Here is a 54,690-nt window from a genome sequence, read left to right on the forward strand (position 1 = left end):
GGGGGCGGGGGTTCGGCCACGACCGGGTCCGGGCGGAACAATGCTTTGAGCAGACTCAACATGGGGTTAGGCCTTCAGGGGACGTTCGAGGGAAAGCGGCAGGAGCCCGTCGGGCCCCGGGCCGGCGGCCGGCGGCGTGGACGAGGTGCGCAACCAGCGCGCCGAAACCCGCGCGCCGTGCAGGCGCAGCGGCGCCTCCACCAGGCGGTAGTTGACCTCGGCCAGGCCCACCAGCAGCGCCAGGGCGCAGAAGCCGTGGAGCAGGGCCAGGCCGGGCCCCGGCACGGCGTCGGGCAGCAGCCGGAAGAACAGCTCGCGGGTGGCGAGGAACACCGGGATGTGGATCAGGTACAGCGCATAGGAACGCGAGCCGGTCCACAGCAGCGCGCGCCGCAGGCGACCGTCCGCCAGCAGCAGGTCGCGGTCGTAGGAGGCCAGCAGCACCAGGCCGGCGGACAGCAGGGCGATCAGGCTGACGGCGTAGCGGGTCAGCTCCAGCCGGCTGCACAGCAGGGCCATCGCCAGCAGCGCCAGCCCGGCCAGCGCCAGCCGCCCGGCACGCCCCAGGCCCAGCAGCGACCGCAGCCCGGCCCGCCAGGTGGGGTGGCCGCTCCACAGGGCGATCAGCACCCCCAGGACCAGGGCGTCGGTGCGGAACAGCATCAGCAGCGACTGCTGCCGCGGGATCGCCAGTTGCACCGCGGCGAAGGCCAGCAGGCACCACGCCAGCCGCCGCCGGCAGAGCAGGATCAGCAGGGGGAACAGCAGGTAGAACTGCTCCTCCAGGGACAGGCTCCAGTAGACGAAGCTGGCGCCGATCTCGTGGACCATGAAGTTCTGCGCGAAGCGCACGTTGGCGTACTGCAGGACCCCGGCGGCCGTGGCCTCCAGGTTGGCCTGCAGGCTGCCGAAGGCGCCGCTGCGGTTGAAGGCCACCACCGCGACGAGGATCAGCCCGAGCCACAGCCAGGCGGACGGCCACAAGCGCCAGATCCGCCGCACCCAGAAAGCCAGCACCACCCGACGCGTCTGGCCCGGCGCCACGGTCAGCAGGCGCGGCACCAGGTCCCGGGCGATGACGAAGCCGGACACCGCGAAGAACAGGTCCACGCCGAAGCTGCCGCCCAGGTAGCCGTAAAGCCGCTCCAGCCCGGCCGGGGCCCAGGGCAGCAGGTTGCCGACGTGCTGGAACAGCACCGCCAGCACGGCGACCGCGCGCAGGACCTCGATGTCGGCGATGCGTCCCTTCATCCGGGGGTTCCTCGGGTAGGCGGCTCAGCCCGCCGCCAGGGGTTTGCGCGCCACGATGACCTGGCTCTTCGGCAGGACCCGGTCGAGGGCGCGCTTCATCGGTTCCGCCTCGGGCATCTTGATCAGTTGGTGCCAGAGCTTCGCCCAGTCGTTGAGCAGCGGTGGGTACGGTGGCTGCACCACGTCGTGGGAAGCGCCGTCCAGGTCGGTGCCGGCCGCCTTGGCGCAGGTCCAGTAGATGCACATCCAGAGGGTCCAGAAGAAACCGTAGGTCTCCTGGCGGATGACCTCCAGGCCGGCGCCGCGCACCAGGGCGTCGAAGGCGTCGCGCTCGAAGATATGAATGTGGTTGGGGCGCTGGAAATAGTAGGCCGGGGCGAAGGCTTTCTGCACCTGCTCGCCCAGGGCGTCGGGCACCGCCAGCAGGTACAGGGCGCCGGGCTGGCCGACCCGCACCAGCTCCCGCAGCACGGCGGCCGGGTCTTCCACGTGCTCCAGCACTTCCAGGGCCACCACCCGGGTGGCGCGGGCGTCGGCCAGGGGCAGCGGCGCGCTGTCGGAGACCAGGCCCTCGGCCTGCCGCGCCGGGGTCTGGGCGACCCGCTGGCGCAGCGCCTCGACCTTGTCCGCGACCACGTCGCTGAAGATCACGTGGGCGCCGCGGTTGGCGCAGAACAGGGTGGCGCCACCGGCGCCGCAGCCCACGTCCAGCACCGTGTCGTCGGCGCTCACGGGGAAGTCCAGGAACAGCTCGTCGCGGTCGGTGCGGTACCAGCCGCTCTGCACCACGTCCACCAGCCCGCAGTCGCGGGAATCGACGAAGCCCTCGCCGTCGGTGATCGCCTTCCAGGCCGCCGCGGCCTCGTTTTCGTCGGTGAATTCGACGCCGAACCGGCGGAACCCGTCGAGCAAATCACTCATGCACACACACTCTCGTTGTCTTCGATGGTCAGGAACGCGCTCAGCCGCGCCGCCGCGGCCTCCCGCGAGCAATGGCCCTGCATCCGCGCCACCGCGTTGCGCGACAGCACGGCGTAGCGCGCCGGGTCCTCGCGGTAGGTGCGGTAGGCGTCGCGGTAGGCCTGCAGCAGCGACTGCCAGTCGATCTGGTGGCGCAGGGTGCGGTAGGCCAGCCGCGGGTCGTGGGGCCAGGCGGTGGCGTCGAGCCAGCTGTCCACGACGAAGGCCACCTCGCCGTCAATGTAGTCGGCCATGGCCGAATGCCGCGGCGCCAGGGCCGGCTTGCCGCAGGAGAGGAACTCCATCAGCGGCAGGCACTGGCCCTCGCCATGGGAGGCGTTGACCACGAATGCCGTGGCGTCGATCAGCGACTCGAAGCCGGCTTCGTCGACGAAGCCCTGGAGGATCACCACCCGGCAGCGGAACGCCGGCAGCCGCGCCATGCACATCAGCATGTCGTTGATGGCCGAGCGGTACTTGCTGTGGCCCAGCTTGAACAGCAGGGTCGCGTCCGGCACGTCGCGGAAGGCGGTGCAGAAAGCGGTGAGCATGTCGACCCAGTTCTTGCGGCCGTCGTAGGGGTTGAACATGGCGGTGAACACCACGCCGTCCAGGCTCAGCTGGCGCGGCGCCAGTTCCCACGGGCTGACCGGCTCCGGCGCGGGCGTCGCCGCGGGGGGCCGCAGGCGCCGGCGCAGGGCGTCGAGGGCGCGGTCGCAGGCCGGCGGCAGGCTGTCGCGCCAGACCAGCCGGTACCATTCCGCCAGGTAGCGCAGGGTGACCCGCAGCGGATCGGGTGCGGCCGGCATAGGTGCGGCCGACGGCGGCGCGGCCGGTGCCGGGGCGTCCGCGGCGGGCGCCGACTCGGCGGCCTGGGCCTCGGCGTGGAGGGCGTCCACCACCGCCTGGGCGGTGGTCTCGCCGCGGGCCTGGGCCACCGCCTGGGCCACGGCGTCGGGGCCGGGCATCCACGGTTCCAGGGACAGGTTGTGGGTGTCGAACACCACCCCGGCGGGCACGCCGATGTGCCACGGGCCCCGGCGCGGCTGGTCGCCGCGGGCGCGCAAGCGGGCGAACTTGTCCCACACCGGCGCCGGGATCGACACCACCGGGAAGTCCGCGCCCATGGCGTCGCGCACGGCCTCCACGGTGAGCCGCGAGTGGACGATGGCCCGGCCGCACAGGGCCAGGCCGTGGCGCCAGTCGTGCTCCGGCTGGTCGTACCAGCTCTGGGTCGGGATCGAGTCGAACTCCCAGGCGAACACCGGCACCGTCGGGCAGGCGAGGCCCAGGGTGGTGCGGTGCGGCGGCGAGAAACTGAGGAACACGCAGCGCTGGCCGGCCTCGCAGGCGGCGGCGTAGTGGGCGTCCACCTCCCGGGCCGGGTCGTCGACGGCAATCACCTCGCCCAGGCGTTCCAGCACCGGCCGGAACTCGCGCAGGACGAAGTAGTAGCTGTACTCGGGCATGCCCAGGCTGCGGGCGATGCTGGCGGCGGTGACTTCGGAATAGATCAGGATTTTCATGGCAGCGAAGGCTCCGCCGGGGTCTCGCGGCGATCCGCGGCGCGGGCCAGCACGTCGGCGAGGAAACCGCCCAGGCGCTCGGCCACGCCGTCCACGGCGCAGTAGTCGCGCATCCGCCGGAAGGCTTCGGCGGACATGGCGCGGTAGGCCTCGGGGTTGGCCCGGGCCTGCCGGTGGCTGGCGCGGTAGGCGAGCATCAGCGATTCCCAGTTCAGCCGGTGGCGGCGGGTGCGCAGCTTGCCGGTGGGGTCGTGGGACCAGCAGGAAGGCTCGGGCCGGGTGTCGACGACGAAGCCCAGGGCCGGGTCCAGGTAGTCCAGCATCGCCGTGTGGCGCGGCGCCAGCACCGGCTTGCCGGCGCTGAGGAACTCCATCAGCGGCAGGCACAGGCCCTCGCAGGCCGACGCGTTGACGTAGTAGTCGCTGGCCTCGATCAGCGCCCGGTACTGGGCGTCGTCGAGGAACCCGTGGAGCACCAGCACCCGGCAGCGGAACGGCGCCAGCCGCGACAGCAGGGTGAGCAGGACGATGCGGTAGTACTCCAGGTCGTGGTGGGTCATCTTCACCACCAGGGTGGCGTCCTCGGTGTCCTTGAACGCCCAGCAGAACGCGGTGATCAGGTCGATCCAGTTCTTGCGCCCGTCGCCCGGATTGAGCACGGTGGTGTAGACCACGCCATCCAGTTGCAGGCGATGGGCCTGGGAGATCATGTAGGGCGGCGGGGGCGGCGGGGGTTCCGCCGGCTCGGGTTCGGGCGCCGGCTCCAGGTCCACGACCGGCTCGGGCTCGGGTTCCGGCTGGGGAAGCGGCTCCGGGACAGGGGCCGGCGGCGGCTCGGGGCGAATCCCGCGCACTTCGTTCCACCAGTCCCGCAGCAGCACGCGGCTGACGTAGCGCTTCTCGGCGGCGTTCAGCGGCGCCGGCGGCGGGGTTTCCGGTTCCGGCTCGGGTTCCGGCAGCGGCTCCGGTTCGGGCTCGGGCGCCGGCTTGCGCACCAGGCCGTCGGCGGACAGGCCGAGGATCGGGCTGTCGATGGCGTAGCCGTCGAATACCAGGACCCGCGGGCCGGGGCACGGGGTCCAGTGCTCGGCCGGACAGACGTCGGCGAAGCGCGACCACACCGGGGCCGGCAGGGCCAGCACCGGGAAGTCGTCGCCCATGGCCCGGCGCACCGCGTCGGCGGTCTCCTGGCTGCAGGGCACGGCGGCGGCGATCCGCTGGAAGACATGGCGCCAGTCGTTGCGCGGGTCGTTCTCCCAGGGCTCGTCGGGCAGGTTGTCGAACTCCCAGGCGAACACGCAGACGGTCGGGCAGCGCAGGTCCACCGGGGTCTGCTGGGGCGGGCTGAAGCTGAGGAACACCACCGGCTGGCCTTCGTCGCGGTAGCGCGCGTACAGCCGGTCGATCTCTTCCGGGTTGCCGGCCTCCACCACCGTGCCCAGGCGTTGCAGCGCCGGCAGGAATTCACGCAACAGGAAGTAGTAGCTGTACTCGGGCTTGCCGAGGGAGGCCTGGATATCGGTCTGGCCGATCTTCGAGCCGATGAGAATGATCATGTCGTCTAACCGTGCGGGGCTTCATCGACGGCGGCGCGGCATGGGCGTCCGGCCGGTGTCCGACGAGCCCGCCTGCGTACCCGCGCCGGGGACCCGGCGCGAGAACCTTATTGTTCGAGGGTGCGTCTTGCCCTGTTCCGCGAACCAGCCCGTACGGAAGGGTGCTGCATAGCACCAGTTCTCGCCCGCGCTTGCAAGCCTCTTTTGGCCCGCCGCCCGCTGCCCGGCCATGACCGAAAGGTCAGGTCCGCCTGCTTGCGCTGGCTCCCCGCGGGCGCTTTCGACTAGGCTTGGCGGTGGTCGCTCGGCCTCGCGCCGGCGACCGTTTCGCCGCCATCGCCTCGCAAGGAGTGACCCCATGACCCCGTTCCGCCTTCTCGCCGCCGCTGTGCTGCTGGGCCTCGCCACCGGCGCTTCCGCCAGCAGCCTGGTGGGCACCACCGACACCCTGGTCAACGCCTTGCAGGCCAGCTCCGACGCCCTGTCCGACGTCACCTCCTCGCTGCGGGACGACAAGGTGATCCGCGCCGCCCGGGACGATGCCGCCAGCTTCGTCGCCAGCGATGGCGCCATCCGCGGTGCCCACCTGGAAGCGGCGCTGCGCCTGCTGCGGGACCGGGCCCCCGCCCTGGCCGCCAGCGACCTGCAACTGGCCGAGGCGCTGCTGGTGCGCTGAGCGCGTCGCGCGGCGTGAACCCGCCGCGCGCCAGCCCGTCCAATGGCGGTTCCTTTCGTTTCCACGGAGTCTTCCATGCGTAGCCCGCTTTTCGTCGCTGCCATCCTTTCGCTGATCTCCGCCACGAGCCAGGCCCAGACCCTGGTGGCCACCAGCAACATCATCGTCCGCGCCATCGACCGCTCGGTGGACTTCACCTCCGACACCACCACCTCTATCCGCGACGCCAAGCTCATCCGCGCCGCCCACAACGACGCCGCCAGCTTCGTCGCCAGCGACGGCGACATCCGCGGAGCGAACCTGGAAGCCGCCTTCGCCCGCCTGCGCGAGCACCTTCCCGAAGCCCGCGCCGCCAGCGACCAGGCCCTGGCCGAGGCGATCCTGGCCCGCTGACCCCCACCCCGTCACCGCCGCGACGCACCGGCGTCGCCCTGCCCTGCCGGCCAGCCCGCTGGCGTGGATCGACCGCTCCCATGCCCATTCCGTTACGCGCCCTGGTCTTCGTCCTGTCGTGGGCGCTCGGTGTCTCCGCCCAGGCTGCCCTGCGCCTGGAGTTGCAGGCCGAGGGCCTGACGGCGGCCCAGCGCCAGGCCAGCCAGGCCCTGCTGGACGAAGCCCTGGCTGCCCTGCCGCCCAGCCTGGTGACGCGCCTGGACCGGCGGGTGACGGTGAGCTGGCGCGACGACCTGCCGGCCAACGCCTTCGGCCGCACCCTGCGCCCCGGAGCGCTGGCACTGAACGCCGCGCAACTGCCGGCCCTGGCCGATGGCTCCGCCGCGCACCGCGCCACCGGCCGCCCCCACGGCACCCTGCGCCGGGAGCTGCTGGCGACGGTGCTGCACGAGCTGACCCACCTCTACGACCGCGCCCGCCTGTGGGACACCGACCAGCGCCGGCTGCTGGTCCGCTGCCACGACCGGGCCGCCAGCAGCGGTCTGGTGGGCCTGCCGGCCGCCTGTCGCGGGCAGACCGAGCGACGCTTCAGCCTGAGCGACGATCCGCGCCTGCTTGACCTCGCCGGCTGGCCCCAGGCCGTGGGCCGCCGCGGCGCCCGGGAGGCCGGCAACGGCCAGGTGGCACGCAGCCCGGACCCCTACGAGCTGAGCAGCCCGAAGGAATTCGTCGCGGTGAACATGGAGTATTTTCTCCTCGACCCCACCTACGCCTGCCGGCGCCCGGCCCTGCACCGCTATTTCCGCGAGCGGTTCGGCTGGGCGCCCCCGGCGGCCACCTGCAAGGGCGGGCTGGCCTACCTCAACGCCGGCCGCGATTTCGGCCGTACGCCCCTGGGCCGCCTCGACCCGGCGCGGGTCTACCAGGTGGACTACCTGTTCGCCGAAGCCAACGACAGCTGGGCCAGCCGCTGGGGCCACGCCATGCTGCGCCTGGTGGTGTGCGCGCCGGGACGGCCGCGGGGCCCCGACTGCCGCCTGGACCTGGACGAGCACCTGGTGCTGTCCTACCGCGCCTTCGTCGGTGACGTGCAGCTGTCCAGCTGGGATGGCCTGACCGGCGCTTACCCGTCGCGACTGTTCGTCCTGCCGCTGCACCAGGTGATCGACGAATATACCAAGGTGGAGCTGCGCAGCCTCGCCTCGGTGCCCCTGACCCTCGACCGGCCGGCCCTGGAGCGGCTGGTGGAGCGGGCCGCGGAAATGCACTGGAGCTACGACGGCAACTACTGGTTCCTCTCCAACAACTGCGCGGTGGAGACCCTCAAACTGCTGCGCAGCGGCACCACCGACCCGCGCCTGGACGACCTGGACAGCATCATGCCCAACGGCCTGCTGGAGGTCCTCGAGGCACGCGGCCTGGCCGACCCCGCGCCTCTGGCCGATCCCCAGGAAGCCCTGCGCCTGGGCTACCGCTTCGACTCCTTCCGCGACCGCTACCAGGCCATGTTCGCGGTGCTCCGCCAGCGCCTGGACGTACCCCAGACCCGGGTGGAGGACTGGCTGACGCTCCCGGCCCGGGAACGCCGCCCCTGGTTCGAGAACGCCGACCTGCGCGCCAGCGCCGCCCTGCTGCTGCTGGAACAGGCGGCCCAGCGCCAGCAGCTGCTGCTGGCCCAGGACGATCTGAAGCGCAACTACCTGAGCAGCCGCGAGCGGGCCGACGACACCCGCTTCGCCAAGGCCGGCGGCACCCTGGAACAGATCCTCGCCACCAGCGGCTTCCTGAGCCGCCCGGCGGAGCTGCTGGACGGGGGCTACGGCCTGCCCCAGGCCAGCGAATGGCAGCGCCTGGAAGCCGAGAGCCACCAGCGCCAGCAACGTCTGCAACTGCTCAGCGACGACCTGGACGGGGAACTGCGCCACCTGCTCGAACCCGCACGCCTGGCGGAACTGGACGCGGTAGAGGCCAACCTCAAGCAGATCGGCACCCGCCTGCGCACTCTGCACGACGCGGCCGGGGGATTGCGGTTGCCGTGAGGGGTACCGTTTTAGAGATGTGAATTTGGAGGAATGTCGTACGTGAAAACGCTGTATTGGCCATCTTCAGGTACCAAGGCCAATAGTCGATCCCGGGTGGGGAACGCTAGATCCGCGATATAGGGAAGGCGAACCCGACCCAGCACGCGAGCGGTCTCTGCGTCCCATACCTCTAGATTGCCCTGTTCGTCCGCAACAGCCACGCGACCTTCGTCCGCTAAAATCAACGCTGTTACCGCTGCAGGCATGACGAATTCGTTCAGCAGCATGAGAGGCTCCAGCGAATACACGCGTACTTGGTTATCCACCGATACGGCAAACTGTTCGGCATGGGGCGCTACGACAACATGACCTCGCTTATGGGCTGAAAGGGCTCCCCATCCGCAGCGACCCAGCGGCTCGACCTCAGGGATCCGCCACACCTTGCAGGAGCCGGTGTCATCAATGGCAATTACATGTTTTTCACTTCGAGTAATAGCTGCATCAAACGGTTTTATATCAGCGCTCCAATATATGCGTTGATCCGTTCGGGGATTGTGGAGCAACAGCGTTTTTTCCAGAAGATTACTAGTAAACACTCGGCCGCTATCGGTCAGCTTATAGATGCCCGAGTAACCTGGATGTGCGCTCCATACGTCTAAGGCTGAATTCTCTTTTCTCCAGTCAATCAAGCTTTTCCGATAAGCGATATAATCGACATTCGCATCAACCGGAACATCAGCACCGACATCGAAAACATGCTCATACAGCAATTTTTCGGGCTCGACCTGAAGAACCTTAACAAAAGTTCTAAGCGCCCCCTGCTTTCCATCAATATATCCGACAAAATAACTATTGGAGTCAATAAATCCACTCCCATTGATGGATGGAAAGTCGCCAACTGCACGAAATGTGGTTATCTCATTTAAATTTTCTACCTCATAGAGGTCGACACGGCCAGAAGAGCTCTCAACCAAAAAATATCGGCCATTCTCATCGACACGTAGCTTTTCCGCAGAAGCGTCTACAGCTATCGATCCCCGGGAAATCAAGCGAGGCGCAGCGAGCCTTTGATCCATCACTGCCAATTTATCGGTTTGGCATCCTGCCAAACCGACTATCGTAAAGAATAAAATTCCAATACGCATCGAATACCTCAGACAGCGCTAGCGCTGACGCAGCCATAAAAATAGGGAAGGAACCTTTCGACATTTAAATCATGTATACGCTCGTTGACAGTGGAGATTCCGCCCCAAGAATATACTTTGAAGCTAAGTTTCTTTTTCTTGAGCATATCTACTACATCGGGACGAGCGGAATTATAGCAACTGGGACCTAGCCCCATAGGTTCATGCATCACTATCCAGTGATCTGGGGTTCCAAGCAACGTTCTGGGCATACCGTTCAACTTCGGCATAGGAACTTCACCAGCTACTGCGCCCAGTACGGCGGCACGTACCAGCAGGCAAACGTATCGCCCCATATTGGCTTGCAAATCTGCAGCAAGAAGTCGCTCCAACGAGGCCGGGTGATACTGCGCCAAGTTATCCACCTGGGTAAACAAACCACTCTGCTCAAACCAGGCCGCCATAGTATTTGCTCCGGTTATGCCTGCGATGGAAGAGCCCGGTCCACTCATCGACAGGACACCGTTAGAGGCATCTCTTAAGCTAGCCAACGTCACCCAATCGGTGGCCTCGATGGCGGAACCAATATCAGCATGTCGACACTGAGCGCTCGGTTTTATATGCAGCTGGCCAATACGTGCCTCGCCATGGGTCATAAGATCAATGGCATACCGCGCGTAATGCCAAGGATGAGCACTGGCGAGGCAGTACATGAAAGCAGCGGGACCGCATAATGGTGCACTCTGTTGGTTGATCGTTTCTGGTGCCCTTATGCGTCTAGCAATGGACTCTCCAATTTTTGCCCGCGTCATTTTAGGAGAATTGAGAAACGAAAACGCCAGCGGCTCTTTACCGTTCTGGAAGGCCTGTATCAGGGCATATGGCATGGTAGGAAGCTCCTTTTCCGAAAGGGGCCACCATGATGGCCACCGGCGGAGGCGGGCTCCCGTGCACCCGTCACAGACGCGCCACCCGCCATGCCTAATTCGTTAACAGGATCGCAGAACGCCATCAGAGCTGTTCTTCCTGCTCGTCCGGCAGGTGGGGGTCCAGGTGCAGCCAGGGCAGGCGGGTGCCGACCCAGATGTGGCGGTCGGCGGGGGCCTGGTTGGCGTCGTCGAGGGTACCGATGGTGACGTCCAGGGTGTCCGGGGCCAGCGCCGTGTGCAGGGCCAGTTGCGCGCCGCAGTCGCGGCAGAAGTAGCGGGTGCAGGTAGGCGAGGATGCATAAGTGCCGGGCTCACCCGCGGTCCAGGCGAAGCGCGCGCCCGGCACGCTGATCCAGGTCACCAGCAGGCCGCCGCTGCTGCGCCGGCAGATGCTGCAATGGCAATGGGCGATGTCGCGCAGGGGTGCGTCGAAGCGGTAGCGCAGGCGGCCGCAGTGGCAGCCGCCGGTGTGCAGGTCGGTCATGGGCGAATCCTCCGGGCGGGACTTCATCATGCCGGATCGCCGCGGTCGGGTTGCATCGGCGCGGCGGTCGGCCGACGATAGCGGCTTTTCCGAGCCCTCGCCGTGACCGACCTGCTCCAGGCCCTCTGGCCCCTGTTCGCCCTGATCGTCGGGGGCTACGGCCTGCGCCGCTGGGAATTTCCCGGCGATGCGTTCTGGCCCGCCGCCGAGCGGCTGAACTACTTCCTGCTGTTCCCCGCCCTGCTGTTCCACAGCCTGGCCACCGCGCCCCTGGACAACCCGGCGCTGTCGCGGCTGGCCCTGGCGGTGCTGGTGGGCCTCGGCCTGGGCTGGGCCAGCCTGCTGGTGGGCCGCCGCCTGCGGGGCTGGCCCGCCGGCCGCTTCGGCGCCCTCGCCCAGGGGCTGCTGCGCTTCAATACCTACCTGGGCCTTGCCGCGGTGGGTAGCCTGTTCGGCCAGAAGGGGCTGGCGCTGGCCGCGCTGATGCTGGCGCTGATGGTGCCCACGGTGAACCTGATGTCGGTGTGGGCGCTGACCGCCGAGCGTGGGATGGGGCTCCGAGCCCTGCTGCTGCCGGTGGTGAAGAACCCACTGATCGTGGCCTGCCTGGCGGGCGCCCTGGTGAACCTCGCGGGCCTGCCGCTGCCGGGCGGCAGCGAGCGGCTGCTGTCGCTGCTGGCGGCCGCCAGCCTGCCCCTGGGCCTGCTCTGCGTCGGCGCGGCCTTGCGTCCGCGGGAGCTGGGCGGCGAATGGGCGGCGCTGGCCTGGAACTGTGGGCTGCGCCTGCTGGCGATGCCGGTGCTGGCCTGGGGCGTGGCCCTCGCCCTGGACCTGCCGGCGCTGGAGCGCACGGTGCTGGTGCTGTTCTTCGCCCTGCCCACCGCGCCCACCGCCTACGTGCTCACCCGGCAGTTGGGCGGCGACGGCTCGCTGATGGCCGGCCTCATCACCCTGCAGACCCTGCTGGGCGCCGTCAGCCTGCCCCTGGTGCTGATCCTGGCGGGCTGACGGCACCGGCGCTGCGCGCTTCGCCGGATGCGCGGGCTTCTCGTATCCGTCACTGGCGATTCCGGGGCTTCGTGCGGCGACCGCCCGGCGCACTGGCGCTCGGGCCGCCAGGCTGAGAAGCCCACCCAACCCTCCGGTTGGCCCGCCGCCGAGTACGCCCCTGGATCGCCAGGATGACCGGGCCGCCTGCAGAACATCAGCTCGGATCACCCGCCCCCTTCCTGGCGTCCGAATGGACGAAGCACCCCGTCCGCCCGGAGAAACACGCTGTCGCGAATTCCCGGCGCGACTTTTTCAGGGCAATCGCTAGAATCCGCCGGCAGCCGGTCAGATCTGGCGACCCCCACTTTCAGCAAGGACACGATATGGATTGGCTGTTGAACCCGGAAATCTGGGTCGCCTTCTTGACCCTGACGGCTCTGGAGATCGTCCTGGGCATCGACAACATCATCATGATCTCCATCCTGGTGGGGCGGATGCCCAAGGAGATGCAGCCCAGGACGCGCCTGTTCGGCCTGGCCCTGGCGATGATCACCCGGATCCTCCTGCTGCTGTCCATCGCCTGGGTGATGCGCCTCACCGCCGACCTGTTCCACGTGTTCGGCCAGGGCATCTCGGGGCGCGACCTGATCCTGTTCTTCGGCGGCCTGTTCCTGCTATGGAAGAGCAGCAGCGAGATCTACCACGGCCTGGAAGGCGAGGACGAGGCCGAGGGCGAGCCGAATAAGGGGCCGGGCGGGTTCATCGGCACCATCATCCAGATCGCCATCATCGATATCGTGTTTTCCCTGGACTCGGTGATCACTGCGGTGGGCATGGTCTCCCACGTACCGGTGATGATCGCCGCGATCATCGTCGCGGTGCTGGTGATGATGCTGGCCGCCGGCACCATCAGTTCTTTCATCGACAAGCACCCGAGCCTGAAGATGCTGGCGCTGTCGTTCCTCATCGTGGTGGGGACGGTGCTGATCGCCGAGAGCTTCGAAGTGCACGTGCCCAAGGGCTACGTCTACTTCGCCATGGCCTTCTCGCTGGCGGTGGAAGCGCTGAACATCCGTATGCGCACCGCCCGCAAGAAGCAGGACGTGGATCCGGTGAAACTGCGCAAGGACATCCCCGGCGAGTGAGGCCGGGGCAGCGGCCCGGCTCGTCTGACCGAGCCTGGCCGGGCTGGGCCTGGCCCACCGGGGTCGCCCGGGATCAGGCGATCTCGATCATCTCGAAGTCGGCCTTGCCGACGCCGCAATCGGGGCACAGCCAGTCGGCCGGCACGTCTTCCCAGCGGGTGCCCGCGACGATGCCGTCGTCCGGCCAGCCCTCGGCCTCGTCGTAGATCAGTCCACACACCACGCATTGCCACTTCTTCATCGCTGCACCTCGCTATCAGGCCGGGGCCGCGGGCGTCCTCTGGGGGAACGCTTTGGCGGCCGAGGCGGCTTTGTACTGTTCCACGCACACCCGTGCAAGGGCAACCGGCCCTCGTCGGCATGCTAAGCTCGCCGCTTTCCGCCACGCCCAGCCCCGCCGTGCCCCATTCCAGCCCCGTCTCGCCCCCGTCCTGGCAGACCGCCGACCACCTGTCTCCCGCCCCGCCACCGCCGGTATCCGCGTGGCTGTTCGACCAGGGCTCGCTGACCCAACGCCTCACCGCCCTGGCCGACGGCGCCTTCGCCGTGCAGCCATTGGCGGAAGGCTGGCAGGTGCTGCGCGAGGATGAATGCCGGGCCCTCGGCCTGGAAAGCGGAAGCGAGGGCTGGGTGCGCGAGGTCTACCTGCGCGGCGAGGGAGCGCCCTGGGTGTTCGCCCGCAGCGTCGCGCCCCGGGACGCCCTGCAGGCGTCCGGCCTGGGCCTGCGGGAGCTGGGCGAGCGCTCCCTGGGCGAGCTGTTGTTCAGTGACCGCGCCTTCGCCCGCGGCGCGCTGCACGCCTGCCGCTACCCAGCCGCCTGGCTGCCGGCGGCGGTGGCCGGCGAGGGCCTGTGGGCACGCCACTCGCGCTTCGACCGCGGGCCCCTGGCGGTGCTGGTGGCCGAAGTGTTCCTGCCCGCCCTCTGGCGCCGCGTCGGGCTAGCCTGACGCCCGCCACGGAAGGACGAATCGGTATACTCCGCCGGTTCGCCCTGGAGCCGTCACGATGTACACCACGCTGCTGCAAGCCTTGAACCGCGTCCACCCACGCGCCTGGGACTTCGTCCAGCTGATGCGCCTGGACAAGCCCATCGGCATCTACCTATTGCTCTGGCCGACCCTCTGGGCTCTGTGGATCGCCGCCCGGGGCGTGCCGTCGGCGGCCAACCTGGCGATCTTCGTCGCCGGCGTGTTCCTCATGCGCGCCGCCGGCTGCGTGATCAACGACTACGCCGACCGCGATTTCGACGGCCACGTCAGCCGCACCCGCGCCCGGCCCCTGGCCAGCGGGCGCATCGCCGGCCGCGAGGCGCTGGTGCTGTTCGCCCTGCTTTGCCTGGCCAGCTTCGGCCTGGTGCTGCTGACCAACGCCGCCACCCTCTGGCTGTCCATCGGCGGGCTGGTCCTGGCGGCCAGTTACCCGTTCATGAAGCGCTACACCTTCTACCCCCAGGTGGTGCTGGGGGCGGCGTTCTCCTGGGGCATGCCCATGGCCTTCACCGCCGAGACCGGCGAGCTGCCCGCCGCCGCCTGGCTGCTGTACATCGCCAACCTGCTGTGGACCGTGGCCTATGACACCTACTACGCCATGACCGATCGGGAGGACGACCTGAAGATCGGCGTGAAATCCACGGCGATCCTTTTCGGCGAGGCCGACCGGGCCATCATCCTCACCCTCCAGGGCCTGGCCCTGGGCTGCCTGCTGCTGGCCGGCGCGCGCTTCGAGCTGGGGCTGTACTTCCACCTGGGGCTGCTGGTAGCCGCCGGCTGCTTCGCCTGGGAATTCCACCTCACCCGCACCCGCGATCCCCAGGCCTGCTTCCGGGCGTTCCTGCACAACCACTGGGCCGGCCTGGCGATCTTCCTGGGCATCGTGCTGGACCATGCCCTGCGCTAGGCCCACCCCGGCGGCGCGCAGAACGCCGCGGCCAGCCCCATGGCGTCTCCCCGGGAATGGCGCTGCCCGGTTGCCGGACGGGCCCGGGGAGCCCGGGCCGACGCGCCAATGTCACATCGCTGCAATAATTCCGTTATCTAATGCGCCCACGACAGGACTCCCCGGAAGCAGCAACCCATGGCAGGCAAGACAATCCTCATCGTCGACGACGAAGCCCCGATCCGCGAGATGATCGCCGTCGCGCTGGAAATGGCCGGTTACGAATGTCTGGAGGCGGAGAACGCCCAGCAGGCCCATGGCGTGATCATCGACCGCAAGCCCGACCTGATCCTGCTGGACTGGATGCTGCCCGGGACCTCGGGCATCGAACTGGCGCGGCGCCTGAAGCGCGACGAGCTGACCGGGGATATCCCGATCATCATGCTCACCGCCAAGGGCGAGGAGGACAACAAGATCCAGGGCCTGGAAGTGGGCGCCGACGACTACATCACCAAGCCCTTCTCCCCCCGGGAACTGGTCGCCCGCCTCAAGGCCGTGCTGCGTCGCGCCGGCCCGGCGGACAGCGAGGCGCCCATCGAGGTGGGCGGCCTGCTGCTCGACCCCATCAGCCACCGGGTAACCATCGACGGCAAGCCCGCCGACATGGGCCCTACCGAGTACCGCCTGCTGCAATTCTTCATGACCCACCAGGAGCGCGCCTACACCCGCGGCCAGCTGCTGGACCAGGTCTGGGGTGGCAACGTCTACGTCGAGGAACGCACGGTGGACGTGCACATCCGCCGGCTGCGCAAGGCCCTCGGCGAGGTCTACGAGAACCTCGTGCAGACGGTGCGCGGCACCGGCTACCGTTTCTCCACCAAAGGCTGAACCCGGCCCTGCCGGCCGGGTGCGCAGTACGCAGGACGACCGTCTATGGATGAGTGGATGAACCGGGACTGGCGCGGCACCCTGCTGCGCCAGGCGGCGGCGCTGCTGGGCGCCTGCCTGCTGGTGGGCCTGGTGACCGGCGAGTACGGCTGGGCCCTGGCCCTCGGCCTGGGCCTGCAGGTGGCCTGGACCACCCGCCAGCTGCTGCGCTTGCGGACCTGGCTGCAGACCCAGCGCCTGGACGAGCCGCCGCCGGAGAGCCACGGCCTGTGGGGCGACGTGCTGGACAACCTCTACCACCTGCAACGCCGCCACCAGCGCGCCCGCGACCGCCTGCAGGCGGTGATCGACCGGGTGCAGGAATCCACCACGGCGCTGAAGGACGCCGTGGTGCTGCTGGACAGCGACGGCAACCTGGAGTGGTGGAACCCCGCGGCGGAGACCCTGCTGGGCCTGAAGACCTCCCACGACAGCGGCCAGCCGGTCGGCAACCTGATCCGCCACCCGCGCTTCAAGGAATACGTCGAGCAGGCCAACTACCGCGAGCCGCTGGACCTGCCCTCCCCCCTCAGCGACCGCCTGCGCCTGCAGTTCCACTTCACCCGCTACGGCAACGGCGAGCATCTGATGCTGGTGCGCGACGTCACCCGCCTCCATCAGCTGGAGCAGATGCGCAAGGACTTCGTCGCCAACGTCTCCCACGAACTGCGCACCCCGCTGACGGTGATCGCCGGCTACCTGGAGACCCTGATCGACAACGCCGAGGACGTGAACCCGCGCTGGCGTCGTCCGCTGCAGCAGATGCAGCAACAGGCCGGGCGCATGCAGAACCTGCTCAACGACCTGCTGCTGCTGGCCAAGCTGGAAGCCACCGACTACCCGTCGGACAACCAGCCGGTGCACATGGAACCGCTGCTGCGCTCCATCAAGGCCGACGCCCTGGCCTTGTCCGCCCAGCGCGCCCACCGTTTCACCCTGGACGTGGAGCCCGGCATCGACCTCAAGGGCAGCGAGGCGGAACTGCGCAGCGCCTTCTCCAACCTGGTGTTCAATGCCGTGAAATACACCCCGGACCAGGGCGAGATCCGCATCCGCTGGTGGGGCGACGAGCAGGGTGCGCACCTGGCCGTGCAGGACTCGGGAATCGGCATCGAGGCACGCCACCTGCCGCGCCTCACCGAGCGCTTCTACCGGGTCGACTCCAGCCGCGCCAGCGCCACCGGCGGCACCGGCCTGGGCCTGGCCATCGTCAAGCACGTCCTGCTGCGCCACCGCGGCCGCCTGGACATCAGCAGCGTGCCCAACCACGGCAGCACTTTCACCTGCCACTTCCCCCCGGCGCAGATCGCCCGCCAGGCGTCGTAGGGGGCGAGCGCCTTGCCACACTGAGGCCTCCCGCGCGTCCCCGAACAGGCCTGCTGGCCAATCGCTGCATTCCCGGACGCAGTGCACAGTCTGCCGTTCGACGGGCGTGTACCATGCGCGCCACCTTTTCCCGGCCCTTTTTCCCGCGCACATCAGGCGTCGCCCGGCCGGCTCCCTCACGGACAGGACACCTCTCATGGCAGAGTCGGCAGGTCTTCCCATCGCCCACGTCGGCAGCGAAGTGGCGGGCAAGAACGTGGTCACGGGATCGCCCACGGTATTCGTCGGCAGCACGGCCATCGGCCAGGCGGACCGTTGCCCCACCTGCTCGCCCGCGGTGGGCCAGCCGGTGAACCCGATCCTGGGCGCCAAGCTGCTGCCGGCGGAGACCGACTTCGCCCTGCCGGCGCCGTCGCCCTTCGCCTTCAGCCGCAGCTACCTGTCCCGGGACGCGCGCATCGGCAGTCTGGGCCAGGGCTGGTCCCTGCCCGGGGAAGGGCTGGGCCTGGAGCTTAAGCCCACCGCCACCACCCTGATCGACTTCCAGGGGCGGCGCATCGACTTTCCGGTGCTGGGGCCGGGGGCGGCGTTCTACTCGGGCAGCGAGTTGCTGTGGCTGTGCCGCGGAGGGGTGGCGGACGGGGTGACCTTCGTCCCCTGGACCGGCCGCTGGGCCGCGGTCGCCGAGGCCACCCAGCGCCACGAGGGGGCGGTGCTGAGCTAAGAATCCTCTTGGCTGGATACCCTCTCAGGCATACGAAGCCTGGAGCTCAAGACCCATATACTCCCGGACTTCCCATGATTCAGTTCAATGCCCATCAACTTCAACAACTCGCCCAGGCAGAACAGGACACGTTCGTCGATAAGGTGCAGGCGCATTTTCTGCAGACCTATATTCCCGATGCCAGGGAACCCTGGGGCGACTATACGCCATCCGACTTGCGGGCCCGTATTGAGCGAGGGATCGCGCGTGCGAAACAGTACGGTTTTAACAGCGAAGAGGAGTGGTTCGATTTCCTCGTATGCCAGATGGCACTGGGAGAGGGTTTCGAGGGTGATCCGCGTTATCCCTGGGCAGCAGCCATTCTGAACGACACGCAGGGATCGGAGTGCTCGCAGCGGCTATACAAGGCGATGATCATGCAGAGGCACATCGACATAAGGGAAGAGGTCCGCTGATACATGCACCCGATGGAGCGATACCCTGGCGAATTTGATGAATTTGCGCAGCTCGTCTATGAAGCCAAACTCGAGCGCGAGCGAAAATTGGAGCGGGCCAATGCGGTGTTTCGAGACACGCTGCGCAAGATGCGGGCCGATATTCCGGTCTATCAATGCAAGGATGGCAACTGCTGTGATGCGCGGTGGGCGGATGTGATGAAAGAAGTGAATTTCATCTCTGAACACCCTGACCCTATCGAGCGCAATCGCCAGATCAATGCTCTGTATGCCGACCTTTACCTCAAGAACCCCAACCAGAAATGGGCTGCAACTGCCGCCATCGTTTCAAAGCAAGTGGGATGCACAATGATGGGTAACCCATTTGTAGATAATGAAGTTCTAGGAAAAGGCAATGTTGCAATTTTTCAGAATATCTACCCCATCCTGAAGGTGTATCAAACGGCGCGGCCGCCTTTGACGGACGAGCAGCTTTTGAAGTGCATTAAACGTCATCTTGTAAACTTGAAAGAAGAGCATCGAAAAAATTTACTAGAAGCAATTCAATTAATGATGAAAAATTACCCACAGGCCGCAGCATTAGCCATTGCGGAGCACGAGCAAAGTGTAGTGGTGCAAAATGCTATGTGGGATGACAATCTGCTTGTCGCACAGGCATGGATTAATGCGCAAACAGGAGAGATCGCTGTAGACCAAAGCGTTTATTTCACTTCCGGGTGCGATAAATCCGATAGCACTCGACTGAGCTTCCCCGGGGATCTGAATGTTTCCAACGCCAAAGATCGCGTAAAGTTCTATAAAAATAATTTTTTATCTAAATTTGATGAAGTCAATACAAATCCCGATAAGATTAATGAAATTCTGGGTGGAATTCGGAATAAAGGGGAACGTTAATAATGCATAGAACGTTCCAGAGGCTTTCAAGTAAACTCACCTCAGGCTGGGGCATACTTTTTTCCTTAATCATCGCTATAGCAGGGGTAGGTCATATGGTTTATGAAAAGGTAAAAAATCCATGGGGCCCCTATATTAATAGGCCTTCTCGGGTCCTCAGAATAGAACTGGGTATGCCATATGATGCGTTCATTGAAAATAATCCAAAAAATATTTTTGCTGAAAGTAACCCCTATGAAGGAGTTGACGATTATATAGTTTTTTCCATGGACCCTATCGCTGAGCCCAATATGAGCACCGTTATTGTCGAGTATGGGTTCCCGAAAGTCGTTTTCACTTTACCGCGCTCCACATTCGTGTCACCGGTTTTTGTTGCTGGGCACCTTCGAAGCGTGTCGATCAAGCCGTTGCTGTATCCGGTCAAACGAGAAGAAGCCCTGAGCCTGGCATCCGACTTAATAAGAATGTTCAATAACAGCAATTTGAAAATCAGTAAAGATAAGTTTAAATTCACTCTGGAAGAAGTAAAGCTGCGCATGCAGCTTCCGAGACGGGATATGGATTACAAGTCATTTCCTGTAGGAAATTGGCAACGCAAAGAACCTTATGGTATTGGCGAATTTCAGCTACTTATCGAAGTACTAGATAGAAAGCTTCCGCCCGCAGAGCAACTTTATAGTGTCGATGTATCGATAACTGGGCTGGACCTCCATCAGCGACTGTCTAATCTGGTCAAAGATGCTCGTCGACGTATTCCTTTGGTAGGGACCAATGGCCCTTGTTCACCGGATGACTATAAGAGTTGTGAGTACGACGATATGCGCATCTATTTGAATGCCTTGCGAAAGGCAGGCTTAAGTCCGCTTAAGCCGCAATAGACCATCTGATTCCTGTGATTTTGGCTGGTACATCACTATCGAGGTGTTGCAGGTGATGAAATCAAGGCCGCCTACCGCTACGACGGCCTCTCCCGGCGCATCCTCAAGCAGGTGCTGCGCGGCGACACCCTCTCCACCACCCGCTTCGGCTGGGACGGCGACCGCCAGTGCGCCGAAGTCGGCGAGGACTGGCTGCGCACCACCGTGCACGAACCGGGCGGCTTCGTGCCGCTGCTGCGCCTGGAACAGGCCCGCGCCCCGGACCCGCTGGAACTGATCCAGGCCCGGCGCCTGCTGGCGAGCCAGGGCCAGGCCCTGCCCGAGGCCTACCGGCCGCCCGTGGACGCGCTGCGGCTGGCCTGCTTCCACACCGACCACCTGGGCACCCCGCTGCGCCTGACCGGCGAAGACGGCCAGCTGCGCTGGCAGGCCGAACCGGACGACTGGGCCGCGGTGCGCGCCGAACGCGGCGACACCAACCAGCCGATCCGCTTCCAGGGCCAGTACCATGACGAGGAAAGCGGGCTGTACTACAACCGCTACCGCTACTACGCCCCCGAGTTTGGACGCTACGTGAGCCAGGACCCGCTCGGGTTGTTGGGGGGGATGAATGGGTACATTTACTCTGAAATTAATCCTTCCCATTACAGCGATCCGCTGGGATTGAGTCCTTTTGCGGGGGCGGGAGGAATGAGTAATCAGCAATTAGGAAGTTATGCTCAAGCGCAGGCTGCCATAAATTCGGTTAGCGCTGAGCTGGAAAAAATCAAAGGAATGATTACATGGGACAATCCTTTTGCCCCAGATTATGTCTCTGCCGAAATTGATGTCTATTTTGCGTCGGGTAGTATTATTTATACTAGATATGGAGATTTATTTACTAGTGGCGGCATTGTTCGCGGATACCCGTCTAGTGCAGGAGGCGCAAATATCTCTGCTGGTTACCTGGTATGTCCTGCCGCACCTGACAGAAAGGAGTTGAACGATTTCCTTGGCGGGTGGGCTTCGGGTGCTGGTTATTATGATGGAGTTGGTGTTAGTGTTGTTGCTAATTCAGCCGGAACAGCGGTGAATGTTGGTGCCGGTCTAGGTAAGGCAGGCGCCAGTCTCGGTTCTAATTCCGGGAGGCAGTGGGGGATATCTGATGTCGTACCGAATTAAAAATATCATTTTAATAAAGGGATTTTTAGCGGTTACTGGATTGCTTTTTATATCCATAATTTATTTTTCTATCGCAAGAAGTATGGATAAAACCGATGGGGTAAGCTTTAGAGAGCTGAGTGATGAAATGAACAAGATACCTAGATTGAAAGATGCAGTATTCATCAAGAGGCATCAGTCTGATCGGTTTGGGTCAGCTCTAATTTCCGATAGATTTGCTATGCACTCTTCCATTGGTGTGGCTGAGAAATATAATGAGTGGCTAATTCGCGACGGATGGGTAGCTTTAAGTGCGGGTTCTATTCGAGAATATGAATATTGCAAAGGAAAAATGACGGCCGCCTTGGAGTTAAATGAAAATACTCGAAGTTTTTCATTTTCTCTGAGCTGGAGTCGCTATGCGCCGAGTCGCTGCTTAACTAAATTTAAATGATTATGCTGTAACAGCAGCGGCTTGTCATTGCTGGGTTGTTGGGAGGATTAATAGGTATGTGTAGGTAGTTTCAAGGGTTGGTGCTGGCCGGGGGTAGAGCTATCTAGGCTTTTCGGCATAAAGTACAGAAAGTGCAGAACGCCATGGTCACAAGGCAGACAGAGAAAGTCACAGATTTCCTAATCCCCAATGAGCACATTAGAAAATAACATGAAACCGGCTTGCTGTTTTTTTTAATGCTTTGGATTTTTAATCCTTCGGCAGAATCCTGTGAAGATTCTTTGCTGAAAGAGCGAGCCATCAGCTTCGCGAAAAAATATAGCTCTGGCTCCGATGTTGTTTTGAAAGAATGGTTTACCAAGAGCGCTTTAAACACCCAATTCATCAAAGAGAAACATCATCTGGATTTTTTCAATTACACCTATACTCAGGCCAAAGACAACAAAGGTATAAAAACCATCAAAGTGGCTCTTGATAGCGCCAAATCATGCGATCAATGCGCAGTATCAACCACAATAGAATTCAACTCTAAAAGCCAGCCTTTCGAAGGTACTGAATGTTGGTCATTAGAAGAAGGGCAGTGGAAGATAAGTGATAAGTGAGCCACTATATTATCAACTATGAAACATGAGAAATTCATAAAACGATTTTCTCTCTTCTACTCATGAGTGGAGTGTACGCAGCGCCAAACAGTCCAAACAGTCCAAACAGTCCAGACTGGCCCCGGGTTTCGCCACTGAACGCTCACTTTTCCCTACACGAAAACAATCAACACCAGTTTGACCCTTCCCTCTGACGAGAGTGAACCCCTCTATCGCCTCGATTGCCACAAGGGAGACTTGGACAAAATTTATGAAGGCATCGGGGACTTTTGCACGGTTCTTTCAGTGCAAGCTCCATTCTCTTCATGAAAACGGAACCGATCTTTTTATCCCGAGCGATGGCTGAAAACAGCAGGTTCAGTCGAGCAACGTTCAACACGGGCTGGGGCGACAGATGTGAAACCCACCCCTATTACGGCCTGGAACGTCACTTCGCTCTTCGCGGATTTACCGTGACGCTGACGATGTCGCCCATCACCTTCACGCCCTCCATTCGCGAGATGCGCGTCAGGAACCTGGATGGCCCGGAACACTTCACCTATGACGTCGAGGTTCAGGTGAATCCAGACAGCCAGGCCAGTCACGCGAGCGCGTTGGCGGTACCTGAAGTCTGCGAGGCTGGATTTTTCTTGGACAAAGATGGAGAGCTGGTCGAGCAGGTTCAGTACTACCCGGAAGGGGACTGAGCCCAAGGCGTCCGCGGCTCGCTGCCCATGGCAATGGGCTTCGCTGGTATTTCTGCTGGGCGCACATAGTCCTCCCATACAGACCACACATGCTTTGTAGCAAGGTCCCGCCCAACGCCGCCGGTGTGCGGCTTGCAAACCATGCGACCAGCCTGCACCCTTAGCCGGTCATCCACCACCCGAACCCCTCATGGACCCTTCCCCTAGTTCGACCCTGCTCAGTTATTTCGCCGATTTCGGCATGATTCTCTTCGCGCTGTTCCTAGTGTTGCTCAACGGCTTCTTCGTGGCCGCGGAGTTCGCCATGGTCAAGCTGCGCGCCACCCGGGTGGACGCCATCGCCGAGCAGAACGGCTGGAGCGGCCGCATCCTGCGTACCGTCCACGCGCAACTCGATGCCTACCTGTCCGCCTGCCAGTTGGGGATCACCCTGGCCTCCCTGGGCCTGGGCTGGGTCGGCGAGCCGGCCTTCGCGCACCTGCTGGAGCCGTTGCTGGCCAGCGCCGGCATCGATACCCCGGAGCTGGTGAAGGGCGTGTCGTTCTTCACCGCCTTCTTCATCATTTCCTACCTGCACATCGTGGTCGGCGAGCTGGCGCCGAAGTCCTGGGCGATCCGCCAGCCGGAGCGGCTGTCGCTGTGGACCGCAGTGCCGCTGTACCTCTTCTACTGGCTGATGTACCCGGCCATTTACCTGCTCAACGCCAGCGCCAACGCCATCCTGAGGGTGGCCGGCCAGGGCGAGCCAGGGCCGCATCACGAGCACCACTACAGCCGCGACGAGCTGAAGCTGATCCTCCATTCCAGCCGCGCCCGCGACCCCAGCGACCAGGACATGCGGGTGCTGGCCTCGGCGGTGGAGCTGGGTGAGCTGGAGGTGGCCGACTGGGCCAACTCCCGCGAGGACCTGATCTACCTGGACCACGCCGCGCCGCTGTCGGACATCCTGGCGGTGATCCGTCGCCACAAGTACAGCCGCTACCCGGTGTACGACGCGTCCCAGAACGACTTCATCGGCCTGTTGCACATCAAGGACCTGCTGCTGGCGCTCACCGCCCTGGAGAGCATGCCGGAGACCTTCGACCTGGACGAGCTGCTGCGGCCGCTGGAACGGGTCACCCGGCACACGCCGCTGACCCAGCTGCTGGAGCAGTTCCGCCTGGGCAGCGCCCACTTCGCCCTGGTGGAGGAAGCCGACGGCAAGGTCATCGGCTACCTGACCATGGAAGACGTGCTGGAGGTGTTGGTCGGCGACATCCAGGACGAGCACCGCAAGGCCGAGCGCGGCATCCTCGCCTACCAGCCGGGCAAGCTGCTGGTGCGGGGCGATACGCCGCTGTTCAAGATCGAGCGGCTGCTGGGGGTGGACCTCGACCACATCGAGGCGGATACCCTGGCCGGCCTGATCTACGAGAGCCTCAAGCGCATGCCGGAAGAGGAAGAGGTGCTGGACACCGACGGCCTGCGGATCATCGTGAAGAAGATGAAGGGCCCGAAGATCATCCTCGCCAAAGTCCTCAAGCAGGACTGACCCCCACGAAAAAGCCCGGCATCCGCCGGGCTTTTTTCATCTGCACCCTCAGCGGTTGCCGATGGCGAAGTTCGGCAGGCTGTCCACCGGCTGGGCGAACTGGAACGGGATTGACTCCAGGGCCAGCCCGACGTTGCGCTGGACCACGAAGTGCAGGTGCGGGCCGCTGCTGTTGCCGGTGTTGCCGGAGCGGCCAATGGCGGTGCCCACCTCGATCCGCTGCCCTTCGTTGACGCTCACCGAGCCGCGCATCAGGTGCAGGTACACGCCCATGGTGCCGTCGTCGTGGAGGAGGCGCACGAAGTTGCCCGATGGGTTGTTGCCGCGCCCGCTCTGCTGGTTCTCGATCTTCACCACGGTGCCCGCCCGGGCGGCGACGATGGGCGTGCCTTCGGGCATGGCGATGTCGATGGCGTAGCGCCCCTTGGGGGTGAAATGGCTGTACTGGCCGTTGGCGCCCTGGCTCTGGCGGAACGGGCCGCCGATCCACGGCAACGGGTAGCGATAGAGCTGCGGCTGCAGCCGCGGGTCGCCCAGGGCGTAGCGGAGCCGGGGCTTGTAGCGCATGGGCCGGGCGGCGTTCAGCGGCGCCAGGGTGGCCAGGCGGATGTGGCTGCGCGCCGGCAGCACCCAGTGGATCGGCCCGTCCGGGGCGCCGCTGAGGTTGTCCGCCTGCTCCAGGCTCAGCTCCACCTCCACCGGGGCGAACAGGTCATTGCGCACCACCAGGGTCTCGCCGGCGGCGTGCTTCTTGGTCTCCAGCTTCACCTGGTTGTCCAGGCGCTCCACCATGCGGTCGCGAAACACGAACACCTGGGCGCCGGGGGCGGCCTTGTCGGTATAGGTCACCACCCCGTTGGCGTCGGTGTATTTGTAGATGGTCAGCGCAGCGGACGGCAGGGCCGTCGCCAGCAGACCGCAGAAGAGCAAGCTGCGCCCAAGCATGGCCGGTACGTCGAGTGGGAACGGGGTCGGAGGCAAAGCCTAGCAGCGCATCCGGCGCCGGGCGAGACGCCGGCCGTCAGACGGTAGCCGCGGGCCGCGCGGATGAGGCGTGGATCACTGTTTGCCGAGGGCGAAGCTGGGCAGGACCCCGACCGGCTCGGCGAACTCGAAGGGAATCGACTCGACGCGGTTGCCCACGTTGCGCTGTACCACGAAGTGCAGGTGCGGGCCGGTGCTGTGGCCGGTGTTGCCGGAGCGGGCCAGGGGCGTGCCCACCTCCACCAGTTGACCTTCGTGGACCGCCACCGAGCCCGGCTGCAGGTGCAGGTAGACGCTCATGCTGCCGTCGCGGTGGAGGACCCGCACGTGGTTACCGGACGGGTCACCTTCGCGGCCGGCCTGGTCGTTGCGCACGGTGAGCACCCGGCCGGCGCGGGCGGCGACGATGGGCGTGCCCTCGGGCATGGCGATGTCCAGGGCATAGCGGCTCTTGACGGTGTGGTGGCTGAAGCCACCGTTGGCGCCCTGGCTGACCCGGAACGGACCGCCGACCCACGGCAGCGGGTACCGGTAGCTGCCCTCGGCGCCCGGTGGCGGCTCGGCGGGCGACGGCGCGCTTTCCCGCAGCAGCTGGTCCAGGTCGCGCTGCAGCAGCATCGCCAGGGTCACCCCGCCCGGCCCGGTGGGCTCCGGCTCCGCGTCCTGGGTCGGCAGCCCGGCATTCAGGCGCTTCTGCTCGGGGTCCACGTCCATGGCGCCGTAGAGGGCGTCGCGCTGCTCGGCGAAACGAGTCGGCGAGGCCCCGGCCGACGCGGGCGCCGCCGGTGCGCTGGCCGCGCCCTGGCGGTTGCCGTAGGTGACCACGCCGTTGGCATCCACGGACTTGTAGAACCCCGCCAGGGCGGGCGTCGCGAGGAAGGCGAGGCAGAGGAGGCTCAGGCGTCCGGGCATGGGTCGACTACACAGGGGAAAACCGGCGCAAAGCCTACCAGCCCCGGGTGCCGGGCGGGGCGCCGGTTGTCGAGGCGGTCTCAGGCGCCGGGGCTGAAGTGTTTCTGGGCGGTGCCCCGGGCGATCAAGCGGGACAGGTAGTCGAGCTTCTGCGGGTCGCGGTCGACGAAGCGGAAGGTCAGCTGCAGCCACTCACTGTCGGGCTTGGGCTCCAGCGCGGCGATGGCGTGCAGGTAGCCGTTGAGCCGTGCCACCTCGCCACCCTCGCCCTGCTCCAGGTCCAGCACGGCGCTTTCCAGCACCTGGGGCAGCGGCTCGCCGCGGCGCACCACCAGGTGCGCATCCTTGAGGCTGAGGGCCTTGATCATGCAACCGAGCACGCCGGACGGCAGGCGCAGCTGGGCCTGGCCGCGGCCGCCGCTGGCCTGCCCGGCGGGTGCGGCGGAAGGGCGTGGCGCCGCGGCGGCCGGGGGCTGGAAGGCGGCCGCCGGGGCCGGCGCGGCGCTCTTGATGACGTCCGCCTTGCCGCCGGTGAGGGCGGCGAGGGAATCGTTGGCGAAGGCGCCGGTGCTGAGCATCTTCGGCGCGGAGCTGGTCAGGGCGGCGAGCTTGCCGGCCCGGCTCAGGGCCTTCTTCACCTTGCTGGTGAGCTGGTCGTTGGAGAACGGCTTGCCGATGAAGTCGCTGACCCCCGCCTGGATCGCCTGCACCACGTTCTCCTTGTCGCCGCGGCTGGTGACCATGATGAACGGCACCTTCTTCAGCTCGTCCTGCTGGCGACACCAGGTGAGCAGTTCCAGGCCGGACATCTCGGGCATTTCCCAGTCGCAGAGGATCAGGTCGGCGGGCTGGCGGGCGAGCATCTGCTGGGCCTTGCGGCCGTTGGTGGCTTCTTCGATCTGGATGCCGGGAAAATGATCACGCAGGCCCTTCTTCACCAGATCCCGGATAAAGGACGCATCATCCACCACCAGCACATTGACTTTGCTCATCGACCGCTCCTACGGATAACGGGCTAAGCATAGTCCGGGCGGCCAGCGCTTTGCCAAGCCTGTTCGACCGGCGCGGCGATTCCCGCGCCGGATCACGGCCTCAGGGTTCGGGCGGACCCTGGACTTCCTGCTCCATGCGGGCCAGCCCCAGGTGGCGTACGTCGGTGCCGCGCACCAGGTAGATCACCAGTTCGGCGATGTTGCGCGCATGGTCGCCGATGCGCTCCAGGGAGCGCAGCGCCCAGATCACGCTGAGCACCCGGGAGATGGAGCGCGGGTCTTCCATCATGTAGGTGACCAGCTCGCGCAGGGCGGTCTTGTACTCGCGGTCGACGGTCTTGTCGTACTGGGCCACCGCCAGGGCCAGGTCGGCGTCGAAGCGGGCGAAGGCATCCAGGGCCTCCTGGACCATCTTGCGCACCTGGTCGCCGATGTGGCGCACCTCCACGTAGCCCCGGGGCGACTCGCCCTCCTCGCACAGCTGCAGGGCGCGGCGGGCGATCTTCGAGGCCTCGTCGCCGATCCGCTCCAGGTCGATCACCGACTTGGAGATGCTGATGATGAGGCGCAGGTCGGAGGCCGCCGGCTGCCGGCGGGCGAGGATGCGCAGGCACTCCTCGTCGATGTTGCGCTCCATCTGGTTGGTCTGGTCGTCGATCTCGCGGACCTGCTGGGCCAGGCCCGAGTCGGCCTCGATCAGCGCGGTGACGGCGTCGTTGACCTGTTTTTCCACCAGCCCGCCCATCGCCAGGAGATGACTGCGCACCTCTTCCAGCTCGGCGTTGAACTGCTGGGAGATGTGATGGGTGAGGCTGTCTGTGTTGATCATGGCGAGCTCCGGGGGCCGCGGGTCGAAAGCTGTAGGGGCGGACGGCGAGCGTCCCGAGGGATGAGGCTGAGATTAACCATAGCGCCCGGTGATGTAGTCCTCGGTGTGTTTCTTCGCCGGGTTGGTGAACAGGGTGTCGGTGTCGCCGTATTCGATCAGCTTGCCCATGTACATGAACGCGGTGTAGTCCGAGACGCGCGCGGCCTGCTGCATGTTGTGGGTGACGATGACGATGGTGTAGTTGGCCTTCAGCTCGTAGATCAGCTCTTCCACCTTGAGGGTGGAGATGGGGTCCAGGGCCGAGCAGGGTTCGTCCAGCAGCAGCACCTCCGGTTGCACCGCCACCGTGCGGGCGATCACCAAGCGCTGCTGCTGACCGCCGGAGAGGCCCAGGGCCGATTCGTGCAGGCGGTCCTTCACCTCGTCCCACAGGGCGGCGCTCTTCAGCGCCCACTCCACCGCCTCGTCCAGTACGCGCTTCTGGTTGATGCCCTGGATGCGCAGGCCGTAGACCACGTTCTCGTAGATGCTCTTGGGGAACGGGTTGGGTTTCTGGAACACCATGCCGACGCGCCGGCGCAGCTCGGCCACGTCCTCGCCCTTGCGGTAGATGTCGTGGCCGTCGAGGAGGATCTGGCCGTCCACGCGGCAGCCGTCCACCAGGTCGTTCATTCGGTTGAAGGTGCGCAGCAGGGTCGACTTGCCGCAGCCGGACGGGCCGATGAAGGCGGTCACCCGTTGCTTGGGGATGTTCAGGGCGACGTCGAACAGCGCCTGCTTCTCGCCGTAGAAGAGGTTCAGGCCCGGTACTTCCAGGGCCACCGCCTCGTCGGCCAGGCGCAGGTTCTGCTTGCCGCGGCCAAGGGCGGCCATGTCGAGGGGACGGGTGTGCAAGTCTGCCATGGGGGTCTCCGTGGAGACGCGGGGCCGGCGCCGCCGGCCCGCGGCTCGATCAATGGTCCAGCGCCTTGTATTTCTCGCGCAGGTGGTTGCGGATGAATACCGCACTGAGGTTGAGCAGGGCGATCACCAGCACCAGCAGCAGCGCGGTGGCGTACACCAGGGGCCGCGCGGCCTCGACGTTGGGGCTCTGGAAGCCCACGTCGTAGATGTGGAAGCCCAGGTGCATGATCTTCTGGTCCAGGTGCAGGTACGGGTAGTTGCCGTCCAGCGGCAGGCTCGGCGCCAGCTTGACCACCCCCACCAGCATCAGCGGCGCCACCTCGCCGGCGGCGCGGGCCACCGCCAGGATCAGGCCGGTCATCATCGCCGGGCTGGCCATGGGCAGCACCACCTTCCAAAGGGTTTCGGCCTTGGTCGCGCCCAGGGCCAGGGAGCCTTCCCGCAGGCTGCGGGGGATGCGCGCCAGGCCTTCCTCGGTGGCGACGATCACCACCGGCACGGCGAGGATCGCCAGGGTCAGGGAGGCCCAGAGCAGGCCCGGGGTGCCGAAGGTGGGCGCCGGCGCGGCCTCGGGGAAGAACAGCCGGTCCAGGGAGCCACCCAGCACGTAGACGAAGAAGCCCAGGCCGAACACCCCGTAGACGATGGCCGGGACCCCGGCCAGGTTGTTCACGGCGATGCGGATGATCCGCGTCAGCGGCCCCTGGCGGGCATATTCGCGCAGGTAGATGGCCGCCAGCACGCCGAACGGGGTGACGATGATGGCCATGATCAGGGTCATCATCACGGTGCCGAAGATCGCCGGGAACACCCCGCCCTCGGTGTTGGCTTCCCGCGGTTCGTCGCTGACGAATTCCCACAGCTTGGCGAAGTAGAAGGCGAACTTCTGCGGCAGCGACATGGCATTGGGCCGGTAGGCGCGGACGATCTTGCCCAGGCGGATCTCCTGCTCCTGGCCATCGGCGGTGCGCACGGTGAGGCTGTCCCGGTCGAATTCGCGGTTCAGCTCCGCCAGGCGATTCTCCAGGTCCTGGTACTGGGCGGTCCAGCCGTCCCGCTCGGCATCCAGCTCGGCCTGGGCGGCGTCGTCCAGCTTGCCCTGCAGCGCTAGGCGGCGGCTTTCCAGGCGCAGCCGCTCCAGGCCATGGTTGACTCGGCCGATGTCGGTCTTCTGCACCCGCTGCAGCTGGTCGTAGAGCGCGTCGACCCGGTGCAGGCGGCCTTGCAGCTCGCCCCAGGCGGCGTCGCCCTGGGCCACCGGCTGGCCGTTCTCGCGCACCTCCAGCAGGTAGCCGTAGAAATTGCCCCAGTCGCGGCGCTCCAGCACCATCAGCTCGGCCGGCCGGTGGGTGTCGCCCAGCCACTCGCCCACCACCCAGCTGAAGTCGGCGCCATACAGCTCACGGTTGCCCACCTTGAGCAGCTCGCGGGTCATGAACTCGCCGCCCTCGACGTTCACCGGCAGCCCGGCCGCGGCGAGCCGTGCCCGGGGCACCTGCTCGGCCTCCACCTGCTCGCCGGCGAGCACCTTGGCCGGCTGGCCCGGCACCGTGTAGCGCGCTTCCAGCACGTCGGCCGGCCAGAAGTGGCCGAAGCCGCGCACGGCGATCACCGCCAGCAGGCCGACGGTCATGATCACCGCGATGGACACCGCGCCGGCGTTCAGCCACACCCAGGGGGCGCCGCTCTTGAACCAGTTACTCAGGGAGTCTCGTTTCACTGCTCGCTCACCTTGCACCCGGCCGGACAACGGCCGGGTTTCACCGGAAAGGCCCACCGGGGGCCGGGGATCATAGCGACGCATATTTCTTGCGCAGCCGGGTGCGGATCAGCTCCGCCAGGGTGTTCATCACGAAGGTGAAGCTCAGCAGCACCAGCGCGGCGAGGAACAGCACGCGGTAGTGGCTGCTGCCCACTTCGGATTCGGGCATCTCCACCGCCACGTTGGCGGCCAGGGTGCGCAGGCCCTCGAAGATGTTGATGTCCATGATCGGCGTGTTGCCGGTGGCCATCAGCACGATCATGGTCTCGCCCACGGCGCGGCCCATGCCGATCATCAGCGCCGAGAAGATGCCCGGGCTGGCGGTCAGCAGCACCACCCGGGTCAGGGTCTGCCAGGGGGTGGCGCCCAGGGCCAGGGAGCCGAAGGTCAGGCTGCGGGGCACGCTGAACACCGCGTCCTCGGCGATGGAGAAGATGTTCGGGATCACCGCGAAGCCCATGGCCAGGCCCACCACCAGGGCGTTGCGCTGGTCGAAGGGGACGCCGTGGTCATGCAGCCAGATGCGCATGTCGCCGCCGAAGAAGGCGTTCTCCAGGTGGCCGCTCATGGACAGGGCGAAGGCCCCCACCAGCAGGATCGCCGGGATCAGCAGCGCCGCCTCCCAGCCGTCCGGCACCCGCAGGCGCACCGATTCCGGCAGCCGGCTCCAGAGGTAGGCCGCCAGCAGGATGCCCACCGGCATCAGCAGCAGCAGGCTGAAGATGCCCGGCAGGTGGCCTTCCACATAGGGCGCGAGGAACAGCCCGGCGAAGAAGCCGAGGATCACCGTCGGCAGCGCCTCCATCAGCTCGATCACCGGCTTCACCTTGCGGCGCATGCGCGGCGCCATGAAGTAGGCGGTGTAGATCGCCGCGGCAATGGCCAGGGGGGTGGCCATGAGCATGGCGTAGAAGGCCGCCTTGAGGGTGCCGAAGGTCAGCGGCGAGAGGCTCAGCTTGGGCTCGAAGTCGCCGTTGGCCGAGGTGGATTGCCAGATGTAGCGCGGCTCGTCGTAGCTCTCGTACCAGACCTTGCCCCACAGCGCGCTCCAGGAGATTTCCGGGTGCGGGTTGCGGATCACCAGGGGCAACAGTTGGCCGTCGCGCTCCAGCAGCAGGCGGTTGGCCCGCGGCGACAACGCGCCGATGCCGGCGCCGTCCAGCACCGGCTGGGTCAGCAGGGTGCGGTGGGCGGTGCTGTGGAAGATGCCCAGGGCGCCCTTCTCGTCCAGGGCGAGGAAGCCCTTGCGGCGCTCCTCCGGAAGGATCTGGGTGATGGGTGCATCGCCCAGACGGAAGTCGCGGATCGGCGTGAGCACCGACTTGCCGTGCTTGTCGCGGACCATGAACCATTGGCGGATGCCGCCAGTGGAGTCGCCGATCATCAGCGAGATGCCTCCCAGCAGCGGGCTCGCCGCGGTGACCCGGGCATCGCCGTCCAGCAGGCTGTAGCGGCCGTTGAGGCGCTTGCGGCGCAGGTCGAAGACATCGGCGGTGGCGCTGCCGTTGATCACGTAGAGCCACTGCTGGCGCGGGTCGACCAGCAGCGCGTGGATCGGCTCGGCGATCTGCGGCAGCTCCAGGCGGGTCTGCTCCAGGGTGCCCTCGCCGGTGAGCAGGTTGCTCTGCTTCTCCAGGCTCAGGGCGTGCAGTTCGCTGCCGGTGGCGCCGCCGACGAACAGCGAGCTGCCGTCCAGGCTCAGGGCCACGTGCTCCAGGGGCCGGCCGCGGGGGTCGAGCTGTACCGGCGTCTCGCCCAGCGGGTAGGCCAGCTCGGGGGTGATGGTCTTGTGGTTGTCCGGGTAGGTGACCTTGTAGCTCACCTGGAACGCCAGGGCGGTGCCGTCGGACAGGCCCACCAGGGCGCGGTGACTGCCCGGCTGGTCCTCGGCCACCGAGACGATACTGGCGCCTTCCGGGATCGGCAGCTGCAGGCGTTGCAGGGCGGTGCCGTCCTTGGTGGCGAAGAACTGCAGGTGGCCGAGGCGGTCCAGGCGCATCGCCACCTGGTTCTGTTCCTCGATGGCCAGCAGCAGGGGCTGCTCCTCGCTCGCCAGCCAGGCCGGCTGCATCGGCGCGCGCGCCTTCAGCTCGGCGCCCTGGAAGATCGGCAGCACCACGTGGGCGAGGTAGAAGAAGATCAGCGTGATGGTGCCCAGCACCGCCAGGCCGCCGATGGAGACATACCAGCGCGTCAGGCGGTCCTTGAAGGCACGGAGCCGGCGCTTGCGCTGCAGGGCCGGGGTATTGAAATCCAGCCGGTGCGAATTCTGGGAAGCGGTCATGATCTCGGAGCCCGGTCATTCATGTGCGCACACCCTAAAAGGGTTGTGTGACAGAAACATTACACGACGGTGACGCGACGACGCCCGCCACTGTCGGCAGTGGCGGGCGCGTCTCCGGGTCCGTCGGACGCGGCCCGGACGAGGCCGGCGCGTGCCGTACGGAGCCTGGGCTTCCCTGCCCGAGAGGCGCTTTCCTTACAGGCCCAGGTCCTTGCGGGCCTTCTCCACCACCTTGGACGGCAGCGGGATGTAACCGTCCTTGACCACCACTTCCTGGCCCTGCTTGGACAGCACCATCTTCAAGAACTGGGCTTCCAGGGGTTCCAGCGGCTTGTTCGGCGCCTTGTTCACGTAGACGTAGAAGAAGCGCGCCAGGGGGTACTTGCCGGACAGGGCGTTGGCCTCGTTGGCTTCTTCGATCTCGCCGCCCTTCTTCGACAGGGGCACGGCGCGCACGCTGGCGGTCTTGTAGCCGATGCCGGAGTAGCCGATGGCGTTGACGGTGCTGGAGATGGACTGCACCACCGAGGCCGAGCCGGGCTGCTCGTTGACGTTGGCCTTGAAGTCACCCTTGCAGAGGGCTTCTTCCTTGAAATAGCCGTAGGTGCCGGACACCGAGTTGCGGCCGAACAGCTGGATCGGCTTGTTGGCCCACTCGCCGGTCAGGCCCAGGTCGCCCCAGGTCTTGAGCTCCTTCTCGCCACCGCACAGGCGGTTGCTGGAGAAGATCGCGTCCACCTGGGCCAGGTCCAGGCTCTTGATGGGGTTGTCCTTGTGCACGAACACCGCCAGGGCGTCGATGGCCACCGGGACCGGGGTCGGCTTGTAGCCGTATTTTTCCTCGAAGGCCTGCAGCTCGTTGTCCTTCATGGTGCGGCTCATGGGGCCGAGGTTGGCGGTGCCCTCGGTTAGCGCCGGCGGCGCGGTGGAGGAACCGGCGGCCTGGATCTGGATGTTGACGTTCGGATAGAGCTTCTTGTATTCCTCGGCCCACAGGGTCATGAGGTTGGCCAGGGAATCGGACCCTACGCTGGACAGGTTGCCGGAAACCCCGGTGGTCTTTTCATAGGTCGGCAGAGCCGGATCGATGGCGGCAATCGCGTTAACAGCACTCACGCCGGCGGTGGCGAAGGTGAGTGCCGCCATCAAACGCTTCAGTTTCATGCCTTGCTCCTAGCAGGATGGGGTGGGGAGAACGGGGGCCAGTATCGGCAGGCCGCATGAACACTCTATGACCGCTTTGTGACGATTGGATGAAAGGCCAGCATGGGCGCGGCGCCGGGTTCGGCGCGGTGCCGCTGCCGGCGCCCGCCCACGAAAGGAGATCGCCATGCCCACCCCGCGTCCCCCGCTGCTGCCCGTCCTGTTCGTCTGCCTGCTGGGAGGCTGCGGCGAACGCGCCACCCTGTCGGTGGGCGACGGCACCGGCGCCGCGCCGAAGCTGCCGGCGCCTAACGCCACCCTGCTGCCCACGGTGAACATCGCGCCCGCCGTCGGCTGGCCGGCGGGCACCACCCCAACGGCGGCCGAGGGCCTGGCGGTGAATGCCTTCGCCAGTGGCCTGGACCACCCCCGCTGGCTCTACGTGCTGCCCAACGGCGACGTGCTGGTGGCGGAGAGCAACGCCCCGGCGCAGCACGACGGCGGCTTCAGCCTGAAGAAGTGGATTTCCGGGCTGGTGATGAAGCGCGCCGGCGCCGGCGTGCCCAGCCCGGAGCGCATCACCCTGCTGCGGGATGCCGACGGCGACGGCGTGGCGGAGACCCGCTCGGTGTTCCTCGAGGGGCTGCACTCGCCATTCGGCATGACCCTGGTGGACGACACCCTGTACGTGGCCGACACCGACGCCCTGCGGGCCTTCCCCTACCGCAGCGGCGAGACCCGCCTCGCGGCCGCCGGGCGCACCCTCACCGAGCTGCCCGCCGGCCCCATCAACCACCACTGGACCAAGAACGTCATCGCCAGCCGCGACGGCCGCCTGCTGTACGTCACCGTCGGCTCCAACAGCAACGTCGCCGAGAACGGCCTGGAGGCCGAGGAAGGCCGCGCGGCGATCTGGGAAGTGGACCGCGCCAGCGGCCATAAGCGGCTGTTCGCCAGCGGCCTGCGCAACCCCAACGGCATGGCCTGGGAACCCCGGGGCGGCGCCCTGTGGACGGTGGTCAACGAGCGTGACGAGATCGGCAGCGACCTGGTGCCGGATTACCTCACCGAGGTCAAGGACGGCGCCTTCTACGGCTGGCCCTTCAGCTACTACGGCCAGCACGTGGACGAACGGGTCGAGGCGCAGCGGCCCGACCTGGTGGCCACGGCGCGGGTGCCCGACTACGCCCTCGGCCCGCACACCGCCTCCCTGGGCCTGACCTTCGCCACTGGCAGCGCCCTGCCCGAGCGGTTCCGCGAAGGCGCGTTCGTCGGCCAGCACGGCTCGTGGAACCGCGAGCCCCACAGTGGCTACAAGGTGATCTTCGTGCCCTTCGCCGATGGCAAGCCGTCCGGCCCGCCGGTGGACGTGCTCACCGGCTTCCTCGACGCCGACGGCCAGGCCCGCGGCCGGCCGGTGGGGGTCATCCAGGATCGCCAGGAGGCGCTGCTGGTGAGCGACGACGTGGGCAACACGGTCTGGCGGGTGACCACGCGGCGCTGAGGGCGACGGCCCGCCCGGGGCGTACTCGACGCGCCGTGACGGGCCCCCTCGCGGCCGGCTGCCTCCGCACGGCGGCAATGGGTCGTGCCCGCCTGCAAACCCGGGCGATGGGAGGGCCGGGATGCCACCCGGGTGTCCTTGCACGAATCGAGGCCGAAGGGGGCCGGCCGGCTTTTCGGCGACGCCTCGCCAGGCACGAAACCTGGAGTCCTTCATCTGCTTGCAAGCAGTCCAGGTCGTCGATGCCTGTAATGGACAGCGCGCCCGGCGGCCACTGCGTCGGCACCCTCTTCAGGCAGGCCGGCCCAATCGAAGCCTCTCGGGACACGCCCTCGCCGGAACGGCCCGTGGCGCTGCTACCGGGGCGTGCCTGATCCCGCCGCGCCCTCGGCGCAGGCGGTCAGCAGGCACGGGTCGGCTCAGCGCTGGCGGCGCAGCAGGTACAGCCCCACCGCCAGGCCCAGGCCGCACAGGGCGATCACGTAATAGGCCGGCCCCAGGGGGCTGTACTTGAGCAGCAGGGCCACGGCCATGGGGGTCAGCCCGCCGAAGATGGCGTAGGCCAGGTTGTAGGAGAAGGACAGCCCGGAGAAGCGCACCACCGGCGGGAACGCGCGGACCATCACGTAGGGCACCGCGCCGATCACGCCGACGCACAGGCCGGTCAGGGCGTAGAGCGGGAACAGCCAGTCCGGATGGGCCTTGAGCTGGGTGTAGAAGGTCCAGGCGCTGGCCGCCAGCAGCAGGCTGCCCACCACGAAGGTGCGCCCGGCGCCGAAGCGGTCAGCCGAAGCGCCGGAGAGGATGCAGCCGCCGGTGAGGAAGAGGATCGCCAGGCTGTTGGCCTTCAGCGCGGTGGCGGCGTCGAAGCCGTAGCCACTCTGCAGCACGTTGGGGGTCATCAGGATCACCACCACGATGCCGGCGGACAGCACCCAGGTCAGCAGCATGGACAGCACCACCGCCTCGCGGTGATCGCGCACCACCGTCTTCAGCGGGATCTCCGCGGCCAGGGCCTTGCGCGCCTGCAGCTCGGCGAACACCGGGGTCTCGTGGAGCCAGCGGCGCAGGTAGACGGAGAACAGCCCGAACACGCCGCCGACGATGAACGGGATGCGCCAGGCGAAGGCCTGCACTTCAGCGGGGTCGTAGAGGCTGTTGATCAGGGTCGCCATCAGCGAGCCCAGCAGGATGCCGAAGGTCAGCCCGCTGGTGAGGGTGCCGCAGGCGTAGCCGACGTGGCGCGCCGGCACGTGCTCGGCGACGAACACCCAGGCGCCGGGCACCTCGCCGCCGATCGCCGCGCCCTGGATGATCCGCAGCAGCAGCAGCGCCAGGGGCGCGAGGATGCCGATCTGGGCATAGGTGGGCAGCAGGCCCATCAGCAGGGTCGGCACCGCCATCAGGAAGATGCTCAGGGTGAACATGCGCTTGCGCCCCAGCAGGTCGCCGAAGTGCGCCATGACGATGCCGCCCAGGGGCCGCGCCAGGTAGCCGGCGGCGAAGATGCCGAAGGTCTGGAACAGCCGCAGCCATTCCGGCATCTCGGTGGGGAAGAACAGCTTGCCCACCACCGTGGCGAAGAACACGAAGATGATGAAGTCGTAGAACTCGAGGGCGCCGCCCAGGGCGGACAGGGAAAGGGTCTTGTAGTCGTTGCGGGTCAGGGCGCGCGATGGCGGCGCGGCGGTGAGATCGGGCACGGATGACATGGCGGTGAGGCTTCTCATTGGAGTTATGGGCCGGACGGCGCCGGTCCCGCACGATAACAAATCGGCCGGGGCATACCCAGCCTGGACGCACGGCCCTGGCGAAGGCCTGGGCGGCGGTCGTCGGCGACCGTGGCTGCCGATATACTGCGGCGCGTAGCCGCTCTGCGACGGGGCGCTTCGCCACCACGCGGAAACCCGCGCCAGCGGGCGGATAACCTGCGATAGTGACCCGGCAGCGGCCGCCACCGTCCGCAAGGCGGACCGCAACGACGTCCGCCACCGACCCTCCGCGCCTGACCCGCCGGAAGCGCCACCAGAAGAATCGAGGGGTAGAGGCACCCCAGGCATGATCGAACTCGAACAAGAAGACCCCATCCCCCAGGGCGACCTGGCCTTGCAGATCACCGCGCTGCCGCGGGAAACCAACGGTTTCGGCGACATCTTCGGCGGCTGGCTGGTGGCCCAGATGGACCTGGCCGGCACCGCCATGGCCAGCAAGGTCGCCGGCGGCCGGGTGGCCACGGTGGCCATCGACCGCATGGCGTTCCTGGTCCCGGTGGCGGTGGGCGCGCAGCTGTCCTTCTATACCCAGGCCCTGGAGATCGGCCGCAGCTCGATCCGCATGCTGGTGGAGGTGTGGAGTGACGACCCCCTGTCCAGCGAATGGCGCAAGGTCACCGAAGCGGTGTTCGTCTTCGTCGCCATCGACGGCAGCGGCCGCACCCGCCCGGTCCCGCCGCGCCGCTAACCGCTGTACCCCGGCCGCCCCGGCGGCCGCGTGCCCTTCCTAACGCCGGCGACGGAACCTTCGCCGGCGAGCCTTGCCCCACGCTCATCCTCACGCCTCCAGGAGATTCCCCCATGCCCTTCGCCAACGCATCCGGCGCCCAGGTCGAGCGCCTGCAACGGGACGAGCTGACCTGCTGGCGCGTGCGCCAGGGCGGTGCGGAGCTGCTGGTGGCCCAGCAGGGCGCGCAGGTGCTGGCCTACGGTCGCGTGGACCAGCCGCCGCTGATCTGGCTCAGCGAAGACGCCGCGTTCCGCCGCGGCCAGTCGGTGCGCGGTGGCGTGCCGGTGTGCTGGCCTTGGTTCGGCGACTTGCGGCGAAACCCGGAGGCGGTGCAGGCCGCCTACGCCAGCGAGGACGCGGCGCCGGCCCATGGTCTGGTGCGCGGCCTGGACTGGCAGCTGGAGGACGTGGAGCAGCAGGACGGCGCAGTGACCCTGCACTTCACCCTCGACACCCGCGCCGAGCCGCTGCCCCACTGGCCCCAGGCGGTGCAGCCGAGCCTGCGCATCCGCCTCGACGAGCGCCTGCACCTCCACCTGGAGAACCACAACCTTGGCCCGCGGCCGGTGACCGTCAGCCAGGCCCTGCACACCTATTTCGCCGTCAGTGACATTCACCGGGTACGGGTCGAGGGCCTGGCGGGCGCCCGCTACCTGGACACCCTGCGGGACTGGCGCCCGGAGACCCAGGCCGGCGCCCTCGCCTTCGAGGGCGAGACCGACCGCCTCTACCTGGACGTGCCGCCGCGCCTGAGCCTGGTGGACGAGGGCTGGGGCCGGCGCGTCCAGGTGGAGAGCCTGGATTCCCGGTCGGCGATCCTCTGGAACCCGTGGATCGACAAGGGCGCGCGCCTCAGCCAGTTCGCCGACGACGCCTGGCAGCGCATGCTCTGCATCGAGACCGCGCGGGTGCTGGACGACGTGCTGGTGCTGGCTCCCGGCGAGCGCCACCGCATGGGCGTCAGCCTCTGGAGCGAGCCGCTCTAGCCGACGGCCCCGAAGCGGCGCGGCTCGCGGCCGCCCCGCTTCGCCGGTATCCTGCGGGACTCACCTGACCGGGCGCCGAGCCCACGGTGCCTCCGCAGCGCCCAACCCGACGAGGCCGAATGACCGAATCCCCCCTTCCGACCCGGTGGGACCGCCTGCTCAAGGGCGCCCTCTGCTACCTGGTGTGCCTGGTGATGCTGGTGGCCTCGGCGCTGATCGTCCGCGACCGCCAGCAGCTGCTGGCCACCGGCCTACGGGCCGAGGGCGTGGTGGTCGGCCACCCCCACGGTTGGGCTCACCCGGAGATCCGCTTCCAGCTGCCCGGTGGCGAGCCGGTGGTGTTCTCCCAGGGCGGCTTTCACACCGGCTACGCCCTGGGCGAGACAGTCTCCGTGCGCTACCTGGCCGAGCGCCCCCGGGCATCGGCCGTGGTGGAAGAGCCCATGCCCCTGTGGGGGGCGCTGGGCCTGCCCCTGGTGATGGCGGTGTTCTTCTTCTGCGCCGGACGCCGATTCTGGAGCGCCCCGCGCCCGGCGGTGCGCTGACGCACCGGCCGGTACACCTGTTTGACTCGCGATCGGGTGTGACCGGATCAGCCTGCCCGGGCGGGCGCAGGCCCTCTCCCGGCAGCCGGCCGCTTCACGGCATGTCGCTGTCTTCCACCAGGCGGACCTGCTGGGCGTCCAGGGCGTAGGCAGCATCGGCCAGGTCGTTGCTGACTTTTTCCACCTTCAGCGCGCCGCTGACCCACAGCGGGTTGTAGATATCGTCCAGGCGGATGCCCTTGGGGTAGCGCACCAGCACGATCTGGTTCGGCGGCGGCGGCGGAACGTGGATGCAGGCGCCGGGATAGGGCACCAGGAAGAACAGGGTGCTGCGGCCCTTGGCGTCGGTCTCCAGGGGCACCGGGTAGCCGCCCAGGCGCAGGCGCTTGCCGTTCAGGGCCGCCACGGTGTGGCTGGAGTACATCACCGGCGGCATGTCCTGGCCCTGCTTGAGGCCACCCTTGGCGGCGAAATTGCCGTCTGCCTCGGGGGTGTCGTGGCTGATCTCGGGCATGTCCTCCAGGGCCTGGCGGTCTTCCGGAGGCAGCAGGTCCAGCCAGTCGGTTTCCGGCAGTTCGGCGCGGGCCAGGGTAGCGACGAGGACCAGCAGGAGAAGGGGCAGGCGGCGCATCGGAAGGGCCTCGGCGGGGAAAGCGCGAAGGCTACCCCGCCGGACCGCGCCTGCCTAGCGCGCCCCGGCGGATGCCGGGACACGCAGGGCCGTCCGCGGAGGCGGACGGCGGGCGGGGATCATTTCTTGCTGATCAGGCCGTAGATCACCAGCAGGATGATGGCGCCGACCACCGCGCCGACGAAGCCGGCCGCCTCGCCCGCCTGGTAGATGCCCAGGGCTTGGCCGCCGTAGGTGGCGGCCAGGGAGCCGCCGATGCCGAGCAGGATGGTCATGATCCAGCCCATGCTGTCGTCGCCGGGCTTGAGGAAGCGGGCGACGAGCCCGACGATCAGGCCGATGAAAATGGTACCGATGATGCCCATGGTGACTCTCCTTATGGTCGCGACGGCGCGACTGCGCCACGTGATGTCCGACAGCGGGAGGCGGCGGACAGTTCGTCCGCCGTGGGCAGGCCCGTGGGGCGCGTCAGGCGTCGATCAGCGCCTGGACGTCGGCGATGCGCTGGTCGAGGGTGGCGCGGTCGGCGCATAGCAGGGTGGCGTGGCCCACCTTGCGGCCGTCCTTGAACGCCTTGCCGTAGTGATGCAGGTGGCAGTCGGCCAGGGCCACTACCTTTTCCACCGGCGGCACCGTGCCGATAAAGTTGAGCATGGCGGTCTCGCCGCGCCGCGTGGTGGCGCCCAGAGGCAGCCCCGCCACCGCCCGCAGGTGGTTCTCGAACTGGCTGCAGCGGGCGCCTTCGATGGTCCAGTGCCCGGAGTTGTGCACCCGCGGGGCGATCTCGTTGGCCTTCAGGCCGCCGTCCACCTCGAAGAATTCGAACGCCAGCACGCCGACGTACTGGAGCTGGTCCAGCACCCGGCCGGCGTAGTCCTCGGCCAGGGCCTGCAACGGGTGCGCATCGCTGGCCACCGACAGGCGCAGGATGCCGCTCTCATGGGTGTTATGCACCAGGGGGTAGAAGCGGGTCTCGCCATCCCGGGCGCGCACGGCGATCAGCGACACCTCGCCGGTGAAGGGCACGAAGCCCTCCAGCAGGCACGGCACGCTGCCCAGCTCGGCGAACGCATCGGCGGCGTCGGCGGCGCTGCGCAGGACCTTCTGGCCCTTGCCGTCGTAGCCCAGGGTGCGGGTCTTGAGCACCGCCGGCAGGCCGATGGCGGCCACCGCAGCGTCCAGGTCGGCCTGGGACTGGATGTCGGCGAAGGCCGGCGTGGGGATGCCCAGGTCCTTGAACATGGACTTCTCGAACCAGCGGTCGCGGGCGATGCGCAGGGCCTCGGCGCTGGGGTAGACCGGGACGAAGCGGGAGAGGAAGGCCACGGTCTCGGCGGGCACGCTCTCGAACTCGAAGGTCACCAGGTCCACCTCGTCGGCCAGTTGCCGCAGGTGGTCCTGGTCGCCGTAGTCGGCGCGGATGTGCTCGCCGAGGGCGGCGGCGCAGGCGTCGGGCGCCGGGTCGAGGAACGCGAAGTCCATGCCCAGCGGGGTTCCCGCCAGGGCCAGCATGCGGCCCAGCTGGCCGCCGCCGATTACGCCGATTTTCATGGGGTCACCCCTTTGTCGTTGGTCGTCGCCGACGCGGTTCAGGCGTCGCGCGGGTCGGGCTGGTCCAGCACGCTGCGGGTCTGCTCGTCGCGGAACGCCTTGAGGGCGGCGTGGAAGCGCGGCTCGCCGTGGCCGAGGATGCTCGCCGCCAGCAGAGCCGCGTTGACCGCGCCGGCCTTGCCGATAGCCAGGGTGGCGACCGGCACGCCGGCGGGCATCTGCACGATGGACAGCAGCGAGTCGACCCCGGACAGCATGGACGACTGCACCGGCACGCCCAGCACCGGCAGGTGGGTCTTGGCCGCGCACATGCCCGGCAGGTGAGCGGCGCCGCCGGCGCCGGCGATGATCACCTGCAGGCCGCGGGACTCGGCCTCTTCGGCGTACTGGAAGAGCAGGTCGGGGGTGCGATGGGCGGACACCACCTTCACCTCGTAGGGGATGCCCAGCCGGTCCAGCATCTCGGCGGTGTGGCTGAGGGTGCTCCAGTCGGACTTGGAGCCCATGATCACGCCTACCAGTGCGCTCATCGTCGTGCCTCTTTGTTGTGCGCCGATGGGCGCGACAAAAACCAACAAGCCACGCGGCAGGGCGTGGCTTGGCATGTTCGGGCAAACCGGCGGGGGCGCCGGTTTTCGAGGCGGCGCAGTATACCCCAAGGCCGGCGCGGGAAGCAGCCGCGGCGAGGCCGTTCCGTCGCCCGCCGGCTCAGCGCCCGACCCCGCCCTCCAGCTTGCGCCAGAGCAGGCGCACCGCCGCCTTGCGCATCAGCGCGCTGCGGTACAGGCGGATCTCCAGGGGCACCTGCCATTGCTCGCCGCCGCATACCGCCAGCTCGCCCCGGGCCAGTTCGGCGGTCACGCTCAGGCGCGGCACCCAGGCCACCCCGAGCCCCTGCAGCGCCATGCTCTTGAGGCTGTCGGCCATGGCCGTCTCGTAGACGGTGGTGGCGCGCAAGGCCCGCTGGCGCAGCAGCAGGTTGACCGAGCGGCCGAGGAAGGCACCGGCGCTGTAGGCCAGCAGCGGCACGCTCTGGCCGCTCTCCAGGTGGAACAGCGGCGCGCCCTCCCCGTCCACCGCGCACACCGGCAGCATCTCGGTGCCGCCCAGGTGCATCGAGGGGAACAGCTCCGGGTCCATCTGCAGCGCGGCGTCCGGGTCGTAGAAGGCCAGCATCAGGTCGCAGGCGCCCTCGCGCAGGGCGTGCACCGCGTCGCCGACGTTGGTGGCCACCAGGCGGCTGGCGAGGTTCAGGCCGTCGGCCCGCAGCCGGGCGATCCAGCGGGGGAAGAAGCCCAGGGCCAGGGAGTGGGCGGCGGCGAACTGCAACACCTCCCCCTGCTGGCCCTCCAGGTGGTGCAGGTGGCGCACCACCTCGCCCAGCTGCTCCACCAGGCTGCGGGCGGTGATGAGGAACAGCTGGCCTGACTCGGTCAGCTCGATGGGGGTGCGCGAGCGGTTCACCAGGGTCAGCCCGAGGGCAGCCTCCAGGCTGCGGATGCGCCGGCTGAATGCCGGCTGGGTAACGAAGCGGCGCTGCGCCGCCTGGGAAAAGCTGCGGGTCGAGGCGAGGGCGACGAAGTCGTCCAGCCACTTGGTTTCCAGATTCACGCGGGGCTCCGAGGGAAAGGCCAAGGAATACGTTGCGACGTGTCACGGCGTCACACTCGCATTATGCCGATTATGCATACCCCAGCGCGCAACAGCATTGGTGGGAAAAGCCCTGGCGCCCCTATGCTACGGCCTCATCGCGGCACTGCCGTATTTCCGTGAGTTCACCCCTGTCATGTCCTCCGCTGCATCCTTCCGCCTCGAAAAAGACCTGCTCGGCACCCTCGACGTCCCCGCCGACGCCTACTACGGCATCCAGACCCTGCGGGCGGTGAACAACTTCCGCCTGTCCGGCGTGCCGCTGTCCCACTACCCGAAACTGGTGGTGGCCCTGGCGATGGTCAAGCAGGCGGCGGCCGACGCCAACCGCCAGCTCGGCCACCTCAACGAGGCCAAGCACGCGGCCATCAGCGAAGCCTGCGCCCGGCTGATCCGCGGCGACTTCCACGAGCAGTTCGTGGTGGACATGATCCAGGGCGGTGCCGGCACCTCCACCAACATGAACGCCAACGAGGTGATCGCCAACATCGGCCTGGAGGCCATGGGCCGGCAGAAGGGCGAGTACCAGTACCTGCACCCGAACAACGACGTGAACATGGCGCAGTCCACCAACGACGCCTACCCCACGGCCATCCGCCTCGGCCTGCTGCTGGGCCACGACGCCCTGCTGGCCAGCCTCGACAGCCTGATCCAGGCCCTGGCGGCCAAGGGTGTGGAGTTCGCCCAGGTGCTGAAGATGGGCCGCACCCAGCTGCAGGACGCGGTGCCCATGACCCTCGGCCAGGAATTCCACGCCTTCGCCACCACCCTCGGCGAGGACCTGGACCGCCTGCGGCGCCTGGCGCCGGAGCTGCTGACCGAGGTTAACCTGGGCGGCACCGCCATCGGCACCGGGATCAACGCCGACCCCGGCTACCAGATCCTGGCGGTGCAACGCCTCGCGGCCATCAGCGGCCAGCCGCTGACCCCCGCCGCCGACCTGATCGAGGCCACCTCGGACATGGGCGCCTTCGTGCTGTTCTCCGGCATGCTCAAGCGCACCGCGGTGAAGCTGTCGAAGATCTGCAACGACCTGCGCCTGCTCTCCAGCGGCCCGCGCACCGGGATCAACGAGATCAACCTGCCGCCGCGCCAGCCGGGCAGCTCGATCATGCCCGGCAAGGTCAACCCGGTGATCCCCGAGGCGGTCAACCAGGTGGCCTTCGAAGTGATCGGCAACGACCTGGCGCTGACCCTGGCCGCCGAGGGCGGGCAGCTGCAGCTCAACGTCATGGAGCCGCTGATCGCCTACAAGATCTTCGATTCGATCCGCCTGCTGCAGCGGGCCATGGACATGCTGCGCGAGCACTGCATCGTCGGCATCACCGCCAACGAGACCCGCTGCCGCGAGCTGGTGGAGCACTCCATCGGCCTGGTCACCGCCCTCAACCCCTACATCGGCTACGAGAACAGCACGCGGATCGCCCGGGACGCCCTGATCAGCGGCCGCGGCGTGCTGGAGCTGGTCCGCGAGGAAGGCCTGCTGGACGAGGCGACCCTGGCTGACATCCTGCGCCCGGAGAACATGATCGCCCCGCGCCTGCTGCCCCACGGCGCCTGACACTCACCAGACGGCGCGCCCCGCGCGCCATCTTTCGGGGGAGCGCACGCTCCCCCTTTTTTTGCGTGCGCGTCAGGGGGTGGAGGCCGGGTCCTCGGGCGTGCCCTGATGAAACGTCATCTTCCAGCCGCCATCCGCCTGCACCCAGATCGAGCTGCGCCGGGAGCGCCGGCCGTCCCCCAGCCGCTCAGTGCGGTAGGTCGCCAACGCCACCCCCGGCGCGAGCGGCCTGACCTGGAAGTCCCGGACGACGTGGCGGATGCCCACGCCCTCGCCACTGCGGGCGAAGGCCAGCTGGTCCTGCCGGGTGTAGACGCCACCAGCGCTGCCGAACTCGACGAAATCGTCCGCCAGCAGGGCCCGCATGTCGTCCTCGGCATAGCCCATGACCCGTCGTTCCAGGTCCAGCAGGTGGGTGTGCAGCGTGTCCGTGTCCCATCTCCCGATCAGTCGATCTCGAACAGCCCGTGGCGGATCTGCGCGCCGGCCAGGCGCTGGCGGATGTCGTCGTCGATGCGCGGGTCGTCCGGGGCGTAGAGCATCACCTGGCGGTAGGCGTTGACCCGGTTGATCTCGCTGCCCAGGTAGTCCCACACCACCCGGGTGCAGGCCGGGGTACGCCGGTCGCCGCTGGAGACGCCGGTCTTCAGGCCGTTGAGGCGGGTGATGCGGCTCTTGAAGCTGGGGATGAGGATGGTCTGGCTGATCTCGTTCAGGGTGAGGGACTCGTAGTCCACCAGGAACAGCCGGTCCTGCAGGTTGAAGGCGGCCCCCAGGTAGCGGCAGCGCACCCAGTCCTCCGCCTGGCCGCTGGCGCCGCTGGAGCGCTCCTGGCGTTCCTGGCGCTCGAACAGGTAATGGCCGTTTTCTTCCCGCAGGTGCACCAGGGACAGCAGGATGCTGCCCGGCACCGACATGCAGTTGGCGTATTCGAAGTAGTAGCCGCAGTAGCGTGCCAGGCTGCCGCCGTGCTCGCTCAGGGGTTGCAGCAGGCTGCTCAGGGGGTCGCTGGCGGCCGGCGCCGAGGGTTCGCCGCCGCGCGCGCCCACCAGCTTGGCGAACTGCTCGTGGGGCAGCCCCAGCTCGTAGCTTTCCACGCCGAAGAAGTCGCCGATGCGCTTGAGGTTGTACACCGTCGGTCGGCTCTGGCCGCTGAGGTATTTGTTGAACTGGGCGCGGTTGATCGCCAGCTTGCGGCAGATCTCGGCGATGGAGCGGTAGTGGCTGCAGAGCAGCCGCAGGTTGTGGGCGAGGGGGCTGGGCATGGGGCGGTGCCGGTGGTGCGAGCGGCGCGACTATAGCATCGACTCGCATCACTTCGAAACGACGCGCGAAATTGCGTCGACGGATTGCTTGCCCAACCATGCGCGCTTTGCCACGAGGGCTGCCACCGGCGTGGCCCGACAACAAGAAATCGAGGTTCTCATGCTCGACGCGCTCAACGACTTTCTGTCTGGAAAACTGCTCATCGTTCTCATCGTAGGGCTGGGTACCTACTTCACGGTGCGCTCGCGCTTCGTGCAGTTCCGCTACTTCGGGCACATGTTCTCGGTGTTCAAGGATTCGCTGCGGGGCCAGGCCGGCCAGCTCAGCTCGTTCCAGGCCCTGATGCTGAGCCTCGCTGGCCGCGTCGGCGCCGGCAACATCGCCGGGGTGGGCATCGCCGTGACCCTGGGCGGCCCGGGCGCGGTGTTCTGGATGTGGGTCACCGCGCTGGTGGGCATGTCCAGCAGCTTCTTCGAATGCACCCTGGCCCAGCTGTACAAGCGCGCCGACGGTGACGGCCTGTACCGCGGCGGCCCCGCCTACTACATCCAGCACGGCCTGAAACTGAAGACCATGGCCATCGTCTTCTCCGTGCTGCTGCTGGTCACCTACGGCTTCGCCTTCAACGGCCTGCAGTCGTTCACCGTGACCCATTCCCTGCAGAACGCCTTCGGCTTCGATCCGCAGCAGACCGGCATCGTCCTGGCCGTGCTGCTGGCCATCGTGTTCTTCGGCGGCATCAAGCGCATCGCCTCGGTCTCCGACCTGCTGGTACCGGTGAAGACCCTGGCCTACATCGGCGTGACCCTGTACGTGATCTTCAACCAGATCGAGCACGTCCCGGCCATGCTGGAGACCATCATCAAGAGCGCCTTCGGCCTCGATCCGGCGTTCGGCGGTCTGCTGGGCAGCGCCATCGTCATGGGCGTGAAGCGCGGCGTGTTCGCCAACGAAGCCGGCCTGGGCAGCGCGCCCAACGTGGCCGCCGTGGCCGCCGTGCGCCACCCGGCCTCCCAGGGCGTGGTGCAGGCCTTCAGTGTGTTCCTCGACACCTTCGTGATCTGCACCTGCACCGCACTGCTGATCCTGCTCTCGGGCTTCTACACCCCGGGCTTCGAAGGCGACGGCATCGTCCTGACCCAGAACTCCCTGGCGGCGGTGGTGGGCGACTGGGGCCGCATCTTCGTCAGCGTCGCGCTGTCCCTCTTCGTCTTCACCTGCATCCTCTACAACTACTACCTGGGCGAGAACAGCCTGCAGTTCCTGACCCGCAACCGCACCGTGCTGATGGTCTACCGCGGCCTGGTGCTGGCGCTGATCGTCTGGGGCTCGGTGCAGAACCTGTCCACCGTGTTCGCCTTCGCCGACATCACCATGACCTGCCTGGCCTTCGTCAACCTGATCGCCCTGGCCCTGCTGGTGAAGGCCGGCATGCGCGTCCTGCGCGACTACGACGAGCAGCGCCGCGCCGGCATCGCCACGCCGGTGTTCGACGCCTCCAAGTTCGCCGACCTCGACCTGGACCCGGTCGCCTGGCCGGTCCCGCAGGCGGCAGGCACCGTCGACGCGAACGCCCCGGCCAGCCCGCTGCCGGCGTCCCACTGAGCCCTCCCCTGGCGGCGCCCGGTGCGCCGCCTCCTGGCGCCGCTCCACGGGCGCCCGCGCCGACCGCCCCGTGACGGTCGGCTCCCCCTCTCTACAAGAAGGAGCTCGGCATGACTGCCGTTCGTAAGCTTCTCGTGCTCTACACCGGCGGGACCATCGGCATGCAGGCCAGCACCGACGGCCTGGCCCCCGCCTCCGGCTTCGAGGCGCGCCTGCGCGCCGAGCAGGCCGCCCACCCCGAGCGCCCCGCGCCCACCTGGATCTTCCGCGAACTGCTGCCGCCCCTGGACAGCGCCGACATGGGCCAGGCCAACTGGCTGGCCATGCGCGACGCCATCCTCGCCGGGGTGGACGAGGGCTGCGACGGCGTGCTGCTGCTGCATGGCACCGACACCCTGGCCTACAGCGCCGCGGCCCTCAGCTTCCTGCTGCTGGGCCTGCCGCTGCCGGTGCTGCTGACCGGTTCGATGCTGCCGGCCGGCGCGCCGGGCAGCGACGCCTGGGACAACCTGTTCGGCGCCCTGGCCGAGCTGGCCCGCGGCGTGGCGCCGGGGACCTACCTGTACTTCGCCGGGCGCCTGCTCCACGGCACCCGCGCCAGCAAGCTGAGCAGCGAGGCCTTCGCCGCTTTCGACGAGTGGCCGCGCAAACGCGAAGGCCAGCGCGCCGACGGCGTGCCGGCCGCCCTGGACTACCGCCACCCGCGCGCGCCGGTGAACCTGGCGGTGCTGCCATTCTTCCCCGGCATCCGCGCCGCCCACATCGATGCCCTGGTGGACAGCGGTGTGCAGGCGCTGCTGCTGGAATGCTACGGCAGCGGTACCGGTCCTTCCGGGGATGCCGCGCTGCTGGACGCCCTGCAGCGGGCCCACGCCCGCGGCGTGCTGCTGGCCGCGGTCAGCCAGTGCGCCCACGGCCACGTGGAGTTCGGCGTGTACGCCGCCGGCAGCCGCCTGCGGGATGCCGGCCTGGTGTCCGCCGGCGGCATGACCCGCGAGGCGGCCCTGGGCAAGCTGTTCGCCCTGCTGGGGGCGGGCCTCGACCAGGCCGAAGCGGAACGCTGGTTCGCCCTCGATTTGTGCGGCGAACGCGCCGACTGACCCAACCGGCGCGACCATCGCTCCCAATCGCCCGACGGATAGGCTCGGCCGGACAGGCTCGGGCGGATAGCCCCAGGGGGATAAGCCCGGGCGACTGGGCACCGACGTCCTGGCGCGGTGCCGTCCTCGCCTGGCCCGCACCGGATGGCCGTCCCCCACGGCGCAGCCGCCACGCCAGTGGTGCGGGCAACCAGACCCATGCGCCTGTTTCTTTGCCCCCCTGCTGGGCCGCTTCCCTCAGCGCCAGGCCCGGCGCAGCGCTGCCAGCGCCTCGGCGATCCCCGCCTCCGGCACCGCAGCGAACCCCAGCACCAGGCCGGCCCGGCCTGGCGTGGCTCGGCCTGGCGTGGCTCGGCATGACGTGGCCCGGCCTGGTTCGGCCCGGCTAGCGGTGGGTCCACCCGATTCAGCTTGACCAGACTCGACTTCGTCAGAGAACGCGCGGCCTGGCGCGGTGCAGCCTGACGCGGCCTGATCTGACGTGGTCCGGCCTGACGCGGCCCGACCTGACGAGGCCCGGTTCATTGGGGCGTCGCCCGGTGCGCCGTGTCCTGGATCGGCTCGATCAGGGATAGCTCCGTCCGGCATAGCGAAGACCGGTTCGTCGGGCAGCCAGTAGTCGCTCAAAGCGTTGATCTCCACCCCGACCCCGGCGGCCGCTTCCACCAGTTGCCGCTCCCGCGCCGGCGAGTCCACCCCGACGCACAGGTGCAGGCCGGCGGCCACGGGCGGCAACGGCTCGCAGCCGTCCGGCGCCGGCCAGCCCCGTAGCAGGGCGTCGCGCCGGGCGCGGGCGGCGCGGCGCATGCGGCGCACGTGGCGCTGGAAGTGGCCGCCGTCGATGAACGCCGCCATCACCGCCTGGGTGCCGATCTCCGAATGGCGCATGTCCGCCGCCCGGCGCCGGGCGAAGGCGTCCACCAGGTGCGGCGGCAGCACCAGGTAGCCCAGGCGCAGCGCGGGGAAGGCCACCTTGCAGAACGTGCCGACGTAGAGCACCCGGCCCTGGCGGTCGAGGGCGGCCAGGGGCGCCAGGGGCGTTCCGTCGTAGCGGTACTCGCCATCGTAGTCGTCCTCGATGATCCAGCCGTCGTGCCGCTCGGCCCACTCCAGCAGCGCCAGCCGGCGCGCCAGGGACAGGGTCACGCCGGTGGGGTACTGGTGCGACGGCGTCACGTAGACCAGCCGGCAGTCCGCCAGGCGCGCCAGTTCGGCGCAATCCAGGCCGTCGCGGTCCACGGCGATCCCGCACAGCCGGGCGCCAGCGGCGGAGAAGGCCTGGGCGGCGGCGCGGTAGCCGGGGTTCTCCACCGCCACCCGGTCGCCCGGGTCCAGCAGCAGCTGGGCGCAGAGGGTGATGGCCTGCTGGGCGCCACAGGTGACCACCACCTGGGACGGCTCGCAGTGCAGGCCGCGGGCACTGCGCAGGTAGGCGGCGATGCAGGCCCGCAGGTGCGGGTCGCCGGCGGGGTCGCCATAGCCCAGGGCCGCCGGGGGCGGACGGCGCCAGAAGCGCGCCTGCAGGCGTGCCCAGGTCTCGAAGGGGAACAGGTCGAAGGCCGGCACGCCGACCCGGAACGCCCGCGGCGCGCCGGCCGGTGGCAGCGGCATGGGCCGCGCCAGCACCCGCTGCAAGGCGCGGGACGGCGGCCAGTGGGTCTCTGCCGCAAGCGGCTGGCGGGCGCTGGCATCGAAGGCGGCGACGTAGGTGCCGTCGCCGGTGCGGGCGTCCACGTAGCCTTCCGCCTGCAATTGCTCGAAGGCACGGGTCACGGTGTTTCGCGACACCCCCAGGCGCCCAGCCAGCTCGCGGCTCGCCGGCAGGCGCGTCCCGGCTGCCAGCCGGCCGTCGAGAATGCGCGCGCGCAGCGCCTGGAACAGCTGCAGGCCCAGATTGCCGGCCGGGTCGAGGGTCAGCCCGGCGGCGTCGAACGGCAGGCCGGGTGGAACGGAGGGCGTCGGCATGTCGATTGGCTCCTTCGAATTGACAGGAAATGGATCTTACACCGGTCCATTGTCCCGCCTAGCATGGCCACAGCGTTCGAGGAGATTCCGCCATGCACCGAGCCACCGCATTCCGCCAGGACGACCCGCAGGCCCTTCACCGTCTGATCCGCGAGGCCCCGCTGGCCACCCTGGTCAGCCACGGCGACGCGGGCCTGCAGGCCACCCACATGCCCCTGCTGCTGGCGCCCGACGAGGGCCCTCACGGCACCCTGTACGGCCACTTCGCCCGGGCCAATCCCCACTGGCGCACGCTCGCTGACGGCGCCGCGCTGCTGGCGATCTTCCAGGGTCCCCATGCCTACGTCAGCCCCGCCTGGTACCCGAGCAAGGCCGAACACGGCAAGGCGGTACCCACCTGGGACTACCTGGCGGTGCACGCCCGGGGCGAGGCGGAGCTGTTCGACGATGCCGAGCGCCTGCGCACCCTGCTGGGCGCCCTCAGCGCCACCCACGAGCAGGGCCGGCCGAAGCCGTGGTCGATGGAAGAGGCGCCCCGCGACTACCTGGACACCCAGCTGCGGGCCATCGTCGGCCTGCGCCTGCCGATCCGCCAGCTGGACGGCGCCTGGAAACTCAGCCAGAACCGCAGCGAGGCCGACGTCGCCGGGGTGGTCGCCGGCCTGCGCGCGGAAGACGACCCCGTGGCCCGCCAGCTCGCCGAACGCGTCGCCGCCCCCCGAATCTGACCGGAGACCGCCATGACCCTCGCCATCCGCCCCGTGCGCCCCGACGACCACGCCGCCTGGCAGCCCCTCTGGGCGGGCTACCAGCGCTTCTACGCCACCGCCATCCCGGATGCGACCAGCGCCCTCACCTGGCAACGCTTCCTCGATCCGGCGGAGCCGATGCACGCCGCCCTCGCCTGGCGGGGGGATCGCGCAGTGGGCCTGGTGCACCACATCTTCCACCGCTCCTGCTGGACTCGCGGCGACTACTGCTACCTGCAGGACCTGTTCGTCGCCGAGGACGCCCGGGGCGAAGGGGCCGGCGCGGCGCTGATCCAGCACGTCTACGCAGCTGCCGAGGCGGCCGGCGCCTCCCGTGTCCACTGGCTCACCCACGAGACCAACGACAGCGCCATGCAGCTCTACGACCGGCTCGCCGAGCGCTCCGGTTTTCTCCAGTACCGTCACCTGCTCTGAGGCCCCACGATGACCCTGCTCGACTGGCAACCGCCCGCCGCCCCCGCGCCCGAACCCCTCGCCGGCCGCTACGTGCGCCTGGAGCCCCTCGACCCGGCCCGCCACGGCGATGACCTCTGGCAGGCGCTGCAGGGGCCGGACGCCGACCCGCTGCTGTGGGATTACCTGCCCTACGGGCCCTTCCCCGAGCGGGCGGACTTCGACGCCTGGCTCGCCACCCAGGCGGCCCAGCGCGACCCGCTGTTCTTCAGCGTGACGGACCCGGCCAGCGGACGCGCCCGGGGCTTTCTGGCCTACCTGAGCATCGAGCCCGCCCACGGCAGCATCGAGATCGGCCACATTGCCTTCGGCCACGGCATGCAGCGCAGCCCGGCTTCCACCGAAGCGGTCTACCTGATGGCAGCCCGCGCGTTCGAACGCGGTTACCGGCGCCTGGAATGGAAGTGCAACAGCCTCAACCAGCGCTCCTGGCGCGCGGCCGAGCGCCTGGGGTTCGTCCAGGAAGGGCTGTTCCGCCAGCACCGGGTGGTCAAGGGCCGGAACCGCGATACCGCCTGGTTCGCCGTGATGGACCATGAATGGCCCGGCCGCCGCGCCGCCTTCGAGCGCTGGCTGGACCCGGCCAACTTCGACGCCGACGGCCAGCAACGGCAGCGGCTGGAAGCGCTGCGCGAAGCCTGAAGCGCAAGGACGTTCCCGGTCGCCGGCATAGGCTGTGCGAGGGTGACCGGGAGAGAGGGCGCCACGGCAACGGTCGCAGGCGGCGGCTCCCTCCGGCCCCCTTGACCTGACGGGCGATCGAGTCCAAGGGCAACAACGGCTTCGTCAGAGGGAAAAACGTGTCGTCCATCACAGTTACGTGCTCTTCGCGCCCGGCGGTCACGGCCTTTGCCGCTTCCTCGCTGGGCGTCCCGCGCCATCTCATGTAAAAAAATCCCCGGCCCTCGTGCCGGCCCTCCTAGGACCGCGCGGTGGCAGGCCGGCGCGGAGGCGCCGCCCGGCTCTCATGGAACACCGCAACGACAAGGACAGGTCATGGCAGGCTACCGAATCCCCGGCGTACTGGGGCTGCAACCCCTCGCATCCTCTACCCGCGACAACGAACACCCCTACATGTGCCAGGCGTTCCCACCAGGCCCGCTGCGCGGCCTGCTGGACACCCGCCCGGTGCACGCCGCCGCCACGGCCGGCAAGCGCCCCTGCCCGCACAGCGACGACGTGATCAAGGAGATCGCCGCCTACATGGCCGGCGAAATGAACCGCAACGCCCTCAGCCCCACCACCCGCAAGATCGCCGACGCCAACCGCTACGACCCGGCGGAGGAGATGCGCCGCTGGCAGGCCCTGCCCTGGTACGCCAAGGCCGGCGGTATGCCGGACTTCTATGCCGCCGCCGCAGGCGCCAAGACCACCGCCTACGGCCTCTGGGCCGAACGGGTGGGTCCGAACAGGCCGTGGGATCACAAGCCTATTCTTCGGGCAAAAATGAGTGCTGCAGGAACATTCAATCGTGGCTGGCATAAATACGGTGCTTTCAACTACTACTATGACATCTGGTCGAATATTCACTATGGCTACGTCGGCCGAGCGGCGGGATTCAGTACAGCCGAGCTCATCAATGGCGCCGGGGTGGCGCAAATGGCGAGCGATATATTTGCAAAGGTGATCAGAGGAAAATTACCGGACGTCCAAAAGCACTCCGAAAATGGGAACTGGCCTGCAAGTGCGGACGATATTCCCGATCACATCTCGATAAAATTAGGCTGTGTTATTTATGATAAGTACAAATCAGGCGGCATAACAATGGATAACTTGTTGCTGGAAATAAGCGCTATTCCCGCGCCTTGGGGCAAGGGTAGAAATTTCGCCAAGGAAGTCCATCAATGCAGCTAAGCCTTAAAACCGCCGTAAAAAAGTTCAGAAAATATTCTTTCCGAATTTTAATACTTTGGATTTTATTTTGGTATTTTTGCCGCCCTGTTCTGGTGATCCATTACGCCCCTGATGCTATTGAGGAAGTTGGCTATTTTCTATTAGTAAATAACAACACAGACAAAGATGCGTTGAGCCCCGGCGAAAAATCGCGTTATTACATGGATATGTTTCCCGAACCGAACAGTCTTATCATCTTTAGCTTACCCGCTACCAGTCGAGACGGCGTTGAACTCACGCCTCCATTTAGCCGGGTCGACATTTACGTCGATGCTGGCCACACCATTACGCGCACTCGAATTTCCCATGGATTTTTCGAGCGCTTCTATGAGCCTGATGACTGATCCTTTC

Annotated in this window: 54 protein-coding genes and 1 pseudogene; 30 read left to right on the forward strand and 25 right to left on the reverse strand. The window is 67.2% G+C overall.

Going from position 1 to position 54,690, the window contains the following annotated elements; translation table 11 throughout:
* Positions 1-66: 66 nt before the first annotated feature.
* The 4 genes from FM069_RS17470 to FM069_RS21660 are packed head-to-tail and all read right to left on the reverse strand — an operon-like array spanning position 67 to position 5,293.
* Positions 67-1,251, reverse strand: coding sequence for an acyltransferase family protein (locus FM069_RS17470; protein ID WP_143489662.1), 1,185 nt, complete (start codon positions 1,249-1,251; stop codon positions 67-69).
* A gap of 24 nt (positions 1,252-1,275) precedes the next feature.
* A complete protein-coding gene (locus FM069_RS17475) occupies positions 1,276-2,172 on the reverse strand; it encodes a class I SAM-dependent methyltransferase (protein WP_178106806.1) in 897 nt (298 codons plus the stop codon).
* Complete coding sequence (locus tag FM069_RS17480) at positions 2,169-3,737, reverse strand: glycosyltransferase (protein WP_143489663.1); 1,569 nt, start codon at positions 3,735-3,737, stop codon at positions 2,169-2,171. Before FM069_RS17480 ends, FM069_RS17475 begins: the two co-directional genes overlap by 4 nt.
* Positions 3,734-5,293, reverse strand: a complete 1,560-nt coding sequence (locus tag FM069_RS21660; protein ID WP_178106808.1) for a glycosyltransferase — start codon at positions 5,291-5,293, stop codon at positions 3,734-3,736. The genes FM069_RS17480 and FM069_RS21660 overlap by 4 nt, the downstream gene beginning before the upstream one ends.
* Before the next feature lie 358 nt (positions 5,294-5,651).
* Between FM069_RS21660 and FM069_RS17495 the strand changes: the two genes are divergently transcribed.
* The 3 genes from FM069_RS17495 (at position 5,652) to FM069_RS17505 (ending at position 8,401) form a co-directional block, all read left to right on the forward strand.
* Complete coding sequence (locus FM069_RS17495; protein ID WP_143489665.1) at positions 5,652-5,969, forward strand: DUF2388 domain-containing protein; 318 nt, start codon at positions 5,652-5,654, stop codon at positions 5,967-5,969.
* A 75-nt stretch (positions 5,970-6,044) separates the two neighbouring features.
* Positions 6,045-6,362 carry a DUF2388 domain-containing protein gene (locus FM069_RS17500; RefSeq protein WP_143489666.1) on the forward strand — a complete coding sequence of 106 codons (318 nt, stop codon included), beginning with the start codon at positions 6,045-6,047 and terminating at the stop codon, positions 6,360-6,362.
* Positions 6,363-6,442: 80 nt separating this feature from the next.
* Complete coding sequence (locus FM069_RS17505) at positions 6,443-8,401, forward strand: DUF7844 domain-containing protein (protein ID WP_143489668.1); 1,959 nt, start codon at positions 6,443-6,445, stop codon at positions 8,399-8,401.
* Positions 8,402-8,412: 11 nt separating this feature from the next.
* Here the strand turns inward: FM069_RS17505 and FM069_RS17510 are convergent, their stop codons facing one another.
* The 3 genes from FM069_RS17510 to FM069_RS17520 all read right to left on the reverse strand — a co-directional run bounded on the left by FM069_RS17510 (position 8,413) and on the right by FM069_RS17520 (position 10,920).
* Entirely contained in the window at positions 8,413-9,528 is a 1,116-nt protein-coding gene (locus FM069_RS17510) for a WD40 repeat domain-containing protein (RefSeq protein ID WP_143489669.1), read from the reverse strand.
* Between the two features lie 8 nt (positions 9,529-9,536).
* Positions 9,537-10,394 (reverse strand): hypothetical protein, encoded by an 858-nt coding sequence (locus FM069_RS17515; RefSeq protein ID WP_143489671.1) that lies wholly within the window; start codon positions 10,392-10,394, stop codon positions 9,537-9,539.
* 124 nt (positions 10,395-10,518) lie between these two features.
* Complete coding sequence (locus FM069_RS17520) at positions 10,519-10,920, reverse strand: GFA family protein (RefSeq protein WP_143489673.1); 402 nt, start codon at positions 10,918-10,920, stop codon at positions 10,519-10,521.
* Positions 10,921-11,022: 102 nt separating this feature from the next.
* Here FM069_RS17520 and FM069_RS17525 point away from each other — a divergent pair, with 102 nt between their 5' ends.
* Together FM069_RS17525 and FM069_RS17530 are read left to right on the forward strand one after the other, a co-directional pair.
* The gene (locus FM069_RS17525) at positions 11,023-11,928 is read left to right on the forward strand and encodes an AEC family transporter (protein ID WP_143489675.1); all 906 of its coding nucleotides are present in this window, start codon (positions 11,023-11,025) and stop codon (positions 11,926-11,928) included.
* A gap of 365 nt (positions 11,929-12,293) precedes the next feature.
* Positions 12,294-13,055, forward strand: a complete 762-nt coding sequence (locus FM069_RS17530; protein ID WP_143489676.1) for a TerC family protein — start codon at positions 12,294-12,296, stop codon at positions 13,053-13,055.
* Positions 13,056-13,128: 73 nt separating this feature from the next.
* Here FM069_RS17530 and FM069_RS17535 read toward each other — a convergent pair whose 3' ends face one another.
* Entirely contained in the window at positions 13,129-13,296 is a 168-nt protein-coding gene (locus tag FM069_RS17535) for a rubredoxin (RefSeq protein WP_143489677.1), read from the reverse strand.
* 158 nt (positions 13,297-13,454) lie between these two features.
* Here FM069_RS17535 and FM069_RS17540 point away from each other — a divergent pair, with 158 nt between their 5' ends.
* The 13 genes and pseudogenes from FM069_RS17540 to FM069_RS17600 all read left to right on the forward strand — a co-directional run bounded on the left by FM069_RS17540 (position 13,455) and on the right by FM069_RS17600 (position 24,548).
* The gene (locus FM069_RS17540) at positions 13,455-14,003 is read left to right on the forward strand and encodes a chorismate--pyruvate lyase family protein (RefSeq protein WP_178106810.1); all 549 of its coding nucleotides are present in this window, start codon (positions 13,455-13,457) and stop codon (positions 14,001-14,003) included.
* Positions 14,004-14,061: 58 nt separating this feature from the next.
* Positions 14,062-14,952 (forward strand): 4-hydroxybenzoate octaprenyltransferase, encoded by an 891-nt coding sequence (gene ubiA / locus FM069_RS17545; protein WP_143489679.1) that lies wholly within the window; start codon positions 14,062-14,064, stop codon positions 14,950-14,952.
* 177 nt (positions 14,953-15,129) lie between these two features.
* On the forward strand, positions 15,130-15,819 hold the full coding sequence (phoB, locus tag FM069_RS17550) for a phosphate regulon transcriptional regulator PhoB (protein ID WP_143489680.1): 690 nt from the start codon (positions 15,130-15,132) through the stop codon (positions 15,817-15,819).
* 45 nt (positions 15,820-15,864) lie between these two features.
* On the forward strand, positions 15,865-17,184 hold the full coding sequence (gene phoR, locus FM069_RS17555) for a phosphate regulon sensor histidine kinase PhoR (RefSeq protein WP_143489681.1): 1,320 nt from the start codon (positions 15,865-15,867) through the stop codon (positions 17,182-17,184).
* Positions 17,185-17,380: 196 nt separating this feature from the next.
* Complete coding sequence (locus FM069_RS17560; RefSeq protein WP_143489682.1) at positions 17,381-17,908, forward strand: DUF6531 domain-containing protein; 528 nt, start codon at positions 17,381-17,383, stop codon at positions 17,906-17,908.
* Between the two features lie 74 nt (positions 17,909-17,982).
* Complete coding sequence (locus FM069_RS17565) at positions 17,983-18,363, forward strand: hypothetical protein (RefSeq protein ID WP_143489683.1); 381 nt, start codon at positions 17,983-17,985, stop codon at positions 18,361-18,363.
* A gap of 3 nt (positions 18,364-18,366) precedes the next feature.
* Positions 18,367-19,257 carry a DUF2515 family protein gene (locus tag FM069_RS17570; RefSeq protein ID WP_143489684.1) on the forward strand — a complete coding sequence of 297 codons (891 nt, stop codon included), beginning with the start codon at positions 18,367-18,369 and terminating at the stop codon, positions 19,255-19,257.
* A gap of 2 nt (positions 19,258-19,259) precedes the next feature.
* Positions 19,260-20,135 carry a hypothetical protein gene (locus FM069_RS17575; protein ID WP_143489685.1) on the forward strand — a complete coding sequence of 292 codons (876 nt, stop codon included), beginning with the start codon at positions 19,260-19,262 and terminating at the stop codon, positions 20,133-20,135.
* Positions 20,136-20,159: 24 nt separating this feature from the next.
* Positions 20,160-20,801 (forward strand): annotated as a pseudogene (locus tag FM069_RS21920) (RHS repeat-associated core domain-containing protein); the annotation flags it as partial.
* A 478-nt stretch (positions 20,802-21,279) separates the two neighbouring features.
* Positions 21,280-21,729: a hypothetical protein gene (locus FM069_RS17585; protein ID WP_143489687.1), complete on the forward strand. Its 450-nt coding sequence runs from the start codon at positions 21,280-21,282 to the stop codon at positions 21,727-21,729.
* 221 nt (positions 21,730-21,950) lie between these two features.
* Positions 21,951-22,331, forward strand: a complete 381-nt coding sequence (locus tag FM069_RS17590; RefSeq protein WP_143489688.1) for a hypothetical protein — start codon at positions 21,951-21,953, stop codon at positions 22,329-22,331.
* A gap of 305 nt (positions 22,332-22,636) precedes the next feature.
* On the forward strand, positions 22,637-23,017 hold the full coding sequence (locus FM069_RS17595; protein ID WP_143489689.1) for a hypothetical protein: 381 nt from the start codon (positions 22,637-22,639) through the stop codon (positions 23,015-23,017).
* A gap of 190 nt (positions 23,018-23,207) precedes the next feature.
* Complete coding sequence (locus tag FM069_RS17600) at positions 23,208-24,548, forward strand: hemolysin family protein (RefSeq protein ID WP_143489690.1); 1,341 nt, start codon at positions 23,208-23,210, stop codon at positions 24,546-24,548.
* A 48-nt stretch (positions 24,549-24,596) separates the two neighbouring features.
* Here FM069_RS17600 and FM069_RS17605 read toward each other — a convergent pair whose 3' ends face one another.
* From FM069_RS17605 to FM069_RS17640, 8 genes are all read right to left on the reverse strand, one after another.
* The gene (locus FM069_RS17605; protein ID WP_143489691.1) at positions 24,597-25,493 is read right to left on the reverse strand and encodes a peptidoglycan DD-metalloendopeptidase family protein; all 897 of its coding nucleotides are present in this window, start codon (positions 25,491-25,493) and stop codon (positions 24,597-24,599) included.
* 114 nt (positions 25,494-25,607) lie between these two features.
* Positions 25,608-26,444: a peptidoglycan DD-metalloendopeptidase family protein gene (locus FM069_RS17610; RefSeq protein ID WP_143489692.1), complete on the reverse strand. Its 837-nt coding sequence runs from the start codon at positions 26,442-26,444 to the stop codon at positions 25,608-25,610.
* 80 nt (positions 26,445-26,524) lie between these two features.
* A complete protein-coding gene (locus tag FM069_RS17615) occupies positions 26,525-27,436 on the reverse strand; it encodes a response regulator (RefSeq protein ID WP_143489693.1) in 912 nt (303 codons plus the stop codon).
* Between the two features lie 100 nt (positions 27,437-27,536).
* Positions 27,537-28,265: a phosphate signaling complex protein PhoU gene (gene phoU / locus FM069_RS17620; protein ID WP_143489694.1), complete on the reverse strand. Its 729-nt coding sequence runs from the start codon at positions 28,263-28,265 to the stop codon at positions 27,537-27,539.
* Between the two features lie 72 nt (positions 28,266-28,337).
* Positions 28,338-29,168, reverse strand: a complete 831-nt coding sequence (gene pstB, locus FM069_RS17625; protein WP_143489695.1) for a phosphate ABC transporter ATP-binding protein PstB — start codon at positions 29,166-29,168, stop codon at positions 28,338-28,340.
* 49 nt (positions 29,169-29,217) lie between these two features.
* Positions 29,218-30,888, reverse strand: a complete 1,671-nt coding sequence (pstA, locus tag FM069_RS17630) for a phosphate ABC transporter permease PstA (RefSeq protein ID WP_143489696.1) — start codon at positions 30,886-30,888, stop codon at positions 29,218-29,220.
* 70 nt (positions 30,889-30,958) lie between these two features.
* Positions 30,959-33,214, reverse strand: a complete 2,256-nt coding sequence (locus tag FM069_RS17635) for an ABC transporter permease subunit (RefSeq protein ID WP_143489697.1) — start codon at positions 33,212-33,214, stop codon at positions 30,959-30,961.
* A 195-nt stretch (positions 33,215-33,409) separates the two neighbouring features.
* Positions 33,410-34,378, reverse strand: a complete 969-nt coding sequence (locus FM069_RS17640) for a phosphate ABC transporter substrate-binding protein PstS family protein (RefSeq protein WP_143489698.1) — start codon at positions 34,376-34,378, stop codon at positions 33,410-33,412.
* Positions 34,379-34,544: 166 nt separating this feature from the next.
* On the opposite strand from FM069_RS17640, the gene FM069_RS17645 reads away from it, so the two are divergent.
* A complete protein-coding gene (locus FM069_RS17645; RefSeq protein WP_143489699.1) occupies positions 34,545-35,861 on the forward strand; it encodes a PQQ-dependent sugar dehydrogenase in 1,317 nt (438 codons plus the stop codon).
* A gap of 419 nt (positions 35,862-36,280) precedes the next feature.
* Here FM069_RS17645 and FM069_RS17650 read toward each other — a convergent pair whose 3' ends face one another.
* Entirely contained in the window at positions 36,281-37,573 is a 1,293-nt protein-coding gene (locus FM069_RS17650; RefSeq protein WP_143489700.1) for an MFS transporter, read from the reverse strand.
* A gap of 346 nt (positions 37,574-37,919) precedes the next feature.
* On the opposite strand from FM069_RS17650, the gene FM069_RS17655 reads away from it, so the two are divergent.
* The 3 genes from FM069_RS17655 to FM069_RS17665 all read left to right on the forward strand — a co-directional run bounded on the left by FM069_RS17655 (position 37,920) and on the right by FM069_RS17665 (position 39,894).
* Positions 37,920-38,321, forward strand: coding sequence for an acyl-CoA thioesterase (locus tag FM069_RS17655; RefSeq protein WP_143489701.1), 402 nt, complete (start codon positions 37,920-37,922; stop codon positions 38,319-38,321).
* Between the two features lie 113 nt (positions 38,322-38,434).
* A complete protein-coding gene (locus FM069_RS17660; RefSeq protein ID WP_143489702.1) occupies positions 38,435-39,349 on the forward strand; it encodes a D-hexose-6-phosphate mutarotase in 915 nt (304 codons plus the stop codon).
* Between the two features lie 119 nt (positions 39,350-39,468).
* A complete protein-coding gene (locus FM069_RS17665) occupies positions 39,469-39,894 on the forward strand; it encodes a DUF3592 domain-containing protein (RefSeq protein ID WP_143489703.1) in 426 nt (141 codons plus the stop codon).
* 94 nt (positions 39,895-39,988) lie between these two features.
* Here the strand turns inward: FM069_RS17665 and FM069_RS17670 are convergent, their stop codons facing one another.
* From FM069_RS17670 to FM069_RS17690, 5 genes are all read right to left on the reverse strand, one after another.
* Complete coding sequence (locus FM069_RS17670; protein WP_143489704.1) at positions 39,989-40,525, reverse strand: DUF3299 domain-containing protein; 537 nt, start codon at positions 40,523-40,525, stop codon at positions 39,989-39,991.
* Positions 40,526-40,644: 119 nt separating this feature from the next.
* A complete protein-coding gene (locus FM069_RS17675; protein WP_143489705.1) occupies positions 40,645-40,890 on the reverse strand; it encodes a GlsB/YeaQ/YmgE family stress response membrane protein in 246 nt (81 codons plus the stop codon).
* A 103-nt stretch (positions 40,891-40,993) separates the two neighbouring features.
* Positions 40,994-42,076 carry a 5-(carboxyamino)imidazole ribonucleotide synthase gene (locus FM069_RS17680; RefSeq protein ID WP_143489706.1) on the reverse strand — a complete coding sequence of 361 codons (1,083 nt, stop codon included), beginning with the start codon at positions 42,074-42,076 and terminating at the stop codon, positions 40,994-40,996.
* 38 nt (positions 42,077-42,114) lie between these two features.
* A complete protein-coding gene (purE, locus tag FM069_RS17685) occupies positions 42,115-42,606 on the reverse strand; it encodes a 5-(carboxyamino)imidazole ribonucleotide mutase (protein ID WP_143489707.1) in 492 nt (163 codons plus the stop codon).
* A gap of 178 nt (positions 42,607-42,784) precedes the next feature.
* Complete coding sequence (locus FM069_RS17690) at positions 42,785-43,687, reverse strand: LysR substrate-binding domain-containing protein (RefSeq protein ID WP_143489708.1); 903 nt, start codon at positions 43,685-43,687, stop codon at positions 42,785-42,787.
* Between the two features lie 175 nt (positions 43,688-43,862).
* On the opposite strand from FM069_RS17690, the gene FM069_RS17695 reads away from it, so the two are divergent.
* Positions 43,863-45,287: an aspartate ammonia-lyase gene (locus FM069_RS17695; protein WP_143489709.1), complete on the forward strand. Its 1,425-nt coding sequence runs from the start codon at positions 43,863-43,865 to the stop codon at positions 45,285-45,287.
* Positions 45,288-45,359: 72 nt separating this feature from the next.
* On the opposite strand, the gene FM069_RS17700 is transcribed toward FM069_RS17695, so the two are convergent.
* Both FM069_RS17700 and FM069_RS17705 read right to left on the reverse strand, forming a co-directional pair.
* Complete coding sequence (locus FM069_RS17700) at positions 45,360-45,674, reverse strand: nuclear transport factor 2 family protein (RefSeq protein ID WP_143489710.1); 315 nt, start codon at positions 45,672-45,674, stop codon at positions 45,360-45,362.
* A gap of 59 nt (positions 45,675-45,733) precedes the next feature.
* Positions 45,734-46,552, reverse strand: coding sequence for a helix-turn-helix domain-containing protein (locus FM069_RS17705; RefSeq protein ID WP_143489711.1), 819 nt, complete (start codon positions 46,550-46,552; stop codon positions 45,734-45,736).
* Positions 46,553-46,712: 160 nt separating this feature from the next.
* On the opposite strand from FM069_RS17705, the gene FM069_RS17710 reads away from it, so the two are divergent.
* Both FM069_RS17710 and FM069_RS17715 read left to right on the forward strand, forming a co-directional pair.
* Complete coding sequence (locus tag FM069_RS17710) at positions 46,713-48,158, forward strand: alanine/glycine:cation symporter family protein (RefSeq protein WP_143489712.1); 1,446 nt, start codon at positions 46,713-46,715, stop codon at positions 48,156-48,158.
* Positions 48,159-48,268: 110 nt separating this feature from the next.
* Positions 48,269-49,258, forward strand: coding sequence for an asparaginase (locus tag FM069_RS17715; protein ID WP_143489713.1), 990 nt, complete (start codon positions 48,269-48,271; stop codon positions 49,256-49,258).
* Between the two features lie 237 nt (positions 49,259-49,495).
* Here FM069_RS17715 and pdxR read toward each other — a convergent pair whose 3' ends face one another.
* Positions 49,496-51,223, reverse strand: a complete 1,728-nt coding sequence (gene pdxR / locus FM069_RS17720; RefSeq protein ID WP_143489714.1) for a MocR-like pyridoxine biosynthesis transcription factor PdxR — start codon at positions 51,221-51,223, stop codon at positions 49,496-49,498.
* Positions 51,224-51,315: 92 nt separating this feature from the next.
* On the opposite strand from pdxR, the gene FM069_RS17725 reads away from it, so the two are divergent.
* The 5 genes from FM069_RS17725 to FM069_RS17745 all read left to right on the forward strand — a co-directional run bounded on the left by FM069_RS17725 (position 51,316) and on the right by FM069_RS17745 (position 54,683).
* Positions 51,316-51,951, forward strand: coding sequence for an FMN-binding negative transcriptional regulator (locus tag FM069_RS17725; protein ID WP_143489715.1), 636 nt, complete (start codon positions 51,316-51,318; stop codon positions 51,949-51,951).
* A 12-nt stretch (positions 51,952-51,963) separates the two neighbouring features.
* Complete coding sequence (locus FM069_RS17730) at positions 51,964-52,407, forward strand: GNAT family N-acetyltransferase (RefSeq protein ID WP_143489716.1); 444 nt, start codon at positions 51,964-51,966, stop codon at positions 52,405-52,407.
* 9 nt (positions 52,408-52,416) lie between these two features.
* Positions 52,417-53,088: a GNAT family N-acetyltransferase gene (locus FM069_RS17735; RefSeq protein WP_143489717.1), complete on the forward strand. Its 672-nt coding sequence runs from the start codon at positions 52,417-52,419 to the stop codon at positions 53,086-53,088.
* 354 nt (positions 53,089-53,442) lie between these two features.
* On the forward strand, positions 53,443-54,300 hold the full coding sequence (locus tag FM069_RS17740; protein WP_143489718.1) for a polymorphic toxin type 44 domain-containing protein: 858 nt from the start codon (positions 53,443-53,445) through the stop codon (positions 54,298-54,300).
* Positions 54,291-54,683, forward strand: coding sequence for a hypothetical protein (locus FM069_RS17745; protein ID WP_143489719.1), 393 nt, complete (start codon positions 54,291-54,293; stop codon positions 54,681-54,683). Before FM069_RS17740 ends, FM069_RS17745 begins: the two co-directional genes overlap by 10 nt.
* Positions 54,684-54,690: the final 7 nt, after the last annotated feature.

It is taken from the genome of Pseudomonas mangiferae (assembly GCF_007109405.1).
Lineage (GTDB): Bacteria > Pseudomonadota > Gammaproteobacteria > Pseudomonadales > Pseudomonadaceae > Pseudomonas_T > Pseudomonas_T mangiferae.

What these genes read in the sequence shown, in the direction of transcription:
- FM069_RS17605 (WP_143489691.1), bottom strand. Translation starts at nt 25,493, where the DNA reads ATGCTTGGGCGCAGCTTGCTCTTCTGCGGTCTGCTGGCGACGGCCCTG.
- FM069_RS17735 (WP_143489717.1), top strand. Translation starts at nt 52,417, where the DNA reads ATGACCCTGCTCGACTGGCAACCGCCCGCCGCCCCCGCGCCCGAACCC.
- FM069_RS17670 (WP_143489704.1), bottom strand. Translation starts at nt 40,525, where the DNA reads ATGCGCCGCCTGCCCCTTCTCCTGCTGGTCCTCGTCGCTACCCTGGCC.
- ubiA (WP_143489679.1), top strand. Translation starts at nt 14,062, where the DNA reads ATGTACACCACGCTGCTGCAAGCCTTGAACCGCGTCCACCCACGCGCC.
- FM069_RS17600 (WP_143489690.1), top strand. Translation starts at nt 23,208, where the DNA reads ATGGACCCTTCCCCTAGTTCGACCCTGCTCAGTTATTTCGCCGATTTC.
- pstB (WP_143489695.1), bottom strand. Translation starts at nt 29,168, where the DNA reads ATGGCAGACTTGCACACCCGTCCCCTCGACATGGCCGCCCTTGGCCGC.
- FM069_RS17570 (WP_143489684.1), top strand. Translation starts at nt 18,367, where the DNA reads ATGCACCCGATGGAGCGATACCCTGGCGAATTTGATGAATTTGCGCAG.
- FM069_RS17610 (WP_143489692.1), bottom strand. Translation starts at nt 26,444, where the DNA reads ATGCCCGGACGCCTGAGCCTCCTCTGCCTCGCCTTCCTCGCGACGCCC.
- FM069_RS17585 (WP_143489687.1), top strand. Translation starts at nt 21,280, where the DNA reads ATGTCGTACCGAATTAAAAATATCATTTTAATAAAGGGATTTTTAGCG.
- FM069_RS17710 (WP_143489712.1), top strand. Translation starts at nt 46,713, where the DNA reads ATGCTCGACGCGCTCAACGACTTTCTGTCTGGAAAACTGCTCATCGTT.
- FM069_RS17565 (WP_143489683.1), top strand. Translation starts at nt 17,983, where the DNA reads ATGATTCAGTTCAATGCCCATCAACTTCAACAACTCGCCCAGGCAGAA.
- FM069_RS17535 (WP_143489677.1), bottom strand. Translation starts at nt 13,296, where the DNA reads ATGAAGAAGTGGCAATGCGTGGTGTGTGGACTGATCTACGACGAGGCC.
- FM069_RS17520 (WP_143489673.1), bottom strand. Translation starts at nt 10,920, where the DNA reads ATGACCGACCTGCACACCGGCGGCTGCCACTGCGGCCGCCTGCGCTAC.
- FM069_RS17575 (WP_143489685.1), top strand. Translation starts at nt 19,260, where the DNA reads ATGCATAGAACGTTCCAGAGGCTTTCAAGTAAACTCACCTCAGGCTGG.
- FM069_RS21660 (WP_178106808.1), bottom strand. Translation starts at nt 5,293, where the DNA reads ATGATCATTCTCATCGGCTCGAAGATCGGCCAGACCGATATCCAGGCC.
- FM069_RS17695 (WP_143489709.1), top strand. Translation starts at nt 43,863, where the DNA reads ATGTCCTCCGCTGCATCCTTCCGCCTCGAAAAAGACCTGCTCGGCACC.
- FM069_RS17655 (WP_143489701.1), top strand. Translation starts at nt 37,920, where the DNA reads ATGATCGAACTCGAACAAGAAGACCCCATCCCCCAGGGCGACCTGGCC.
- FM069_RS17730 (WP_143489716.1), top strand. Translation starts at nt 51,964, where the DNA reads ATGACCCTCGCCATCCGCCCCGTGCGCCCCGACGACCACGCCGCCTGG.
- FM069_RS17740 (WP_143489718.1), top strand. Translation starts at nt 53,443, where the DNA reads ATGGCAGGCTACCGAATCCCCGGCGTACTGGGGCTGCAACCCCTCGCA.
- FM069_RS17705 (WP_143489711.1), bottom strand. Translation starts at nt 46,552, where the DNA reads ATGCCCAGCCCCCTCGCCCACAACCTGCGGCTGCTCTGCAGCCACTAC.
- FM069_RS17665 (WP_143489703.1), top strand. Translation starts at nt 39,469, where the DNA reads ATGACCGAATCCCCCCTTCCGACCCGGTGGGACCGCCTGCTCAAGGGC.
- FM069_RS17645 (WP_143489699.1), top strand. Translation starts at nt 34,545, where the DNA reads ATGCCCACCCCGCGTCCCCCGCTGCTGCCCGTCCTGTTCGTCTGCCTG.
- FM069_RS17530 (WP_143489676.1), top strand. Translation starts at nt 12,294, where the DNA reads ATGGATTGGCTGTTGAACCCGGAAATCTGGGTCGCCTTCTTGACCCTG.
- FM069_RS17510 (WP_143489669.1), bottom strand. Translation starts at nt 9,528, where the DNA reads ATGCGTATTGGAATTTTATTCTTTACGATAGTCGGTTTGGCAGGATGC.
- FM069_RS17505 (WP_143489668.1), top strand. Translation starts at nt 6,443, where the DNA reads ATGCCCATTCCGTTACGCGCCCTGGTCTTCGTCCTGTCGTGGGCGCTC.
- FM069_RS17475 (WP_178106806.1), bottom strand. Translation starts at nt 2,172, where the DNA reads ATGAGTGATTTGCTCGACGGGTTCCGCCGGTTCGGCGTCGAATTCACC.
- FM069_RS17560 (WP_143489682.1), top strand. Translation starts at nt 17,381, where the DNA reads ATGGCAGAGTCGGCAGGTCTTCCCATCGCCCACGTCGGCAGCGAAGTG.
- purE (WP_143489707.1), bottom strand. Translation starts at nt 42,606, where the DNA reads ATGAGCGCACTGGTAGGCGTGATCATGGGCTCCAAGTCCGACTGGAGC.
- FM069_RS17515 (WP_143489671.1), bottom strand. Translation starts at nt 10,394, where the DNA reads ATGCCATATGCCCTGATACAGGCCTTCCAGAACGGTAAAGAGCCGCTG.
- FM069_RS17650 (WP_143489700.1), bottom strand. Translation starts at nt 37,573, where the DNA reads ATGTCATCCGTGCCCGATCTCACCGCCGCGCCGCCATCGCGCGCCCTG.
- FM069_RS17680 (WP_143489706.1), bottom strand. Translation starts at nt 42,076, where the DNA reads ATGAAAATCGGCGTAATCGGCGGCGGCCAGCTGGGCCGCATGCTGGCC.
- FM069_RS17595 (WP_143489689.1), top strand. Translation starts at nt 22,637, where the DNA reads ATGAAAACGGAACCGATCTTTTTATCCCGAGCGATGGCTGAAAACAGC.
- FM069_RS17495 (WP_143489665.1), top strand. Translation starts at nt 5,652, where the DNA reads ATGACCCCGTTCCGCCTTCTCGCCGCCGCTGTGCTGCTGGGCCTCGCC.
- FM069_RS17615 (WP_143489693.1), bottom strand. Translation starts at nt 27,436, where the DNA reads ATGAGCAAAGTCAATGTGCTGGTGGTGGATGATGCGTCCTTTATCCGG.
- FM069_RS17715 (WP_143489713.1), top strand. Translation starts at nt 48,269, where the DNA reads ATGACTGCCGTTCGTAAGCTTCTCGTGCTCTACACCGGCGGGACCATC.
- FM069_RS17700 (WP_143489710.1), bottom strand. Translation starts at nt 45,674, where the DNA reads ATGGGCTATGCCGAGGACGACATGCGGGCCCTGCTGGCGGACGATTTC.
- FM069_RS17500 (WP_143489666.1), top strand. Translation starts at nt 6,045, where the DNA reads ATGCGTAGCCCGCTTTTCGTCGCTGCCATCCTTTCGCTGATCTCCGCC.
- phoB (WP_143489680.1), top strand. Translation starts at nt 15,130, where the DNA reads ATGGCAGGCAAGACAATCCTCATCGTCGACGACGAAGCCCCGATCCGC.
- FM069_RS17725 (WP_143489715.1), top strand. Translation starts at nt 51,316, where the DNA reads ATGCACCGAGCCACCGCATTCCGCCAGGACGACCCGCAGGCCCTTCAC.
- FM069_RS17470 (WP_143489662.1), bottom strand. Translation starts at nt 1,251, where the DNA reads ATGAAGGGACGCATCGCCGACATCGAGGTCCTGCGCGCGGTCGCCGTG.
- FM069_RS17745 (WP_143489719.1), top strand. Translation starts at nt 54,291, where the DNA reads ATGCAGCTAAGCCTTAAAACCGCCGTAAAAAAGTTCAGAAAATATTCT.
- FM069_RS17640 (WP_143489698.1), bottom strand. Translation starts at nt 34,378, where the DNA reads ATGAAACTGAAGCGTTTGATGGCGGCACTCACCTTCGCCACCGCCGGC.
- FM069_RS17660 (WP_143489702.1), top strand. Translation starts at nt 38,435, where the DNA reads ATGCCCTTCGCCAACGCATCCGGCGCCCAGGTCGAGCGCCTGCAACGG.
- phoR (WP_143489681.1), top strand. Translation starts at nt 15,865, where the DNA reads ATGGATGAGTGGATGAACCGGGACTGGCGCGGCACCCTGCTGCGCCAG.
- FM069_RS17635 (WP_143489697.1), bottom strand. Translation starts at nt 33,214, where the DNA reads ATGACCGCTTCCCAGAATTCGCACCGGCTGGATTTCAATACCCCGGCC.
- pdxR (WP_143489714.1), bottom strand. Translation starts at nt 51,223, where the DNA reads ATGCCGACGCCCTCCGTTCCACCCGGCCTGCCGTTCGACGCCGCCGGG.
- phoU (WP_143489694.1), bottom strand. Translation starts at nt 28,265, where the DNA reads ATGATCAACACAGACAGCCTCACCCATCACATCTCCCAGCAGTTCAAC.
- FM069_RS17675 (WP_143489705.1), bottom strand. Translation starts at nt 40,890, where the DNA reads ATGGGCATCATCGGTACCATTTTCATCGGCCTGATCGTCGGGCTCGTC.
- FM069_RS17480 (WP_143489663.1), bottom strand. Translation starts at nt 3,737, where the DNA reads ATGAAAATCCTGATCTATTCCGAAGTCACCGCCGCCAGCATCGCCCGC.